The following is a 53,100-nucleotide window of genomic DNA, read 5'->3' as shown; positions in this document are numbered from 1 at the left end:
CCTGAGCATTCCAGCCCGAGTGCGGCGGTTTCCAGCCTTCCATTTCCATCATCCGCATTTCGCGCACGCCGCGGGGCCCGGACACGCCCAGCACCTTGCCGGTCTGGTCGCCCGACAAGTCGCTGACCATGTATAGCACGGCCGGCGCGATGCCGTCCGGCCCCAGCGCCGCCGAGGGGTTCTCCTTATAGCGGGGCAGGTCTGCGGTCATGCGGGTCAGGGCGCCCGGGGCCAGCGTCCAGATCCGGATGTTGTACTTGCGGCCCTCGATCGCCAGCACGTTGGACAGGCCCCAGATGCCGCCCTTGGCCGCGCCGTAATTGGTCTGCCCGAAATTGCCGATCAGCCCTGATGTCGAGGAGGTGTTGACGATGACGCCGCCACCGTTTTCCCGCATCCAGCGAAACACCGGCATGGTGCAACAAAAGGTACCCTTCAGGTGCACCTTGATGACCTTGTCCCAGTCGGATTCAGAGGCCTTGGCAAAGGTCTGGTCGCGCAAGATGCCGGCATTGTTGACGAGGATGTCGGCGCGGCCGAAATGCTTGATGGCGTCGTCGAACACCGACTGGCCGCCCTCCATGGTGGAGATGTCGGCGCCGTTGGCGACCGCCTTGCCGCCTTCCGCCTTGATCGCGTCCACCACAAGCTGCGCCATCGACTTGTCGGCGCCGGAGCCGTCGCGGGGGCCACCGAGGTCGTTGACGACGACGGATGCCCCTTCCCGCGCGAACAGTTTCGCGTAGGCCTCACCGAGCCCGCCGCCCGCACCGGTGATCAGCGCGACCTTGCCGTCGAGTAGTCCCATGGTGGCTTCTCCCTGTTTTATTATTGTCATTCCGGGGCAGCGCGCAGCGCTGAACCCGGAATCCGGAGATTGTAGCTCGAGATTCCGGGTTCGCGCTTCGCGCGCCCCGGAATGACGGAGGCAGCTAACCCAGCACCGTCTTGCCGTTCTTGATCACGGTGACGCCGCGCGACTTCACCTTGGCTTCGAACGAGATCGTGTTGCCGTCCTTCCAGAGGTCCATGGTCACGGTCTCGCCGGGATAGACCGGGGATGAGAACCGCGCGACGTGCTGGCGGAAGGCGGAGGCGTCGTAATCGGCATAAGTCTGGAGCACGCCGCGGCAGGTGATGCCGTAGGTGCACATGCCGTGCAGGATCGGGCGCGGGAAGCCGGCCTTCTTCGCAAACTCAGGATCTGAATGCAGCGGGTTGCGGTCGCCGCAGAGCCGATAGACCAGCGCCTGGTCGGGACGCGTGACGATGTCGATCGTCTTGTCGGGCGCGCGCGCCGGGATCTTGTGCGGATCGGGCTGGGTCAGGTTCGGCCCGCCAAAGCCGCCGTCGCCGCGAGCGAAGCGCGAAGCGACCAGCGTCGCCAGCTTCTCGCCCTTCCCGTTCTTCAGCACGGTCTGGTGGCTGATCACCACACCCTTGTCCTTGCCCTTGTCGTAGACCTCGAGCACGGAGGAATCGGCGGTGATGTTCGCGGCCACCGGCAGCGGCTGGTGAAAGGTGATGTCGCGCTCGCCATCGACCACCATCACGCGGTTGAGGTTCATCTCGCCCGGCCCCGAGCCCCACGCCGCGACGGAAGCAAAGGTCGGCACCACCTTCAGCGGCCGCGGCGTGAACGTGCCCTCGTTGACGAAGGCGAGTTCGTTCTCGTCCATCGGATCGGCACCGAGCCCGATGCCGTAGGCGTAGAGCATCACCTCGCGATCGGTGTAGGCGTATTTCTGGCCGATGTTCTTCAGGCCTTTGAGTTCTTCATATCTGGCGGACATTTTTTGGTTTCCTCCCGGCATTCTTAGCGAGCAGCGGCGCTCGTTAATGTGCCCTCTCCCCTTGTGGGAGAGGGCCACGAGAACCGTGCGGTAAACTCGTTTGGGTGAGGGGTTAGCTCCGCATCGAAAGTCTTTCCGCGGAGCGATACCCCTCATCCGGCGCTTCGCGCCACCTTCCCCCACAAGGGGGGAAGGAAGAATTCGTAGGATGGGTAGAGCGCCTCAGGCCGGCGTGAAGAACGGCAGCGGTGCGCCGTCGGTCGGCTTGAACACCACTCTCACCTTCTGGCCGATCTTCAGCTTCTCGAGATCGCAATCGACGAAATTGGTCTGCACCGAGGGGCCTTCCTTCAGCGTGACGTAGCCGATGGCGTAAGGGCCGGTCGGCGACTTCCGCATCAAGCTCCAGGTGTAGATCGTGCCCTCGCCCGAAGCCTCCTCCCACACCGTCTTGTCGGAGTAGCAGAACGGGCAGATCGAGCGCGGGAAGTAGTGCGCTTCGCCGCACGCGGTGCAGCGCTTGATCATGAACTTGCCCTGCTTGGCTGCGTCCCAAAACGCGGCGGTCTCGGGGTTCGTCACCGGGGCCGGATACTTTTTCGCTTCACTCATCACACGCGCTCCAGAATGGCCGTCGAGGCGGCGTGGCGAACGCCCAGAAGGCCGCCGGTGCCGTGGGCGATGGCGAGGTCGCAATTCTTGACCTGCACCTTCGGATGCGCTTCGCCGCGCAGCTGCCTGACGGCCTCGATGATCTTGGTCATGCCGCCGCGGTTGACGGGATGGTTGCTGCAGAGGCCGCCGCCGTCGGTGTTGAACGGCAGCTTGCCGACGCCCGAGATCAGATTGCCGTCGGCGACGAATTTTCCGCCCTCGCCCTTCTTGCAGAAGCCGAGGTCCTCGAGCTGCATCAAGACGGTGATGGTGAAGCTGTCGTAGATCGAGGCGTATTTGATGTCCTTCGGCGTGATGCCGGCTTCCTCGAACGCGCGCGGGCCGGACCAGATGCCCGCGGAGTATGTGAGATCGAGATCCTTGCCGCCGCGCGGTCCCTTCATCGCCTCGCCATGGCCGATCAGCTTGACCAGCGGCTTCTTCAGGCTCCTGGCGATCTCGGGCGTGGTCACGATCAGCGCGCCGCCGCCGTCGGAGACGACGCAGCAATCCATGCGATGCAAGGGATCGGAGATCATCGGCGAGTTCAAGACGTCCTCGACCGTGACGACGTCCTTGAGCATTGCATGCGGATTGTATTGCGCGTGGTGCGAGGCCGCGACCTTGATCCAGGCGAGCTGCTCGCTGGTGGTGCCATAGTCGTGCATGTGGCGCATGGCACACATGCCATAGGCATTATGCGTAGTCGCGCCGTAAGCGGACTCGAAATCGGCTTCCGCGCCGGCCGCGCGCGGCGGCATCACGCCGGTGCGCGGTTTCCCGGCGAGCGTGATCAGCGCGATCGAGCACTTGCCCGCCGCGATGGCTTCAGCGGCATGGCCGAGATGGATGATGTAGGAACAGCCGCCGGTCTCTGTGGAATCAACGTGGCGGAGCTTCTTGGTGTTCAGGCCGAGATAATCGACCATCGGCCAAGCGCCGCCGGGTGCGTCGCCCGCGCAGAAATAGCCGTCGACATCGTCCTTGCTGAGCCCGGCATCCTCGATCGCACCCTTGGCGACCTCGGCGTGGAGCTGGGCGGTGGATTTGTCCGGCGCATGCCGGGTCGGGTGTTCGTAGATCCCGGCAATGTAGGCCTTGCCCTTGATGGTCAAAACAGAGGTCTCCGCTCGCGTTTCTTATTGCCCCGTTTTTCTGAACCGCACTGGCCCGGTTGGCAAGCGCGGAAATATTCCGTCGGGCGAGAGGGCAGCGGGTTGGCGCAAGTGGGCGATATTGCCCCGCCGTCGATCACAGCCCCGTCAATGGTGGATCTCTAGAACAATGATCGGCATCGGCGCCGTGCCGCTCCAAGCGGTCGCGACGTAGCAGTAACTGTCAGGATAGTCGTCGAGACTGAAGCAATCAGCGTCCCGGGCTATCAGCCGCCCCTTCACCTCGGTCTTCCAGAACGAAAAGCGGTCGGCGGCCGATATCCATCGCAACGGCTTTCCAACGTCCGCGACCACGAAACTCGCACCGTCCCACAGAAGCAGCTCGATCTCAGCCGCGCCCACTCTTTGGTCAGGCCGGACATCCAACAGACCTTCGCTGTTCCAAAGCTCGGTAAGCGGCAGGCACGTCACGATGCGCCAAGCAAAATCCATATTCAACCACAGGTCCATTTCAGCGCGGACAGCCTCACGTCGCTGCTCCAGCCAGGCAGAATCCTAAAGGTGTTTTGCCCGACGGCACAAGCGATTTTCGTTTTATCGAAAGAACCCGTTGTACGAAAACAACCCCATGCACAGTAGAACGACGATTGATATCAAACAGGAAATCGCGAGGGGGATCTGCCTAACCCAACCGACGTCCCTCTCCTGCGATCAAGCCGCGCTCGGACGCGCGCGATAGCGGAACGCGGTCACCGCGGCCAGGATCAGGCCGAAGACGAGAAAGACCGCGCCGCCCTTCACGCCAAAACTGTTCTGGTATTGGGCTTCGGCTGCGTCATCGACGATCAAAGGCCGCGCATCCAGCCTGCCTGAGAGATAGCGGATCCTGGTCTGCCTGACCGTCTGGACGCCGTTCCGCGTGATCTGCCGCCAGAAGGCAGGGCTGATGTGGGTCGGCCCGTAGCTTTGCTGTTGTCCGCTCTTGTCGGTCCACGCCAGGGTAACGAGATAGCTCGGCGCGTCGCCGGCTTTGTTCACTTCACCGTAGGCACGCGTAATATCGGCGGTGGCCTCATCGCCGTGGTCGAGGATCTCCTTCAACGTGCTTTGCTCGAAATAGGAGGTCACCAGCATGTAGCCGCCGAACGGAAGCATTACGGCGGTCAAGATCCCGAGGATGAAAGGAAAGGGCCGCCGCGATCCGGCGGCGATTGCGGCGCTTCCCGGCCCGCTTCGACGCGCCGACCATGCCTGCCATCCGATCACGAGCACCAGGATCACGGCGCAGATACCTGCTCCCGCCGCCATAAATCTGGACGTGGACCGGATATGGCTCAGATGATCGTCGATATCCTCGACGATCACCGGAAGCGATGAATCATCGTCAACAGCCTGAATGGGGACCGTCAGGAGCTTGAGCTGATTGCCAACCGTGATGCGCGCCGCATAGGCGGCGCTGACCGCGATGCCCTTGCGCTCGCGCTGAACGCCGTCCTTTCCGATCCATTGCAATCCGATCGACAGATTTTCGTCGACATAGCGGGGCCAGAACCCGTCGAACACGAACGGGAATCGCGTCGAGACGACTTCAGCGGACGTGATCTTGCCCGTGGTGCCGTAGCCATCACGCATGACACGTTCGATATCATGCTGATTCCAGTACATCCCCAACGTCGCCAATACACCAACAGCGACCAGTAAAATCAAGACACCGCGCAATGACATCGATCGTCGCTCCGCATAGCGCACGACCGCATCACCCGCCGCGCGCCACTATCGCAAGTTGCTGATATCGCGCGGTCACAACCCTTGTCAAACGTAGGTCTTGTAGGGTGGGCAAAGCGAAGTGTGCCCACCTCTTGTGACTCAATCCTGGTGAGTTGGTGGGCACGGCGCTTCGCGCCTTTGCCCACCCTACGGGACTTGCCCTACTCCGCCGCGATCTGCCGTGGCGCGGGCGGCGGGCTCGCCAAGTCCGCGGCGAGCTGGGCGTAGCGGGCCTTGGCGTCAGCGACGGCCTTCTCCTTCACCGGGCCGTAGCCGCGGATGCGGTCGGGCAGCGAGAGCAACTCCACCGCGGTGTCGATCGTGAGCGGCGACAACAGGCCGAGCACGGTGGCGACGTCCTTTTCGTAGCCCACGATCAAGTCGCGCTCGAGCTTGCGGTCGGCGCTGCGGCCGAAGATGTCGAGCGGGGTGCCGCGCAGGAACTTGAACTTCGCCAGCACGAGGAAGACCTTCAGCATCCACGGGCCGAAGGCGCGCTTCTTCGGGCGGCCCAGGGCATCGACGCCGGACGCCAGGATCGGCGGCGCGAGATTGAAGCTGAACTTGAAATCGCCCTCGAACTGGTCGCGGAGCTGCTGCTCGAAGGCGCCGTCGGTGAAGAGGCGCGCGACTTCGTATTCGTCCTTGTAGGCCAGCAGCTTGGCGTAGTTCACCGCGACCGCGCGCGGCAGCGCGTCGTCATAACCGCCTTGCCTCGCGGCATCGCGAACCTGATCGACCAGCTTGCGATAGCGTTTTGCCAGGCGGCCGTTCTGATAGGCGGTCAGATGCTTGGCGCGATGCTCGACGATCTCGTCGAGCGTCATCGCATCCAGCGTCTTGGGTGCGACAACCTCGCCCGTTCCCTTCAGCATGCCCGCAAGACGCTCGGGATCGGCGACCGCGAGGCGACCGAGGCGGAAGGCTTCCTTGTTCATCTTGATCGCGACGCCATTGACCTCGATCGCCTGCTCGATCGACTCGGCCGCCAGCGGGAAGAGCCCCTTCTGATAGGCGTAGCCCATCATCATCATGTTGGTAGCGATGCTGTCACCGAGCAGCTGCTCGGCGGGCTTGGTGAAGTCGAAGAAGACGGAGTCCTTGTGCAGTGCCGTCTCCAGCAATCCGTTCAGCTTGCGCGTCTGGAAGTTGAAGTCGCGGTTGAGGACGAAGTCGGCGGTGGGAATGACGTGGCTGTTGATGATGCCGCGGGTGCGGCTGCTGTCGCAGAGCGAGATGGTGTCCTTGGCGACCGCGACCACCTCGTCGGCAGCGAGGACGAGATCGGCCGTGCCGGTGACGATGCGCGAGCACGTTACCTCAGCCGGATGATCGGACAGGCGGACATGGCTCAGCACCGCCCCGCCCTTCTGCGCGAGGCCCGACATGTCGAGGATCATCGAGGCCTTGCCCTCGATGTGGGCGGCCATGCCGAGCAGCGCGCCGATGGTGAGCACGCCGGTGCCGCCGACACCGCCGACGGCGATGTTGTAGGGCTTGTCGAGCGTCGGGCGCGAGGCCGGCTCGGGCAGCGCGCCGATCTCTTCAAGCTCGGCCGGCGCACGGTGGCGCGGCGCGCCGCCGTCGACGGTGACGAAGGACGGGCAGAAGCCCTTCACGCAGGAATAGTCCTTGTTGCAGGACGACTGGTTGATGGCGCGCTTGCGGCCGAACTCGGTCTCCAGCGGCTCGACCGAGATGCAGTTCGACTGCACCGAGCAGTCGCCGCAGCCTTCGCAGACGGCCGGGTTGATCATGACACGACGCGCCGGATCCTCCATCAGGCCGCGCTTGCGGCGGCGGCGCTTTTCGGCGGCGCAGGTCTGCACGAACACGATCGCCGAGGTGCCCTTGTACTCGCGGCACATCTTCATGACGTTGTCGAGTTCGTCGCGGTGATACTTCTTCACGCCGGGCGCGATGGTGTCGGCGGGATAGGTGTCGGGCGCCTCCGAGACCAGATAGATCTCGCGGATGCCCTCGGCGTGGAGCTGGAAGGTGATCTGCTGCGGCGAGAGATCGCCGTCATGGCGCTGGCCGCCGGTCATGGCCACCGCGTCGTTGTAGAGGATCTTGTAGGTGATGTTGGTCTTGGAGGCGACCGCCTGACGGATGGCGAGCAGACCGGAGTGGAAATAGGTGCCGTCGCCGAGGTTGGCGAAGATGTGGTTCTCGTTGGTGAAGGGCGCGATGCCGACCCACGGCACGCCCTCGCCGCCCATATGCGTGAACGTCTCGGTCGAACGGTCCATCCACAGCGCCATGAAGTGACAGCCGATGCCGGCAAGCGCGCGGCTACCTTCGGGGACCTTGGTCGAGGTGTTGTGGGGACAGCCGGAGCAGAAATACGGGGTGCGGGAGACAGGCGCGGTCGCCTGCATCTGGGTGGCCTGGCGGCCGTTGAACCAGTCGGCCTTGACGCGGAGCATCTCCGCGATCTCTGGGTTGAGATTAAGTCGGAGAAGGCGCTCGGTGATCGAGGTCGCAAGCGAGGCGACGCTGAGCTCGGCGGCAAAGGTCAGGAAGCGCTTGTCGTGCTCGTCCATCTTGCCGACGATGCGCGGGCGGACGTCGTCGCGCCAGTTGAACAGCTCCTGCTTGACCTGGTTCTCGACGATCTCGCGCCGCTCTTCGATGATGAAAATCTCTTCGAGCCCGACCGCGAACTGGCGCACGCCTTCCGGCTCCAGCGGCCAGGGCATGCCGATCTTGTAGAGACGGAGACCGATCTTGGCGGCGACCTCCTCGGTGACCCCGAGCTCGCGCAGCGCCTGCCGCACGTCCTCATAGCTCTTGCCTGAGGCCATGATGCCGAAGCGCGCGTTCGGCGAATCCATGGTGACGCGGTTGACCCTGTTGGCGCGCGCGAAGGCGATCGCGGCAAAGCCCTTGTAGTCCTGGAGGCGGCGGTCCTGCTCGAAGCGGTCGTCGGGCCAGCGCAGATTGAGGCCGCCGGGCGGCAGCTCGAAATCGGGCGGGATGATGAAGGGCTTCATCTCGTCGGTGAGGTCGATCTCGGCGGTGGTCTCCACCGTCTCCGTGATCACCTTCATGCCGACCCAGCAGCCCGAGTAGCGCGACATCGCGATCCCGAGCAGGCCCATCTCGATCATCTCGTGGATGCTGGACGGGTAGAGATACGGCATCAGCGCCGACATGAAGGCGTGGTCGGACTGATGCGGGACGGTCGAGGATTTTGCGCCGTGGTCGTCGCCGGCCAGACACAGCACACCGCCGTTCTTGGCCGAGCCCGCGGCATTGCCGTGGCGGAACACGTCGCCGCAGCGATCGACGCCGGGGCCCTTGCCGTACCAGATGCCGACCACACCGTCATACTTGGCGCCGGGCGAGAGATTGAGCTGCTGCGAGCCCCAGACGGCGGTCGCGGCCAGGTCCTCGTTCACGCCGGGCTGGAACTTGATGTTGTACTGCTCGAGATGCTTTCGCGCCGCAAAGAGCTGCTGGTCGTAGCCGCCGAGCGGCGAGCCGCGATAGCCGGAGATGAAGCCCGCGGTGTTGAGGCCATTGGCGCGGTCGCGCCGGATCTGGGCCATGGGCAGGCGAACCAGGGCCTGGATGCCCGTGGTGAAGACGTGTCCGGTGTCCTGGGTGTATTTTTGATCGAGACTGATCGGACCCTGGTTGATTCCCATGCTGTCCTCTTTCCACGCCCTGTTCAGGTCTTTGTCACTCAACGTCGCTTAAGCCGTTGCCTGCCCGTTGTTTTTAGCTAGGGCGCGCCGACCATCTCCGCCACTCTATGTCGGATATTTAACGCTCCGCACCACAAATCTGGACCAAAGCGAGCGCCAGGTAAAAATCGCAATTTCGTGGCTGCAAAGGCATCAGGCATTTTCAATTTGTGTCACCATACCCCCGCCGTCGCGAAATGAATTCATGCCCCCGTCACGCAGGCGACGTCGATTGGTCGCAGGAAAGGCTCTCGATGCGGACGATTCTGGCTGGCCTGGCTGTGGGTTTGGCGTTGTGCAGTGCGGTTGCAGGCGCGGCCCTCGCCGCCGAACCGTCGCCGGAGCTGATCGCCTATGGCAAGACGCTGGTCGAGGCCGGCGACTGCGCGGGCTGCCACACCGCCGATCCGGCCAAGCCGTTCGCGGGCGGAAAGCGCATCGACACGCCCTTCGGCGCGATCTATGCGCCGAACCTGACGCCCGACCGAGACACCGGCATCGGCGCCTGGGCGGATGCCGATTTCACCCGCGCCCTCCGCTATGGCGTCGCGCCCGACGGCTCGAACTACTATCCGGCCTTCCCCTATCCCTACTTCACGAAGATGACGAAGGACGACACGCTGGCGATCCGGGCCTATCTCGGCACGCTCGCGCCCGTCGTGAGCCGCAACAAGCCGCCGGAGTTGCGCTGGCCGTTCGGTTACCGCGGCCTGATGCGGATCTGGAATGCCATGTATTTCAAGCCCGGCCTGTTCGAGCCGGACCAGAGCCAGAGCGCGGCGTGGAATCGCGGCGGCTATCTCGTCACCGGGCTCGGCCATTGCGGCGCCTGCCATACGCCGAAGAACTATTTTAGCGCGGACAAGCAGGCGCAGGCATTCGCCGGCAACGAGATCGGCGGCTGGTACGCCCCAAGGCTCGATGGCGCGCCGCGCACCGGGCTGAAGTCGTGGAGCGTGGAGGACATCGCCGAATATCTGCAGAGCGGCCGCAATGCCAAGAGCCATGCCGACGGGCTGATGGCGGAGGTGGTGGTCAACTCGACCTCGAAGATGAGCGACGCCGATGCGCGCGCGATCGCGGTCTACCTGAAGGGCCTGCCGCCGGCGCGGCGCGAGACGATCGTGACGCCGCCTGACGAAGCCGAGATGAAGGCCGGCCAGGCGGTCTATGCCAAGCTCTGCATCGCCTGCCACGAAGCCGATGGCACGGGAGCGCCGCGCATCTATCCGCCGCTGCCCGCCAACGCGCTGCTGCAATCGGTCAATCCGTCCTCGACGTTGCGCATCATCCTCGACGGCGCTCGCACCCTGACCACGCCGCGCGCGCCCAACACCGGCGAGATGCCGGCCTATGCCAAGCAATTGTCCGACGGGGAGATCGCGGCGGTGACGAACTACATCCGCAATTCCTGGGGCAATTCGGGCCCGCTGGTGACGCCGGCGCAGGTGGCCAAGGCGCGGAAGCAACCGTAGCCAGCTCTCTCTCCCGTCATTGCGAGCGCAGCGAAGCAATCCAGAGTCCCTCCGCGGAAAGATCCTGGATTGCTTCGCGAGGTGGATGGAGCTACCGCTCATCCTCCTTGAACACGAATTTCGGCATCTCCCATTTGTAGCGCACCGCGAGCAGGCGGAAGCTGATGCCGAGGATGAAGGTCAGGATCGTCCAGAGCTCGGCGTTGAGATTGAGGCCGAAGGCCGTCGCGTAGAACAGCCCCGTCACCACGGAGACGCTGGCGTAGAGCTCGGAGCGAAACAAGAGCGGCACGTCGTTGCAGAGCACGTCGCGCAACACGCCGCCGGCGCAGCCCGTCACCATGCCCGAGACGATGACGATCGGCAGCGAGACATCCATCTGCCAGGCGATGTCGCAGCCGGTCATGGTGAAGACGACGAGGCCGATGGCATCGAGCACGATGAAGGCGAGCTGAAGCCGGTGCACGAGGCGCGCGAACAGGATGGTCAGCAGCGCTGCAGCGCCAGGGAGCACGAGATAGATCGGGTTCGCGACCCAGGCGAGCGGATAGTGGCCGAGAAACAGGTCGCGCAGCGTGCCGCCGCCGAGCGCGGTAATGCTGCCGAGCATGCAGACGCCGACATAGTCCATGCTGCGCCGCCCCGCAGCAAGCGCCGCGGTCATGCCCTGCGCCGTCAAGGCAACAAACGCCAGAAGATGCAGCACGCTATCGCTTGGCGGCAGGCTCCACATCGCTTTGTTCCCTTATTCGCCGTGGAACTTACGTCCGCTGTTCCAGGATGAACAAGGGGTCCATCCGGAATGAGCAGGTTCCCGATTCCCGACGCGGGGGCAACATGCGACGAAAGCATCAGAGGGGGCGGAACAGAATCTCGCATCTATGGGTTGTCCAGCCGCCATAATCGAGGAGACCCAATCGATGGCTGACGACCGTTTTCCCAACGATCCGTATCGCCCGAATCTCGCCGATGATGAGTATCTCCGTGCGGCGCGACGGGATGCCGACCTTCAGGTCGACCCCGAGCTGGGCGAAGGCCCCGCCTCCAGCGGCAAGGTCGCACTGTTTGCCGTGGCTGTCGCCCTGGTGCTGGGCGCCGTGTTCTACGGCTTGAACAACACGACCACCGGCAACCAGGCGAGCAACGAGCCGGCGAAGCAGACGGCCCAGCAGGCTCCGCCGGCCAATCCAGCGGCGCCTCCCGGCATGCGCGACGTGACGCCGCGCAACAACACCGCGCCGGGCGTGACCACGGGTGCTGCGCCGAGCAAGCCGGCCGCGCCGGATCCGGCCGCACCGTCTAACGGCGGCAAGTCGCAGTAACTTCGCGAATGTCATCGCGTAATGCACAACTGTCGTCGCCCGGCTCGACCGGGCGATCCAGTACTCCGAGACGGTCGTGGTTGAATAGATAAACTGCGACGTACTGGATGCCCCGCCTGCGCGGGGCATGACACCGAGAGGATAAGAAAGCGGCGGGATCTCACATCCCGCCGCCTTTCGTTTGGCTCTAGCTGAACATCTTGTTGAGCTCGCCGCCGGGATAGCCGCTGCCGAGCTCGGTGAAGGTCCCCTTCTCGGCCATCTCCTTTGCCGCGCGCATGAAGCCGCCCCACGCGGCGCGGGCGAGCGAGCCGCCGACGCTGATCCGGCGCACGCCGAGATCTTCGGCCTCCTGCAAGGACAAGCCGGAACCGCCGATCAAGAGGTTGAACGGCTTCGGTGCGACAGCCTTGACCACCGCGGCGATGTCCTCGCGGCTCTTCAGGCCCGGCGCGTAGAGGCAGTCGGCGCCGGCATCCGCGTAGGCGCTCAGCCGGTCGATGACGAGCTTGAGGTCGGTCACGCCCCACAGATAGGCCTCGCAGCGGCCGACCAGCAGCGTGCCGCTGTCGCCGATCGCCTTGCGCGAGGCCATGATGCGCTCGACCGCGAGCGCGCGATCGTAGAGCGGCCTGTCCTTGTCGCCGGTGGAATCCTCGATCGACAGGCCGGCGACGCCGGTACGCACACAGCGCTCGACATTGTCAGCGACCTTGTCCGGCTCGACCGCAAAGCCGCCCTCGAAATCCGCATTCACGGGAATGTCGACCGCCGAGCTCAATGCTGCCAGATGCTGACAGACGTCCTCGACGGTGACGTGGTTGTCGGCCTTGCCGATGGTCCACGCAAAGCCCGCGCTCGATGACGCAATCGCCTTGAAACCGAGATGCTGCAACGCCTTGGCGCTGCCGACATCGACCGGATTGGGCAGAATGAAGCAGCCGCTCTCGTGCACCTTCCTGAAGGTCGCGCGCTTGTCCGCGGTCGTCACGTGCATGTTTCTCTCCCTTGTTGGCCGCGCAGACATAGGCACGCATTCAGGGCAGCGCCAGTGCGCGCCCGAACGCGCTAGTGCGCATCGTGCACGGCGCGACTGTCCTTCGGCGCCTCGTCGCGATCGTTCATGCCGTAGTCCCTGATGACGCTGGCGATGCGCAGATGATAGTCGGCAAAGATCTGTGCCCTGCCCTTGGCCTGGGTGCGCCGGTGCTCCATCGTATTGCGCCAGGCCTGCACGGCTGCCTCATCCCGCCAGAACGACACCGACAGGATCTTGCCTTTCTCGGTCAGGCTCTCGAAACGCTCGACCGAGATGAAGCCGTCGATGGTTTGCAGGATCGGCTTCAGATCGGCTGCAAGGTCGAAATAGGTCTGGCGATGCTCGGGCTTGGGCCAGACCTCGAAGATCACGGCGATCATGGGCGTCTTCTGCTGACGGTGTCGTGGCCTACAATACCACCTTGCGCAGGAAGGTGCGCTCTTCGGCGAGGATGAACTTGTGTTCCTCGGCGAAATGAAAGTTCGCCATGCCTTCCGCATCCTGGCGCAGCCGGGCGCGGTAGGCCTCGTAGGCGGCCAGGCTCTCGAAGGTGATCAGTGCGAAGGCGATGTTGTTGGTACCCTCGTGCGGCATGAAATAGCCGATCAGGTCGCCGCCGCATTTCGGAATGATAGTGAGCCAGCGCTTCGAGTATTCCTCGAACGGCGCGCGCTTGAACGGATCGAGCTGGTAGCGGATGAAGACGGTGACGGACATGTAAGGCTCCTGTGTTTCCACCTCGTCATTGCGAGCGCAGCGAAGCAATCCAGGAATCTCTCCGCGGAGACAGCCTGGATTGCTTCGTCGCCAGTGCAAAATTGCTTCGCAATTTTGTCACGGGCTCCTCGCAATGACGACTTGGTGAGAGCCTACGCGCTTGCCCGACCGCAATGCTTCGGCTACCATCGAAGCATGAAATCAGGACCCGACATCGCCATGGTCGCTTCGCTGGTCGGCGACCCCGCCCGCGCCAACATGCTCACGGCGCTGATGAACGGACGCGCGCTGACCGCGAGCGAGCTCGCGCAGGAGGCCGGCATCACGCCGCAGACGGCGAGCTCGCACCTTTCGAAGCTCGAGGCCGGCGGGCTGGTCGAGCCGGAGAAGCAGGGCCGGCACCGCTACTACCGCCTCACCGACGACGACGTCGCCGGCGTGCTCGAAGGGCTTGCGGGCCTCGCCGCGCGCACCGGCCACATGCGCGTGCGCACGGGACCGAAGGATCCGGCGCTGCGGCGCGCGCGCATCTGCTACGATCATCTCGCCGGCGATCTCGGCGTGCAGATGCTCGACACCATGCGCGAGCGAAACCTGGTCAGGCAGAAGAAACAGGACATCGAGCTGACCGCCGAGGGCGAACGCTTCCTCGCCAAACATTTGCAGATCTCGCCCGACATGCTCGCCCATCCGCGCCGGCCGGTGTGCAAGGCCTGCCTGGACTGGAGCGAGCGGCGCCACCATCTCGCCGGCACGCTGGGCGCCACCATGATGCAGCGCTTCACCGAGCTGAAATGGGCCGCGCGCGACGCCACGCCCGGCAGCCGCGTGGTGAATTTCACCCGCACCGGCGAGAAACAGTTTGCCGCGCTGTTCGGGAATGGGAAGGACTGATCACGCCGGAAGCGTGACGGCACACAATCGCGTGTTAGCTCTCACTCTCGTCATGGCCGGGCTTGACCCGGCTGTTCACAGGTTTACTGGCACCGTCATTCCGGGATGGTCCGAAGGACCAGGCCCGGAATCTCGAGATTCCGGGTTCGCGTCTTCGACGCGCCCCGGAATGACGTTCTGCAAAAGCCAGAGAGCCCAATGATCCGCTTCCTCCCGGCCGCGCTTGCCGCCGCCTTCCTCGCCGCCCCTCTTGCCGCATACGCCGTCGACACCACACCACGCGAGCCTTACGGCATCGCGCTCGAAGGCTTCGCCTATCCCTATCCCGTGCACCTGCTGCCTGTTGTCAACGACGGCGAGCAGCTCAGCATGGCCTACATGGACGTGGCGCCTCAGCAACCGAACGGCCGCACCGTGGTGCTGCTGCACGGGCGCAATTTCCCGTCGAGCTACTGGGCGCCCGTCATCAAGATGCTCAGCGAGGCCGGATTCCGCGTCGTGGTGCCGGACCAGATCGGCTTCGGCAAATCCTCCAAGCCGCAAGGCGAGCTGCATTTCGACACGCTGGCGCGCAACACCATCGCGCTGCTCGATCACCTCAAGATCGACAAGGCCGAGGTTGTCGCGCATTCGCTCGGCGGCATGCTGGGCGTGCGCATCGCCCGCGCTTATCCCGACAGGGTCGCCCACCTCGTGCTGACCGCGCCGATCGGGCTGGAGGACTACCGCCTCTACGTGCCGCCGACGCCGACCGAGAAGATGATCGAGAGCGAGGACAAGCTGACGGCCGAGGGCTATCGCAAGCAGCTCCAGACCAATTACGCGATCAAGCTGCCGCCGGATGCAATCACGCCGTTCATCGACGCCCGCTTCAACATCAAGGGCAGCCCCGACTATCCGCGCTGGCTGCGCGCCTTCGTGAGCTCCGGGCAGATGATCTATCGCGAGCCGGTCGCGCACGAGGTCGCGCTGATCACCGAGCCGACGCTGTTCATCATGGGCGCCGACGACCACAACGCACCGGGCCGGCCGAACGCACCGGAAGCGCTGCGCGCGAAGATGGGGCAGAACGCCGAGCTCGCGAAGGCGTTTGCTGCGAAGATGCCGAATGCGCGGGCCGAGGTGATTCCCGACACCGGCCATCTCGTCTTCCTGGAAGCGCCGGAGAAGTACCGGGAGCTGGTGCTCGGCTTTCTCGGCCGGTAGAGCGTTTTCGAGCAAAGTGGATACCGGTTCGCGTAGCGTCAAAACAAAGAACCTGGAGGCCCGTTTCGATTCCATCGGAACGGGCCGCTGGCGCCATTGCTGTCGCCCGAAGCCGTATGCGGACAACGTTCATGCCGCATTCAGGTCATGATTGGCAGGTTTGGATCGCGACGTGTCGGCACGTTTCTCCCCAGATTTAACGTGTCGAATCGTGTCTTTTGATTCATTGTGCGCCGCAAGCGCGCTGCCCAAACATTCTGTCCCGAGGACGAGAAGGAAGTTCAAATGAAATATCTCTTCGCCGCCGTCATGCTCGCCAGCGCTGTCGTCGGTTTCAGCGAAGCGGCCAGCGCCGCCGGCGGTTGCGGCCCGGGCTGGTATCGCGGCCCCTATGGCGGCTGCCGTCCGATGGCCGGGCGCCCGCCGGTTGTCGTCGTGGCGCCCCGCCCCGCGCCGGTCGTGGTCGTGCGTCCGCGCGTGTGCCCCTATGGCTTCCGCTGGTACGCCGGCCGTTGCCGGCCGTTCTGATCTCGTCCTTTCGCATCGCGAATGGCCGCGCGGCGACAGCCTGCGCGGCCATTTTCTTTTCAGCGCTCTGCAGCACATCGGCTTGCAGGAGCGCCGAATCAAAACGGGGATCGCGAACCGCGATCCCCGTCCAGGCCTCGACGGCCGGGCGCTTACCAGTGGCGGCGATGCCAGCGCCGGCGACGCCAGCCCCAGTGGCGGTGGCGCCAGCCCCAGTGATGGCCACGACCGTGCCAGTGCACCTGCTCGGGCTTGAGCTGCGCGGCTTCATCGCTGCTGGTGACCGCCGGATGAGCATCCGGATTGCCTTGCGGCATACGGGGATCACCGAGCGGCTGCGGCGCCAGCGGCGCGGCCTGCGCGGCGGCGGTGAACGCGGCAGCTCCCGCCGCGGCACCGAATGCAAGTTTCAAAAAATTGCGGCGTTCCATGACATCTTCCTCTCAGGCACGCGTTGATGATGCCGAGCAAGTGTCGGGCCTGCGATATGAACTGCGGCTGAATCGTCCGTTCAGATTCGTTGCAAAGGCGACAGGAACTACTTCGCAAATTCCTGCGCCAGCACCAGCGTCTCGCGCGCCCGTTTCACGTCGGGCCAGTCGCGGTTGAAATCGGCGACGAGCTTTTTCAGCGCGTCACCTCTAAGCATCGCCGCGAGCTTGGCCTCGTCGTCGAACTGATACATGGCCTGATGCAGGGAGGGATCGTCCAGGCTCAAGAACCGCCAGGCCTTGGCTACGCCGAACGCCGTCACCGCGTCGGGCAGGTGCGCGGTCTCGTACCATGTGTCGAAGGCGGCACGCTTGCTGGCGTCGGTGACGGTGGCGCGGACGACGAAGAAGGCGGATGGCATCGACTCTCTCCTGTTGTTTTGGGGCAAGACTAACCGCTCAAGTCGCCGGCGACAAAAAGAATTGACACCGGTGTCGGAACGCACGTCCCTCGCCCGTCCTATGCCTTGAGCAGCACTGGGAGACACCGCATGGCCGACCTCACCCTTACCACTTTCGACTGGGTTCCCGAGATGCCCAGGGGTTTCGTGCGCGACCTCCGTGTGCGCTGGGCTCTCGAAGAGGCCGCGTTACCGTACCGCGTCGCGAGCGTGCCGTTCGGCCCGCGGGACGCCGCGCATTTCGCGCACCAGCCCTTCGGCCAGGTGCCGTGGCTGACCGACGGCGACCTCTCGATCTTCGAGAGCGGCGCGATCCTGCTGCATCTGGGTGAGCTCAGCCCGGCATTGATGCCCACCGATCCGCGCGGCCGCAGCGACACGGTCGAATGGATGTTCGCGGCGCTCAATTCGGTGGAGATGCCGGCCCTGCCGTGGACGCTGTTCAAGTTCACCGGCAGTGACGATGGCTCACCTGCCGTGAAGTTCGTCGACGACTTCCTCAAGCTCCGCCTCAAGCACATGGAGCCGGTGCTCGCCGGCCGCGAATGGCTGGCGGGCTCCTTCTCCGTCGCCGACATCCTGATGTCGGACGTGCTGCGCGTCGTCGATCGCTTCGATGGGTTGGCGGCACATCCGGCTTGCCGCGACTACGTCGCGCGCGCCACGGGCCGCCCGGCCTTCGCCAAGGCCCGCGCCGACCAGATGGCGCATTTTGCTGCGGCGGATGAGGCACGCTAACGCAGACGGATTAGCGAAGCGCAATCCGCCAATGTCCGCCTCAACAAAATTGGTGGGTTACGCCCAGCGAACTGCGCTTCGCGCAGTCGCAAGGCTCACCCACCCTACGCGCTCAACCTGTTCCACCCTGGCTTCTAGTTCTGCGAACGCGTAAACGGGACAAACCGCACGAGGGCGACGGCGCGCGTCGTCGTCTTGCCAGGAGCGATTTTTTCGACGACCGTGAGCTGCTGGGTGCCGTAACCGGGGCCCACCGGCATGACGAGTCGGCCACCTACTTTAAGCTGCTCGATCAGCGGCGGCGGTGGCTCCCCGAGCGCGGCAGTCACGACGACTGCGTCAAAAGGACCACATTCGGGCCAGCCATCGTAGCCATCGCCAAGCCTGACGCTCACGTTGTCATACGCGAGGTCCCTTAGTGTTTTCGCGGCGGTCTCGGCCAATTGCGGGATGATCTCGATGCTGCAGACCTTTCGCGCGAGCTGCGCGAGGATGGCGGCCTGGTAGCCCGAACCGGTACCGACTTCGAGCACAACGTGATCGGGCGCGACCTCGGCCAACTGGGTCATCAAGGCCACAATGTACGGCTGCGATATGGTCTGGCCGAGGCCGATTGGTATCGGTCTATCGGCGTATGCGATAGAGCAAGATTGCTCAGGGATGAACAGGTGGCGTTTCGTTTGCGCCATGGCCTCAAGGACCTTCTCCGACAGGCCTTGCTGTCCCAAAACACCGGCAGCGGACCGGGCGTAGGCCCGGATGGCCTCGACCATGGCGGCGCGTTCGCGGACGCATTGTGCGTCCTGTGCGGTCGCTTCCCACGCGACGACACCCATGGCGACCACGAGCAGTGGCAAGACCTTCATGATCGTGCGCTCTCCAAGAGGGACACAATTCACGTCGACCGTTTGAGCGCTAACCCTGCGCGTAAGATCCGACCTCGCCCCGCATGCGAGGCGAGGTTTGCTTAAGCTCAGGTGCCCTCGAACTTGAACGACACGTTGAGTTTAGCGCGATAGGCCTCTACTTTTCCTTTGGCGTCCAGCTGAATATCGAGCTTGACGACCTCTGCGACACGAAGGTCACGAAGAGATTTTGCAGCCTGCTCGACCGCGTTGGCGGCGGCCTTTTCCCAGGAATCGTTGCTGGTGCCGATCAGTTCTATGACCTTGTAGACGCTCTCAGGCATGTCGTCCTCCCGTTCGGTATGAAGCAGGAAGCAGGTGCTCCCTGCCACAGTCGAGCCTAGCACGATATCGGCGCTGAAAGGACGCCACGATCGCAGGGCGCACCAAGGTCCATCGAGACTAGGCTTTGGCTCGGTCCTCGCAGTCCTCCCAAGATCCAGCGCGCCCGCGACGGCCATTGCCCCGACGACGGCAATCAGAATGCCTGGCAGCCGCTTGTTGCTCTCGAGCAGAAGGATCACCGTCAGCGTGCCGAGCCCGAGCCCAAGGGCTACCCAGCTTGTCTTTCCTTCGGTGATTGCACCGGCGATCGCCCACAGGCTCCGCAGAGGTCCTTCGCTTTCGATCGTAAAGCCGAACAGCTTTGGCAGTTGACTGATCAATACGGTCAATGCAATTCCGTTCATGTAACCGTGGCGTATGGGCTTGGAGAGAAGTTCGGTTACAAAGCCCAGGCGTAGAATGCCTGCCAGAATACATGCCGTGCCGGAAACGATTGCCATCATGCCGGCCAAGGTTATGGCGCGCATGGGATCGCCACCCGACAACACCCACGATACAATGGCTGCCAGAGCCGAGTCTGGTCCCAGGACGAGGATGCGGCTTGGACCGAACAGCGCGTAAGCGAGGAGCGCTGTGATCGTTGCGTATGGACCCTAGATACCGGGCAAGCCCAACGCCTCCGCATAGGCAATGCCAACCGGGACCAGCATTGTCGCCAATACGAATCCAGCGAAGATATCGTACGAATGCCACTTCCCTTGATATCGACGAAGGGTGCCAAGACCTGGCAACCAGCGGGTCCAATGATCCATTGCCCCTCCCAACCCGGTCGGACTCGGCTCATTGAGCCCGCGCCGCAACAACGTCGCGGTAGCCCGTTAGCCCGTATTCCTGACCGCTTCAGCTAGCATGGCGTAAAGCTGGTGCTTGCTGAATTCCTTGGGCTGCTTGTTTGTTGTCTTCCGCGACACCTTCTTGGCTGCCGGTTGGGCACAGGCAACCAACAACGCCGGCTCTCGCTTCCGGACCGACCTTATCTTGGGTTTTGCTGTTGGCGGCTTGTGGCCACGCGTCAGGCCCAAGCGAGTTAGCCTGCCGCAGACAGCGTTACGGCTACACCCGAGACGGCGCGCGATCTGCGCGGCACTCTGTCCTTGGACCCAGAGTTTTTTGAGCAGCGCTACGTCTTTCGCATCCCAACTCATGGGAGATATTGTACGCCAACTGCCATCCACTTTTCTAGTCTTCGTCCGGCTCGCGTACGACCGCCGGTTCGTCGTCGTCCCCCTCCTCTTCTCCCTCCTCGTCCTCGTCCTCTTCATCGTCATCAGGATCCCGGGGCGGCATCTTGCTGCCCTTGATCACAAAGCGACTCCAATCCATCAAGCCGGTGGGAAATTCTTCGGGGGTGTTTTGCTTCATGGTGTTGCTCCTCGGGTCTGGAGCTTGAGAGCGCCGGTGATTAATGTGCCGGGCATCTTGCGGTTGTGGGTTCGACGGTCTTGTCGATGCAGGCCCGCCGCTTCGGCTGCATCCAGCCACTACAGCTTGTAGCCGATCTTTCGCAGCAGGTCTTTCCGCCACGCAATGTCCTCGTCGGTTTCGACACCCAGCGGTGAGGCGCCATCCACCACCCCGAGCACGCCGCAGCCCTGCTCCGTTTGCGCGACGATCACTTGTGTGGGGTTGGCCGTCGCGCAGTAGATGCGGCAGACCTCCGGCGCCGCACGCACCGCAGCCAGCACGTTGACTGGAAAGAATCCGTCGCCCAGGAAGATCAGGAATGTATGGCCGGCGCCGATGGCCATTGCGTTGTCGCGTGCAAGCGCGATCGCGGCTTCGTCGTTCCCCGACCAGCGCACCAGCCGCTTGCCGGAGGCCTCGCAGAAGGCCAGCCCGAAGCGGATCCCCGGAACTGCGCCCACCAGCGCCTCATGGAGGTCTTCCACAGTCTTGATGAAATGCGACTGGCCGAAGATGAAGTTGGTTGCGTCCGGCTTGACGATCGGCACCACGGTGAGTTCCATGGCTGCACTCCTTCAAGGTCCCAACGTTGTTCATGGTAGGCCACCAGAAGGTAATTGCAAGCGGCCAGAGACAGCCGATTTCGCGCCGGAAGCCACTGGCAGCGAAGCAAGGAACGGGCGAAGCTGGGGCAGTGAACAAAGGTGCCGAACGGCCGGCGCGTCACACCAGCTTCATCGGCGCATCGGCAACCACGCGCAGGTCGATCCTGCCGATCAGCCGAGATCGAAGCGCCTCCGCATCACCGATCGCGCTCTCCGTCTGCCGCAACGTGCTGACATTCGAGCCAAGTGACACGATCCCGCCCAGCACCAGAGCGATCGATCCGAGCGCGGCGGTCTGACCTGTCCCAAACAGGCCGAGGATCGCGACCAACAGCAGCGCGCCCCCGCCGCCGATGGCGATCTTGGACGCGAGAATGTACTTCCGGCACCGCTCGGCAATCTCGGCGAGCCGCTCGATCCGATCTTCGATCTGTGAAATTTCGTCGGTCGGATCGTGTTCGGTCATCGGATCTTGATCGAGGATGCCAAATCAGTAGCGTAGCCAGTAGCCCGCGTGAGCGAAGCGACATGCGGGACTCTTGAGTGGAAAACCGGATGTCGCTTCGCTCATCCAGGCTACGAGATCTCACAACGGCAAATTGTCGTGCTTCTTCGCCGGCATTTCCACCTTCTTGTCCTTCAGCATCGCCAGCGCCCGCGCGATGCGCCGGCGGGTCGAGTGCGGCATGATGACGTCGTCGATGTAGCCGCGCTCCGCCGCAATGAACGGTGACAGGAAGCGGTCTTCGTATTCCTTCGTTCGCGCCGCGATCTTGTCGGGGTCGCCGATATCGCCGCGGAAGATGATCTCGACCGCGCCCTTGGCGCCCATCACGGCGATCTGGGCGGTCGGCCAGGCGTAGTTCATGTCGGCGCCGATTTCCTTGGACGCCATGACGTCGAAGGCGCCGCCATAGGCCTTGCGGGTGATGATGGTCACCAGCGGCACAGTGCACTGCGAATAGGCGAACAGAAGTTTCGCGCCGTGCTTGATCAGGCCGCCATATTCCTGCGCGGTGCCCGGCAGGAAGCCCGGCACGTCGACGAAGGTGACGATCGGGATGTTGAAGGCATCACAAAAGCGGACGAAGCGCGCGGCCTTGCGCGAGGCGTCGCTGTCGAGCACGCCGGCCAGCACCATCGGCTGGTTGGCGACGAAGCCGACGGTGCGGCCCGCGATGCGGCCGAAGCCGGTGACGATGTTCTTGGCGAAGGCTTCCGCGATCTCGAAGAAATCGCCCTCGTCCACGACCTTGAGGATCAGTTCCTTCATGTCGTAGGGCTTGTTCGGATTGTCGGGGATCAGCGTGTCCAGCGACATGTCCACGCGGCCGATGTCGTCGAAGCTCGGCCATTCCGGCACGCCGTCGGTGTTGTTGGACGGCAGGAAGTCGATCAGGCGCCGCATCTGCAGAAGCGTCTCGACGTCGTTCTCGAAGGCGCCGTCGGCGATCGAGGAGCGCGTGGCGTGCACCGAGGCGCCGCCGAGCTCCTCGGCGGTGACGACTTCGTTGGTGACGGTCTTCACGACGTCGGGGCCCGTGACGAACATGTAGCTGGTGTTCTTCACCATGAAGATGAAGTCGGTCATGGCGGGCGAATAGACGTCGCCGCCGGCGCAGGGACCCATGATGACGGAGATCTGCGGGATCACGCCGGAGGCCAGCACGTTGCGGCGGAACACGTAGGAATAGCCGGCGAGCGCGGCGACGCCTTCCTGGATGCGGGCACCGCCCGCGTCGTAGAGGCCGATGATGGGCGCCCGCGCCTTCATCGCCATGTCCTGGAGTTTCGTAATTTTCAGCGCATGGGTTTCAGAGAGCGACCCGCCGAACACCGTAAAATCCTTGGCAAAGACAAACGTCTTGCGGCCATTGACGGTGCCCCAGCCGGTGACGACGCCGTCGCCGGGCACCTTGGTCTTCTCCATGCCGAACTCGGTGGAGCGGTGCTCGACGAACATGTCGAACTCCTCGAACGATCCCTTGTCGAGCAGGAGCTCGATGCGCTCGCGCGCGGTCAGCTTGCCGCGGGCGTGCTGCGCCTCGATGCGCTTCTCCCCGCCGCCGAGCTTTGCGCCGGCACGACGATCTTCAAGGGCGTCCAGGATATGTTTCATTTGCTCCCGCCAGTTCTTAGCCTAAATGCGATTGCCGGGGGTTCTAACACGGCATTTTGCGGGCCGGGAAGCGGCTTTCGGGCCCGCAGGGCTGCCTTGCCGCAGCGGGAAAGCGCAAGGAATTACAGAGTTTTGCCTGGGAGGCGACGATGGACCAAGGAACGGCCGAGACCGGCACTGTGACGGGCGGTGTCAACATCCTGCTGCGGCTGGAGGGCCTGACGCTGTTTGCAGGCATGGTGGTGCTCTACTGGGCCTGGGACGGCTCCTGGCTCGTCTTTGCCCTGCTCTTTTTCGTCCCCGATCTGAGCTTCCTGGCATACCTCTCGGGCGCCAGGTTCGGCGCGCTGGTCTACAACGCCGCCCACAGCTACATGGCGCCGGTGGCGCTGCTGACGCTGGGCTTCGGCCTCGCCTCGCCGCTCACCTTGTCCATCGCCTTGATCTGGCTGGCCCATATCGGCATAGACCGGGCGCTGGGCTATGGCCTGAAATATTCAGCCGGGTTCGGCTTTACCCATCTCGGGCGGATTGGCCGGCAGAAGGACGCCTGATCCCGCGCGCGACTTGGCGGCGGGAGGGTCGATTTTGTCCGTGCTGGTCGGTTGACCCGGCGCGGCGATTCAGGCTTGCTCCAGGCTTACGATCAGGCGCCGAATGTTGCGTGAGCCCAGTCGGTACGGCGGCGGTCCTCACGTCTGACTGCAAGCATCACCTCATGTCCGCGACGGTCGTCCCCCTGCCGCCGAACTCGTCGTCCGAAACCGTCGACTTCCTGCGGCGCATGGCCAGCATGGTGTCAGGGCGGAACGGCGAGATGCTGCTGCGTGCCGCAAGCCTGATCGAGTCCCTGACGCAGCGGGCGATGTCAGCCGAGCGGCTCTATCATCAGCAGCATGAAGAGAACAGACGCCATGTCGAGCTGCGCGAAGCCGGCCGAGCTTGCCTCCGACGCCATGGTCAGCCAGATCGAGGCGCTGCGGGCGCAGTTGACCGAGGTGACGGCGGCTGCGGCGGCCGAGCGTGCGGCGTTCGATGCCGAGCGCGGCAAGCTGCTCGGCCTGATGCAGGACGCGGAAAGCCACATCGGGAAGCTCAGCACCGAGCTGGAGACGCTGCGCGCCTCCGTCGACAGCTTCAACGAGACCGCGGTCTCCGTGCCGATCGAGGTGCTGCGGCTGGCGCGGACGCAGTTCGACTATCTCTCCAGCGGCTTTGCCAGAAGCGGCGACGTGATCTCGCAGGCCATGAGCGAGATCGGCGGCTTTGCCATCGACCAGGCGCTGACGACCAACAAGACGGCCGAAAAGGCCTGAGGCCGCCGCGCGCCAAATTGACAGCGCGCGGGCCTGTTGTTCTACTACAAAAAAAATCAGGGAGAATCCGATGCCGTGGGCATTCCGCGCCGCTGCCGCGCCCATCGCGCTTTGCGTCTCAGCCGCGTTCGCCAACGCGCAATCCCTTCCCAGGGAAGTCGCCACCCGCGCCGAGATCTACCCGATCCCCTCGCTCACCCTCTCCGACCAGCAATTTTTGAGCGGCGATGCGGCCGCCGGCAAGGCGGTGACGGTTGCCGGCGAATTCCGCGTTGCGCAGGGCACCGGCAAGCTCCCGGTCGTGGTGCTGATGCACGGCTCCAGCGGCGTCGGCGCCACCACGGAAGCCTGGGTCCACGCCTTCAACGCCATGGGCATCTCGACCTTCGTGATCGACGGCTTTACCGGCCGCGGACTGACGGTGGTCGGACCGAACCAGGCCCTGCTCGGCCGGCTCAACCTGATCGTCGACATCTACCGCTCGCTCGAGATTCTGGCGAAGCATCCCCGCGTCGACCCCGACCGCATCGTGCTGATGGGCTTTTCGCGCGGCGGACAGGCAACGCTCTATGCGAGCCTCGACCGCTTCAACAAGCTCTGGAACAAGTCCGGCATCCAGTTCGCCGCCTACATCCCGTTCTATCCGGATTGCTCGACGAGCTACGCCGGCGATACCGAGGTCGCGGCACGCCCGATCCGCATCTTCCACGGCACGCCTGATGACTACAACCCCGTGAAGAGCTGCAAGGCCTTCGTCGAGCGGCTCAGGACCGCCGGGCGCGACGTGGTGCTGACCGAATACCCCGATAGTGCGCACGGCTTCGACAGCGGCCTGCTCGGGGTCGCCACCGTGGCTGTCTCCGCCAACGCGCAGACCGTGCGCAATTGCCAGATCAGGGAAGGCGACGGCGGCGTGCTGATGAACGCCAGCACGCAAGCGCCCTTCACCTACAAGGATTCCTGCGTCGAGCTCAATCCGCATGTCGGCGGCAATCCCGCAACCGCCGTGGAGTCGCGCAAGGCTGTGGAGGAATTTTTGCAGGCGCTGTTCAGGCTGGGCTGAGAGGGTCTGGTCCGCACGCGATACCGTAGGGTGGGCAAAGCGAAGCGTGCCCACCAACTACAGGTGACCGTATCGAGAGATGGTGGGCACGGCGCTACGCGCCTTTGCCCACCCTACGGCATCGCTGCGCTCGCAATGCAGATCAGCGCGGTTGCGCTCAGACGGCGCCGATCTCGGCAAGGCAGGCTTGCGTCACCGGCATGCGCTCGCCGACGAGGCGCGGCTCGGTGCAATCCATGTTGAGCGCAAACACGGTGTGCGCCTCGCCCTTCTCGGCCCAGCCGACCATCCAGCCCAGCGACGGCTCGCCGCGCTCGGCGCCCAAAAGGCCGGACTTGGCGCGAATGACGCTGTCGCCGACCTTGGTCACCGGCAGGATGTCGGCGACGAGATCCTGGCTGCGTTTGGAAATCGGCAGCGCGCGGCGCCGCAGCCGGTCGACGAAATCGACCTGCTCGACCGGATCGATGCGCAAATTTCCGGTGAGCCAGAACTGGTCGATGCCGCCGCCAACGTCGCGATTGCCGTAGTCGAGCAGGTCGACGTATTTCTGCATGCGCTCCTGCCCGATGCGGCGCGCGATCTCCTGATAGACCGGCACCGCACTGACCGCGATGGCACTGCGCAGCGTGTGATCCTTGTTCCACGCTTCGATCGGCCGCTTCACGCCGTCCCAGGGGAACACGTCCTTGTCAGGATCGGCAACCACGCCGGTCTCCAGCGCTATCAGCGAGTTCGGAATCTTGAAGGTCGAGGCCGGCAGCTTCCCCTCGCCCGAGCGCTCCTTGTCGCTGGCGACGATCAGATAGTCCTCGACCTTGTAGCCGACGAAGGTGCCTGATGTGCCGAGATCGGTGAAGCGTTTTGCCAGGCTGTCGCGGATCTCATTGCGCGGCGGCGCGACATGGGCGAGCGCGCGCTGCGGCATGGTGGCGGCAGCAGTGAGAAGACCGAGAGTGGAACGGCGGGTGAGCAAGGGCGATGTCCGTTGAACTGAGAAATGCCACGCGACCATGCAGCCGCTATCGTGGTGAAACGATGACAGCGCGTCAGCGCCCCCGGCCCGACAGCCGCAGCACGAACACCAGCACTTCGGCGACGGCCTTGTAGAGATCCGGGGGGATCTCCTCGCCGAGCTCGACCTTGGACAGTGCGCCGGCCAAAATCTCGTTTTCCTCGATCGGGATGTCGTTGGCCTTGGCAATCTCGACGATTTTTTCGCCGATCGTGCCCTTGCCCTTGGCGACGACGACAGGCGCGCCAGAGCCCTTCTCGTAATGCAGCGCAATCGCGAGCTTGGACGGATCACTCATGTTGCGCGGTCCAGGAAGTGGCCGGCGCGGGCCGGCGCCGGCTGCGGCGGCGTGCCGTCGCGCACCACGATGTCGCCGGGCTTGAGCTCGGCCCTGATCATCGCCTGGCTGAGCTCACCGATCCCGGCACGGAGCTGCTGCGCGGTCGCCGGCCGCTCCGCCCACATCCGCACGAAGGTCTTGTCGCCGTTCAGCGTGATCAGCGCATGCACGGGGCCGGCCGGCTCGACGTTGAGCGTGAATCGCGCGCGCCAGGCGCGCTTGGCGGGATCGGCGGATTCGTTACCGCCGTCGCGCGAGATCTCGAACTGCGCCATGGCGGTGCCCTGCGGTGTCGCAAAGGGAATCTCGAAATTCCACTGCGGCACGGCCGGATCGACGCGATGGCCGGAGGCATCGGTGCGATCGGGGAGCGAGGCGACCTGAAGCAAGGTCTGCCGCGCGATCGCGGCATCGGTGTCGTCGAGCAGGCGGTGCACGGTCGCAGCGAGCGGCGTGTCCGGCGCGAGCGACGGCGAGGCGATGGACTGCGGCGACGGCAGCGCGCCTCGGACCGGCGGTGGCGTCCCGCGCGCGGCGGCCTCGAAGATTTGGCCATCGGGCACCGCCTTGTTCGAGCCCGGCACGTTGCCGATCATGCGCGGCAGGTTTTGCGTGACCTCCTGCAGGAGGCTCGCGGCAAGGCCTGCGGACATGGTTCGCGGGCCCGCCGTCTGCGGCGTCTCGCCCACCATGTCGGCCAGCACGGCGGCTGCGAGCGCAGCGCCGCGCGGCGGTTGCGTCGGCTGGGCGATCTCCGTATCAGGCGACGGCAATGCCGCTTGCGCAGCCTCGCCCGCCGCCTGAAGTGCGGACGCTGCGGTCTGCGGTGTGGTCGTGACGCTTGTCGGCGGCGCAGTGCCTTGCGCCGGTGCCTGCGGCACGCCGGTCTCGAGCGCGCCTGAGGTCGCGGCCAGCGTCTGGCGCAGCACCAGCAGCGCCGCCTTCAGGTCCGGCACGGCGCCTGGCGATGGCGTCGCGCCCGCGGCCAGTGAGGCCTCGAGAAACAGGCCGGACTTCTGGAAGGCGGATTCGATGTCGCCGCCGTCGAGCTGTGCATTGAGCGGCGTCTGCTGCGCCAGCACGTCCAGCACCGCCTGCTTCAATCCCGCCGGCAGATCGCTGCCGGCCACGACGGAGGCGAGATTGGCGAACAGCGGCGCCTGGCTGCCCTGCTTGCTCGCGGCCTCCGCCGAAGCCATTGTGACAGCAACCTGCTCCGACGGCGTCAAGGTGTTGCGGGCGGCGCTTGCGGACGGCGCGAGCGGCGGGCTCTCTACCAGCGAAGCCGCGGCCGGCGTCAGCGTGACCTGGTCGGCCGCCGCCTCGCCTGCGCCGTTGACGACGGCGAGCCGGATCGTGCCGTCGTTCTGCGACACCGCGAGCTGAAGATTTTGTCCAGGCGACAGCGCGACTTCCGACATCACGTCGAAGGAGAGGTTTGCGATCGCGATCCGCACCAGATTGTCGGCGAGCACGCTGACCACTCTGGCGTCGACGACGCTGCCGGCCTGAAGCACGAGATCGGGCGTCGCCGCATCAGCCACGGGGCTGGCAGCACTGACGGGAACGATCGAGCTTATCGGCGTCGGCATCTCGGGGGGCCCAGGGAACGCTGGTCCCACCCTAAGGCCGCCCTCGTAAACCTCTCGTTAAGGACCTTTGACCGCAGGTACCTTCACCGCGTCTAGAACCGCCACGGCAGCCTCGAAATCCTGCGCGCGGGCGGCCCGGCGTGCCGCAGCTTCCTCGTCCACGCCCCATTGGTCGATGTTCCAGTCCTCGTCGACATGGGCGGCGGCCCAGACCTGGCCGGCATCGCGTACGCCATGAGCCAGCGCCAGCGCCAGCAGCGCCGAGCCGGTCAGGGTCGTCACCACATGGAGCGCGGCGACCGACCAGGCGTCGCCCGGCAGCGCCGCGCGCGCGGCCTCGACCGCCTCGTCCGGCTGCTTCACATGCATGACGCCCTCGGACAGGATGAAATGCGCGCCCAGCGTATCCGCGGCCCAGAACAGCACGGGGTCCCAATGCGTGGCCTCGCGGGCCACGAGCGCCTCGGGATGGCCGGCGCGATAGAACAGCAGGTCGGACTCGAAATATTTCGCAAGGTCGTCGCTGACGAGCTCGACGCGGTCGACTACGCCCTCGACCACGCTGTTGGCGATCCGCGTCAGCGGCATGGTCACGGGATCGATCGTCTCGCCTTGGGCCGCCCATTCGGCGGCGACCGCGTCGGCCAGCGCGCGCGAGGGGATCACGACCTGGCGGCCGGACGGCGTGCGGATCGGCCTGCCGTCGAGTGTGATGGCGAAGCCGCCTTCGGCCTCGGCGAAGCCGGCCTCCTTGTAGAAGCGCTTGCGCTGCGGCGTGCGCGCGGACTGGCGGGCCGATTCCCGCGGATCGCGCGGAGGCTGGCCCGCAGCTTCATCGAACAATTCACGCATCTTGGGTTTTCGGTCTCCGCGGCTGGATGCTAGGCTTTTAAGCTAAGACCTGTGGCCGATAAAGCGAGCGGCGGGCATGAGGGAACTTACGGGCATTGTCGCCCTATGTGCGGGACTTGGACTGGCCGCGGCGGAGGCAGGCTTTCGTAGCCCGGAATCGCTGGTTCGCAATGTCTACGCCCATTACGGCCAGGGCGCGCCGGAGCTGTCAAAAGGCCTGCCGCGGGATGGCACCACCGCCCGGCAATTCTTCGATTTCCCGCTGCGCAAGGCCTGGAGCACGCCGAGGGCCGAGCCCTATGATTTCCTGGTGCAGAGCCCGAGCTGGAAGCTCGGCCCGGTCGCGATCGCGGTGGCCCGCAGGCAATACGACAAGACCTATGTCGCGGCGAATTTCGACAATCACGGCCGCCGGGTGACGCTGAACTTCATCCTCGTCAACGGACCCGAGGGCTGGCTGATCACCGATGTCGAGAGCTCGCACGACAGCTTGCGGATGTTTCTGGAACAGTTCCGGAATTGAGGGGTAAGCCGCTCACCAAACACCTGATGTCGTCCTGGCGAAGGCCAGGACCCATACCGCGTGATCTATCGATCGCGAGAGGTCGGAATACCGAACGAGGAGTCTTCGCCAAACCCCTCCCTGGGGTAATGGGTCCTGGCTTTCGCCAGGACGACGTCGCGGAAACTCCCTAGCCTACGGATTCACTATTCCTCAGGCGCGTTCTCGATCGGATCAAACCGGCTTGCATCGAGCCCGAGCAGATTCCACGACTGCTGCATGTGCGGCGGCAGTGGGGCGGTGGCGTCGATCACGCCGCCGCGCGGATGCGGAATGACGATGCGGCGCGCCAGCAGATGCAGCCGGTTTTGCAGGCCGCCCGGCAGCTGCCAGTTCTCGATGTTGAAATATTTGGGATCGCCGACGATGGGATGGCCGATATGCTCCATATGTGCGCGGAGCTGGTGGGTGCGGCCCGTCACCGGCTTCAGCGACACCCAGGTCAGCTTGTTGCCGGCGGTCTCGACCACGGCGTAATAGGTCACCGCGTGGCTGGCGCCCTCATCGCCGTGCTGGGCGATACGCATGATGGTGTCGTCCTCGCTCTCCTCTTTCGCGAGAAAGGTCGAGATGCGGCCCTGCTTCGGCTTCGGCAGCCCCGGCACCAGCGCCCAATAGACCTTTCGCGCCGACCGCGAGCGGAACGCGCCGGTCAGGTGCGAAGCAGCGAAACGGGTCTTCGCGATCAGGAGGCAGCCCGACGTGTCCTTGTCGATCCGGTGCACAAGCCGCGGCTTCTGCCCCTTGGAGTCGCGCATCACCTCCAGCATCTGGTCGATGTGCCGCGTCGTGCCGGAGCCGCCCTGCACCGCAAGCCCAAACGGCTTGTTAAGCACGAGGACGTCGTCGTCCTCGTAGATCGTCATCTCCTTCAGCGCCTTGAGCGTCTTCTGCGCAGCCTCCGAGAGCTCGCCGACGGCCTTGGGCGCGTCGAGCTTCAGCGGCGGGATGCGGACGCTCTGCCCCTCCTCCAGCCGGTCCTTGCTGTCGACGCGCTTGCCGTCGACGCGGAGCTCACCTTTGCGGACGACGCGCTGGATGTGGGAGAACGACAGGCCGGGAAAGCGCGCCTCGAGGAAGCGATCGACCCGCATGTTGTTCTCGTCGGCCGTCACCTTGACGGTCTGCACCTTGGTCGGCAGCAGCGCCTCGACCGGCTTTTCGGGCGCAGGCCTTTCCTGTGCAGCAGCCTTGGGCGGCCGCCGCTCGGCGCGCTCGCCCGCAAAGCGCGGCGGCTTCGTCCCCGGCTTGCCACCCGGCCGCGGTCCCGCTTTCTTTGCGGTGCGCGCCTTGAACGGACGCGAATCGTCGCGCTCGTCACGCGAACGGGGCTTTGGGTTCATTCTCTTGATGCGGCGGCTCATGGCTGCCTGCGTACCCTAAAAGCCGGCTCCCGTCACGGCGAAATGGCCGTTTCTAGCGCGAGCCGCCCCGCTCCTTCCGCAGCTTGGCCCAGTAATCCAGCCGCTTCCGGATCTCCCGCTCGAAACCGCGCTCGGGCGGATCGTAGAAGGTCTGGCGGCCCAGGGCTTCCGGGAAATAATCCTGGCCGGAGAAGGCGTCGGGGGCGTCGTGGTCGTATTCGTAGGCTGCGCCGTAGCCTTCCGACTTCATCAGCTTGGTCGGGGAATTGAGGATGTGCTTTGGCGGCAGCAGCGAGCCGGCCTGCTTTGCGGTCTGCATGGCGGCCCCGAAGGCGGTGTAGACCGCGTTCGATTTCGGCGCAGTGGCGAGATAGACCACCGCTTGCGCGATGGCGAGCTCGCCTTCGGGATGGCCGAGGAAGTCGAAGGCGTCCTTGGCGGCATTGGCGATGACGAGCGCCTGCGGATCGGCAAGCCCGATGTCCTCGACCGCCATGCGCACGACGCGGCGGGCCAGGAACAGCGGGTCCTCGCCGGCATCGAGCATGCGCGCGAGATAATACAGCGCCGCGTCGGGATCGGAGCCGCGCACCGACTTATGCAGCGCCGAGATCAGGTTGTAATGGCCATCGGCCGACTTGTCATAGATCGGGGCGCGGCGCTGCAGGATGTCCTGCAACTGCGCGGCATTGAAAATCTCGTCAGCCCGTGCAGAGCGCCAAACCTCTTCGGCAAGCGTCAGCGAGGCCCTTCCATCGCCGTCGGCCATGCGCACCAGCACCGCGCGCGCCTCCGCATCGAGCGGCAGCTTGCGGCCCTCGACTTCCTCGGCGTGCGCAAACAGCTTCTCGATCGCGGCAGCATCGAGCGAGCGAAACACCAGCACACGCGCGCGCGACAGAAGCGCCGCGTTGAGCTCGAAGGACGGATTCTCGGTGGTGGCACCGACCATCACCACCGTGCCGTCTTCCATGACAGGCAGAAACGAATCCTGCTGGGCGCGGTTGAAGCGGTGCACCTCGTCGACGAACAGCAGCGTGCCCTTGCCCATCTCGCGGCGGGCACGCGCTGCGTCGAATGCCTTCTTCAGGTCGGCGACGCCGGAGAACACGGCGGAGATCTGCTCGAAATGCAGGTCGGTCGCGTCCGCCAGCAGCCGCGCCACCGTGGTCTTGCCGGTGCCGGGCGGGCCCCAGAACACCAGCGAGCCGAGCGTGCGCGTCTCCAGCATGCGCGTCAGCGCGCCGTCGGGGCCGAGGATGTGATCCTGGCCGACGACCTCCGACAACGCGCGCGGGCGCAGCCGGTCCGGCAGCGGATGCGGAGCCTCGTGATCGAGCCCCGCCGCGGCAAAGAGAGTTAGCGTCTCCTGTGGTCGCTTCGGACTCATCCGCCCAGCGTGACGTTGATCTGCTGCCCGCCGCGCACCAGCGTGATGCGCCAGATCCGCGGGCGCTCGCCCGCGGCCTTTTCGAGATCGCCGGTCTTGCTGATCTTCTGGTTGTTGACGGCCAGGATGATGTCGCCCTTCTGGAAGCCGACATTCGCGGCCGCGCTGTCGCCGCCGAGATCGGCAATCACGACGCCCTCGGTGTCGGCGTCCAGATGCAGCTCGTCGGCAACCGCCGGCGTGATGGTCGAGACCTTCGCGCCCTGGAACGGCGAACGCGCGGTGATGACGAGCTCGTTGCGGCCGGCGTCGGGTGCGGTCTCCAGCGCGATCGCGAGCTTGAGCGGCTTGCCGCCGCGCTGCACGTCGATCTGCACGGAACCGCCGAGCGGACGCGTCGCGAAGCGGTAGTCGAAGGCATTGGGATCATCCACGGTCTGGCCGTCGATCCCGGTGATGAGATCGGAGGATTTCAGGCCGGCCTTCGCTGCGGGACCGTTCGAGACCACGCTCGCGACCAGCGCACCGGTCGGCGAACGCAAGCCGAGGCTTTCGGCGATCTCGGGCGTCACCGCCTGCAACTTCGCGCCGAGCCAGGGACGCTTCACCGCCTTGCCGCCGCCCTTGGCGGAAGCGACGACCACGCGCACCATGTTGGCGGGGATCGCAAAGCCGATGCCCTGCGAGCCGCCGGAGCGCGAATAGATCGCGGTGTTGATGCCGGCAAGCTTGCCGCTCATGTCAACCAGTGCACCGCCGGAATTGCCGGGATTGATCGCCGCATCGGTTTGGATGAAGAACTGGTAGTCGGTGATGCCGACCTGCGTGCGCGCCAGCGCCGAGATGATGCCGTGGGTCACGGTCTGGCCGACGCCGAAGGGGTTGCCGATCGCGAGCACGACGTCGCCGACCAGCAGCTCGTCGGAATTGGTGAAGTCGAGCGTTGGAAATTTCTCCTTGGTGTCCTTCAGGCGCAACACGGCGAGATCGGTGCGGGGATCCTTCAGCAGGATCTCGGCCTCGAACTCGCGCTTGTCCGACAGCGACACCTTGACCTGGTCCGCGCCCTCGATGACGTGGACATTGGTGACGACGAGGCCCGACGCATCGACGATGACGCCGGAGCCGAGCGAGCGCTGCATCTGCTCGGGCTGCTGGCCGGGCACGCCGAAGAAGCGGCGGAAGATGGGATCATCCAGCAGCGGATTGCGGTTCTGCACCACCTTGGCGGCATAGACGTTGACGACCGCCGGCTGCACCCGCTGCACGATCGGCGAATAGGACAGCCGCAGCTCGGCCGGCGACGACGGGACCCGACGGTCCTGCGCCGCAGCCGGATTGAAGTGGGCCGAAAAGCCTATGCACAATGCCGTGACGACGGCGGTCCAGGTCGATCGAAACATTCCTACCTCTTGGAAAAGACGCCGGAATATAGGCGCGTTCGCCCCCCAATAGAAGGGCGCGGGATGGCAATATTCACCCCCCTTCCGGCGCCCGCCGCATACCGGCCCGGTGTGCGAAATGGCAATTTGCCCGGCGCTACGGATTGGCATGATACGCGTCATCTTGCATGGTGATGCAAGGCGGATTCGGTTGCGGCGAATTTGCATCAGTGGGAACCACGCAACCGGACGCAGCGTCGCGGGGCAGTCATCGATCCTTCCTAGGCTCTCCGTTCGCGACTTGGGGAAGTTCGTCAAACGATGGAGGCGTAACGTGAGCAGGACAAGAATTGCAGCCACGGCGATTGGTCTCGCCGGCGTGCTGGCGGCATCGCAAGCCCAGGCCCAATCGGCCAGCAACAGCGAACAGGAGATCGCACTCCTGAAGCAGCAGCTGAAGATGCTCGAGCAGAAGCTCGACAAGCTCCAGAGCCAGACCGCAGCGAACACCGCAGCGACGGCGAAAGCCAAGGCTGAAGCCAAGGCCGAAGCAAAAGCCGAAGCGCGCTCGGAGGCGAAAGCGGTCGTCGCCAATGCCAATGCGGCGATCCCGCTCAAGGGCCCGGCGCCGGCTTCCGGCGTCGTCGTGACGATGCCGAACAACCGGCCGACCATCTGCACGGCCGACGGAGCGAACTGCGTCGCGATCACGAGCCGCGTGCACTGGGATGTCGGCGGCTACGATTATCGTCCCAATACGGCAGGCACCGTGCCGCAGAAACTCGACAGCGGCGAGAACGTCCGTCGCGCACGCATCGGCGTCGTCGGCAAGTTCCTCGAAGACTGGAATTTTGCCCTGATCTACGACTTCGGCGGTTCGGCTGACGGCTTCGGCGGCACGGGGGCCGCCGGCGCTACTCCTGTCGGCTTCCTGCCCGGCGGTGGCACATCCGGCATCGAGAACGCGTATGTGAGCTACACCGGGCTGAAGCCTTTTGGCGGCAAGATGGCGATCGAGGCCGGCATCATGGACCTTGCCTGGACCCTCGATGAGTCCTCGAGCTCCAACGACATTCCCTTCATGGAGCGCGCCTCGGTCGGCGTGATCGCGCAAAATATCGCCGCCGGCGATTTCCGTTCTGCCGTCGGCGCCCGCTGGTACAACGACGTGTTCTGGGCCGGCGCGTACGTGACGGGTCCGACCACGGGTGCGATTCACTCAGCGTCGAGCGTCTCACCTCCGGGCACCAGCGAGCAGTACGGCGCGACGGCCCGCGTTGCGGGCCAGCTCGTCAGCGGCAAGGATTATTCGCTGCATCTCGGCGGCGACGCACAGTGGCTGATTCAGCCGCCGCGCAATCTGGTCGCCAACACGCAGACGCTCACGCTCAGCGACCGGCCTGAGCTGCGAATTGACCCTACGACACTGATCTCGACCGGTGCGATTGCCAATGTCGCGGGCGCGCAGGTTTATGGTGTCGAAGCCGCCGCGACCTATGGATCGCTGTTGCTCCAGGGCGAATACTACTGGTTCAACATCGATCGCAACGCGAACACCAGCGTGCCGTTAATCGGAGCGCCAAGCCTGAAATTCCAGGGCGGCTACGCGGAAGCGGCCTACGTCTTGACCGGGGAATCGCGCAAGTACAATCCAGCGAACGCCTCCTATGGCGGCGTGAAGCCCGATCATCCGTTCTCGCTCGATGGCGGTGGCTGGGGCGCCTGGGAGATCGCCGGCCGCTATTCCACTATGGATCTGAATAATCAGCTCGCGACTGCCGCCGGCATCGCCGGCGGACGCCAGACGGTCTACACGCTCGCGCTCAACTGGTACGTCAACGGCAATGTCCGCTTCATGCTGGACTACCTGCATGGCACGGTGTCGAAGCAAGCCTCGCCGGTCTCGACCGCCGACGTCGGCTCGAAGTTCGACGCGGTCGCGATGCGCACGCAGTTTGCGTTCTGACGCAATCTTGTCCGGGAGCGGCGCAGTCCGCTCCCGGACATTCACGCTGCTCGCTTCGGCTTCCTGACCGGTTCCGCCGCCTCGGGCGCCGGCGCGCAGGACAGCCGTTGCTGATGGCTCTCGCCCCACGCCTTCAGGATGTCGATCACGGGCCTGAGGCTCTCGCCGAGTTCGGAGAGGCAATACTCCACCCGCGGCGGCACTTCCGCATAAACCTTGCGGATGACGAGCTTGTCTTCCTCCAGCGCGCGAAGCTGTTTTGTCAGCATGCGCTGGGTGATGCCGGGCATCCGGCGGCGCAGTTCGCCGAAGCGCTGGGTGCCGTCCTGGAGGTGGTAGAGGATCACGCCCTTCCACTTGCCGTCGATCAGGTCCAGCGTCGCCTCGACCGAGCAGCCGGGACGCCGGGTAAAATCTCGCCGCTTCATGCGTGTTTTCCCAATAGTATCCAAACAGGGACTATATCCCCGAATTTACAGTACTTGCCAAACCGGAGCCAGCGGGACAGTTAGCAGGCCGGGCGCACGTCACAAGCTGCGCGCTATCTGATGGAGACAAGCCATGAAGGCCGTTGGCTACAAGAAATCGCTTCCGATCGAGGATCAGGACGCGCTGTTCGATTTCGAGACCGCAAAGCCCGAGCCCAAGGGGCGCGACATACGCGTCGCCGTGAAGGCGATCTCGGCCAATCCGGTCGACTACAAGGTGCGCAAGCGCGCCGCTCCGCCCGAGGGCGAGACGAAGATCTTGGGTTATGACGCAGCCGGCGTGGTCGACGCCGTCGGGCCCGAGGTCACGCTGTTCAAGCCGGGCGACGAGGTGTTTTACGCGGGCTCGATCCTGCGCCAGGGCACCAATGCGGAATTCCACCTGGTCGACGAACGCATCGTCGGCAACAAGCCGAAGAGCCTGTCGTTCGCGCAGGCCGCCGCCCTCCCCCTCACTTCCATCACCGCGTGGGAATTGCTGTTCGACCGCCTCGGCGCGGTGCCGGGCAAGAGCGTCGATCCGCGCACGCTGCTGATCACGGGCGGCGCCGGCGGCGTCGGCTCGATCCTGATCCAGCTCGCCCGCCGCCTCACGGGCCTCACGGTGCTCGCGACGGCGACGCGGCCGGAATCGCAAAAGTGGTGTCTCGATCTCGGCGCACATGCGGTGATCGACCACGGCAAGCCGATGAAGGAGCAGATCGAGAAGCTCAAGCTGCCGCCGGTGGCGCTGGTGGCGAGCCTCACCTTCACCGATCAGCACTACAAGAGCATCGCCGAGTTCATGGCGCCGCAAGGCCGGTTCGGCCTGATCGACGATCCGCCCGAGTTCACCATGAGCACGTTCAAGGGCAAGGCGATCTCGGTGCACTGGGAATCGATGTTCACGCGCTCCTCGTTCCAGACGCCTGACATGATCGCGCAGCATCATCTGCTCAATGACGTCGCCGACCTCATCGACAAGGGCGTGTTGCGCACCACGCTCGACCAGACCTTCGGCACGATCAACGCGGCCAACCTCAAGCGCGCGCATGCGCTGCTCGAGAGCGGCAAGTCGCGCGGCAAGATCGTGCTGGAGGGGTGGTAGGCGAGCACAGCGCCGCTGCGTAGGGTGGGCAAAGGCGCTGCGCCGTGCCCACCATCACGCAACGGGCGCAGAAAGGTGGTGGGCACGCTTCGCTTTGCCCACCCTACGGCAGTTGTGCTCCTGGAGCGATGCCCTCGACGAACATCAACCGCCGCTCCAGCGCCGTCTGTCGCAGCTTCAACGCCTCGGCATATTCCACTGAGGCGTACCATTCGCGCGCGCGGGCCATCGTGGGAAACTCCACGATGATGATGGTCTTGGGCGGCGGGCCGCCCTCCACCACCTCGGCGGCACCGCCGCGCGCGAGGTAGCGGCCGCCGTATTGCGCGATAGTCTGCGCCGCAAGCGCGCGATAGGCTTCCATCATCGCCTGATCGCGCACCTCGACCTCGGAGATCACATAAGCCGGCACGTGCGCAGCCTCAGGCAATCGTGTTGACGATACCACCCTCGGCCCGCAGCGCCGCGCCATTGGTCGCGGACGCTTCCTTCGACGCAACATAGACCACCATATTGGCGATCTCGTCGACGCTGGCGAAGCGCTGGATCAGCGAACTCGGGCGATGCTGCTTGACGAAATTGGCGGCGGCCTCATCCACCGACTGACCGTTTTGCTTCGCGAGATCCTTCACGAAGGTCTCGACACCCTCCGACATGGTCGGGCCCGGCAGCACGGAATTGACGGTGACGCCGGTGCCGCGGGTGAGCTGCGCCAGCCCGCGCCCCGCGGGTCACTTCAAATTCCTCCGGGTGTGGTCAGTCAAATTCCTCCACCCGCGAGGCAGGACAAGGGACTGTTAGTTTGAGTTTGTTTCCCGGGCAAGAGCTTCAGCGGCTTCTTTGAGCCGATAGCTGCGTCCGTCGAACTCAAGCAGATGGCAATGATGCATAAGGCGATCGAGGATCGTCGTGCTCATAGTGTTGTCCCCAAGGTATGCCCCCCAATCCTGCACGACGCGATTGGAGGTGACGATGACGCTGCGGCGCAGTTTGTAACGCTGATGGATCAGGGTCTGCAGCAAAGTGCCGGCGTCGTCGGGGATGGCGCGTGCGAGGAATAGATCGTCCAGCACGAGGAGATCGCAGTCGATGATGGTTCGCAGCCGGACCTCGCGTTGTGCCGGAGAGTTCAGGGCGTAGCGGTGAAAGAAGTCGTCGGTCTCAAGATACTGGACCTTGTGGCTTTGCAGGATCGCCTGATAGGCAATCGCCTTGGCGATGTGCGACTTCCCGGTGCCAGGTTTGCCAACAAGCAGAGCGTTCTCGCCAGCGGCAATGAACGCCAGGGTGTGGAGCTGGAAGCAGGTCTGACGTGGCAGTTTGGGATTGAAGGACCAGTCGAACTCGGCGAGCGTCAGCTTTTCGTCGAGCCCGGATTGCTGGTATCGCCGCTCGATAAGACGGGACTGACGACGGTCCAGTTCATCCTGCAGGATAAGGGAGAGGTCTCGAGGAAGGGCTGGTTGGCGCCCTGCGCCTGGAGCACGCGCGTCTGCAGCGTGTCGCGGACACCCGACAGGCGCAGCTGTCGTAGGCAACGCTCAATTTCCGGCATGGTCATCATGTGGCTAGGTCTCCAGTTTAAGGTGAGAAGGTGCAGCGGGAGCGCTCGTGGCGCCGGAGTTGGCCGGGGTTGCGCAGGCGACACGAGCGCGGATTGCCGTGGCGTGATCGTCGTGAGCCTCGGCCTGCCGACCATTGTCGTCGGCGTCGCGCCGCACAGCGCGGCTGAAGAGGTCGCCGTATTCCGCGGGGGTACGGATCAGCGGATGATCCTGGGTGAGCGGCGATGCCGGCTGTGGCGTCACTCCAACCTGCTCGATCGCCTGTTCGAACAACCGCTCGACGGTCGCACGCACGTGCTTGTAGCGGTAGATGCGGTTGTCGATGGCGTGCGCGCAGGCCTGCTCGACCAGCCGCGCCGGATACTTCCGGCCCAGCCCGACAATGCCCCACATCGCGCGCTGTCCGGGGCGCCCTTCGGTGTCGAACACCTGCTGGCACAAGGCCCTGGTCTGCGGTCCGATGCGCTCGGCGCTCGCCAGCAGCACGGCGGTTTGCCGCGACGGGTTGAACGGCCGTTCGCTGGTCGGCAGGACGACAGAACCGGGGTGCGCCATCCGGGAATGAACACGCAGCAGCGCACGGGTGTGGCGATCACGGATCTCGATCGTGGTGGTGTAGATGCGCACGACGACCTGGCTGCCGATCGGCGCGGGCCGCGCGGCGTAATAGCTGTTGTCGACGCGTACGGTGGTGTCGTCGCAGACAGTCCGGACGACTTCGGTGAAGATGCGGAAGGGAGCGACAGGCAGCGGCCGCAGGTGCGGCTTCTCTTCCTGGAACATCGCCTCGACCTGACGGCGCGTGCTGCCGTGGATGCGTTTGGAAGCCCAGTTCTCCTCCCAGTGCCTCAAGAACTCGTTTTGCGCCTCCAGCGTCTCGAAGCGCCGTCCGGCCAGCGCAGTGCCCTGGGTATGTTGAATCGCATTCTCGACGCATCCTTTCCGATTTGGATCGGCCACGCGCGCGGGATCGGCGACCACGGCGTAATGAGCCAGCATCGCGCTGTAAATCGGGTTGAGCTGGGGCTCGTACAAATCCGGCTTGAGGACGCCTTCCTTCAGGTTGTCGAGCACGACATAGCTGGGGACCCCGCCAAAATACCGGAACGCCTCTTCGTGGAGCTGCGCCCAGACTTGTTGGCTGGACTTCCAGACTACCCGCCGGAAGCTGCGCCGCGAGTAGCGTAGCGTCATCACGAACAGGCGGGGACGACGGTACCGCCCGCTCTTCGGATCAACCGTCGGCGCGCCCTCGCCATAGTCGACCTGAGCTTCCTCGCCGGGGAGGAACTCAAGACGATCAAACTGCTCAGGATCAGCGTGCCGCAACCGGCGCACAAACCGCTTGACACTCTGGTAGCTGGACGGAAAGCCAAATTGATCAACCAGGTCCTGGTAAATCGCCTGCGCGTTCCGCTTCAGCCGGACCTGTTCTTCGATCCACGTCCGATGCGCTTCGCAAGCCGAACGGGCCAGGCTGCTGGTGACCGTCGCTTCCGATGTCCCAAAAGCCGGTGGTCGGGGTGGAGGAATTTGGCCGTCCGCGCTCACCGAGCCGGTGGTCACTTCCCCGGGGGAATTTGCCTCCGCACCGGCCCGCAGCGCCTGATAACGCCGGATCGTCTTGCGATCGACACCCGTCAGCCGGTGAATCTCGCGCTGGCTGGTGTTGCGATCAAGTAATGTAAGTACGGTGCTTTGCAGATGTCGCTTCAAGACGTTCAACTCCCCGGCCCCTTGCTGGCTAAAGGGGTCGAACATAAACGTCCTGCCTGACCGGCTACTGCTGTTCAGCGGCGCTGACGGCGATCATCAGGTGGGGGAGTTTCAAGTGACCATACCCGGGGGATTTTGACCGACCCACGGGGCGCGCGCGACCGAGAGCTGGGCGGTCTTGCTCATGCCGTAGTGAATCATCTCGACGGGAATGTTGAGGCCGGATTCCGACGAGATGAAGACGATGCGGCCCCAGTTGCGCTTGAGCATGCCCTTCAGATACGCGCGCGACAGCCGCACACCGCTCATGACGTTGACCTCGAAGAAGCGGCTCCAGTCCTCGTCCGGGATATCGAAAAAGTCCTTCGGCTCGAAGATCCCGGCATTGTTGATGAGGATGTCGACCTCGGGCAGCTCGGACACAAGCGCCTTGCAGCCCGCCGCGGTCGAGACGTCGGCAGCGACGCCGCGCACCTTGCCACCCGCCGCTTCCAGCTTGCGCACGGCGGCGTCGACCTTGTCCTGGCCGCGCCCGTTGATCACGACGCTCGCACCGGAGGCGGCGAGACCTCTGGCAATGGCGTGGCCGATGCCAGCGGTCGAGCCGGTCACCAGCGCAGTTTTTCCGGAAAGATCGATATTCATGTAGTATCTCCATCAGATCGATGATGGGAATATCGGACGCGGCGGATCGGGCCGCAATCGGCGCTCACCAATCAGTGAGACGCCGAGCACTTTTCCTGCGACAACGTAGACACCCCGCCTGAACCGCGGCTGGAACGATTATTGCTAAGCAGCACGGCGTCTCATGTGAACACGGAAGAACTATGCGATGAAGCGGACGGCTCTCACGATTTTTCTCGGACTGGTCGGCTTGATGGGCGGCAATTCGCTCGCGCCGGCTCAAACGGTCTATCCGGAGAAATCGTTGCAATTGATCGTCCCCTTCCCGCCGGGCGGCGCCTCCGACGTGGTCGCGCGCATCATCGGCGGCGAGCTGGAGACGCGGCTCGGCAAGCCCGTGATCATCATGAACCGTCCCGGGGGCGGCACCACGATCGCGGCCAAGGAAGTCGCACGTTCGGCGGCTGACGGATACACCCTGTTCTTCAGCTCGAACTCGAGCTTCACGCTGCCGGCAGCCGTGAAGGAAAGCGTGCCTTACGACGCGGCCAAGGATTTCGAGCCGCTCGGCCAAGTCGGCAAGATCACGCTGGCGCTCGTCACTTACAAGGACAATCCCGTCAAGGACGTCGCTTCGCTCGTCGCCGAGGCGAAGGCCAATCCCGACAAGCTGTCGCTCGCATCCTTCGGCGTCGCGACCGTCTCGCATTTCGCCGGCGAGCTGTTCAAGTCGAGTGCCGGGGTCAAGATGGTCCACCTGCCCTACAAGGGCAGCGCACCGGCGATGAACGACCTCATCGGCAAGCACATCCAGTACCACGTCGACACCGTGATCGCCGTGAAGCCGCAGATCGAGGCGGGCACCGTCAAGGTGCTCGCGGTGTTCTCCGGCAAGCGCACGCCCTACCTGCCCGACGTGCCGACGCTTGCCGAGCTCGGCTACACCGGCATCGACTTCGCGTCCTGGGGCGCGGTCGTCGCGCCCAAGGGGCTGCCGCCGGCCGTTCACGACAAGCTGACGGCGGCGCTGGAGGAGATCGTCAACAGCCCTTCCGTCATCGAGCGCTTCACCACGGTCGGCTTCGAACCGGGCTTCATGCGCTACAGCGACTGGGCAGGAGCCATCGGCAAGGAGACCGCCGAGATGAAGGAGATCGCGCAAAGGGCGGGGATCAAGGAAGAATAGTCGCGCTGATCTTCGCGAGCCCCAAAAACAAAAGCGGCGCCCGAGGGCGCCGCTTTCAATTCCGTACCTGCTGAAACGGCTTACGCCGCCGCGGCTTCCTTCTCCTGCACCGGACCGGAGTCCTGGCCCTTGGCATCGACGTCGCGATCGACGAACTCGATCACGGCCATCGCGGCGTTGTCGCCGTAGCGGAAGCCGGCCTTGATGATGCGGGTGTAGCCGCCCTGGCGGTCCTTGTAGCGGGTCGCGAGCACGTCGAAGAGCTTCTTGACCTGATCCTTGTCGCGCATCTCGGAGATCGCCTGGCGGCGCATGGCCAGCCCGCCCTTCTTGCCGAGGGTGACGAGCTTCTCGACGATCGGACGGAGCTCCTTGGCCTTCGGCAGCGTGGTGACGATCTGCTCGTGCTTGATCAGCGCGGCCGCCATGTTGGCGAACATCGCCCTGCGGTGTTCGGCCGTGCGGTTGAGCTTCCGATGAACCTTGCCGTGACGCATGTAACTATTCCTTACGTTAAAACTGCCGCGACGGTTCGTCGGACATGTTGCTCAGGTGGGCTGCCTGCGTTCGCCCAGTCAGTCATTCCGGGATGGCTCGCAGAGCCGAACCCGGAATCTCGAGGTTCCGGGTTCGATGCTCCAAGGCCGCGGTTGCGCGGTCCCGTCGCATCGCCCCGGAACGCCGAATCTCAGTAGTGATCCTCGAAGCGCTTGGCGAGCTCGTCGATGTTCTCCGGCGGCCAGCCCGGCACTTCCATGCCGAGATGCAGACCCATCTGAGCCAGCACTTCCTTGATCTCGTTCAGCGACTTGCGGCCGAAGTTCGGGGTGCGGAGCATTTCCGCCTCGCTCTTCTGCACGAGATCGCCGATGTAGACGATGTTGTCGTTCTTCAAGCAGTTGGCCGAACGCACCGACAGCTCGAGCTCGTCCACCTTCTTGAGGAAGGCCGGGTTGAAGGCGAGGTCCGGGATGATCTCCTGGGCGACTTCCTTGCGCGGCTCTTCGAAGTTGACGAACACGTTGAGCTGATCCTGGAGGATGCGGGCGGCGTAAGCCACCGAGTCATCCGGCGAGATCGCGCCGTTGGTCTCGATCGTCATGGTCAGCTTGTCGTAGTCGAGGATCTGGCCCTCGCGGGTGTTCTCGACCTTGTAGGAGACCTTGCGGACCGGCGAGTACAGGCTGTCGACCGGGATCAGGCCGATCGGCGCATCCTCGGGACGGTTGCGCTCGGCGGGCACATAGCCCTTGCCGGTCGCGACGGTGAACTCCATGCGGATCTCCGCGCCCTCGTCGAGCGTGCAGATCTGGAGGTCCGGATTGAGCACGACGACGTCGCCGACAGTCTGGATGTCGCCGGCGGTGACGACGCCAGGGCCCTGCTTCTTCACGACCATGCGCTTGGGGCCTTCGCCCTGCATCTTGATCGAGATGTCCTTGATGTTGAGCACGATGTCGGTGACGTCCTCACGGACGCCAGCGATCGAGGAGAACTCGTGCAGCACGCCGTCGATGTGCACCGACTGCACCGCCGCGCCCTGGAGCGAGGAGAGCAGGATGCGACGCAGCGCGTTGCCGAGGGTCTGGCCGAAGCCGCGCTCGAGCGGCTCGGCGACGATGGTCGCAAAACGGGCCGGATCGCTGCCGGGCGTGACCTGGAGCTTGTTCGGCCGAATCAGTTCTTGCCAATTTTTCTGGATCGTCACTGTTTCACCCATACAGGCCAGTCGAACTGCCGTTGCAGACACTGGCGTTGGAGAAAGGCCGCAGGTCGCACCTGCGGCTTCTTGCAAAAGTCATTGCGGGCGCCGATGCACCCGCAACCTCGTATCAAACGCGCCGACGCTTGCGGGGACGGCAACCGTTGTGCGGGATCGTGGTCACGTCGCGGATCGAGGTGACGGTGAAGCCGGCGGCCTGGAGCGCGCGCAGTGCCGATTCGCGGCCCGAACCGGGACCGGCGACTTCGACTTCCAGCGTGCGCATGCCGTGCTCCTGCGCCTTCTTCGACACGTCCTCGGCGGCAACCTGCGCCGCGTACGGGGTCGACTTGCGCGAGCCCTTGAAGCCCATCGTGCCGGCGGAAGACCAGGCAATCGTGTTGCCCTGCGCGTCGGTGATGGTGATGGTCGTGTTGTTGAACGACGAGTTCACGTGCGCAACGCCGGAGGCGATGTTCTTGCGTTCACGACGGCGAACGCGGGTGGCTTCCTTGCCCATTGAGTACCTTTCCTGGAGATCTCAAACGCCGCCGTAGTGCCAGCGGCTACACCTGTGGAACGAAAGGCGCGTGGCGAACGGGTTATCCCCGGCTCGCCACACGCCGCGATTGGATGCGAAAACTTACTTCTTCTTGCCGGCGATGGCCTTGGCCGGGCCCTTGCGCGTCCGCGCATTGGTGTGGGTACGCTGACCGCGCACCGGCAGACCGCGACGATGACGCAGGCCGCGATAGCAGCCGAGGTCCATCAGACGCTTGATGTTGATGCCGACCTCACGACGCAGGTCACCCTCGACGAGATAGTCGCGGTCGATGACTTCGCGGATCTGAAGCACTTCGGCGTCGCTGAGCTGACTGACGCGACGATCCACCGGGATCTTCACCTTCTCCAGAATCTCACCGGCGATCTTCTGACCGATGCCATGGATGTACTGGAGCGCGATCAGCACGCGCTTGTTGGTGGGAATGTTCACGCCGGCAATACGGGCCACGGCCTTCTCTCCTGTTGCCGGTCCTCGTCAGGACCAGGCTTTAAGTGCTTGTGTTCTCGGGCAGGTGTTCACAAACGCGAACACGACGCCCACCCCCGGTCTTCCTGGGGCCCGGCATCGTCTGAAACTATCCGACTTGGATGCGGGGCTTATTAAGGGATTCCGGGGGCTTTCGTCAACCGCTGCTAGCGCTTGGCTCGCTTTTTCGTGACCTTTTTTGCGGCCTTTTTGGCACCCTTTTTGACAGCCTTCCCGGCGGTCTTTTTGGCAACCTTCTTTACCGTCTTCTTCGCGGCCTTCTTGGCCGCCTTTTTAGCGGATTTGGCGGGTTTTTTGGCCGTTTTCGCCGACTTCTTGGCTGTTTTGGCCTTGGCCGCGCCCTTCTTGGCCGGCGCTGCCTTGGCCGCGCTCTTGGAAGTTCCCTTGGCAGTTCCCTTGCCATGCGTCTTGGGCTCGACTGCCCCGAGCGCCAGGAGCTGGCGGTGAACCGCACGGGTGACCTCATCGATGGCCATCATGCCATCGATGGTCGAGAGCTTCCGCCGCTCGGAATAGTAGTGAATCAGCGGCTCCGTCTGGCTGCGGTAGCTGGCAAGCCGCTTGGTCAGGACCTCGGGGGTGTCGTCGAGGCGAACCTCCTCACCGCGCTCCCGCATCTGGGCGACTCGGGTCTCGACGCGACTCAGCAGCGCGCTTTCGTTGACGCGGAGCTCGATCACTGCATCGAGCTTGAGGTGCTTCTGCCTCAGCAGCTCATCGAGCGCCTCGGCCTGCGGCACGGTGCGCGGGAAACCGTCGAGGATGAAACCGTTCTTGGCGTCCGGCTGGTCGATCCGGTCGGAGATGATTCCGACCACGACGTCGTCGGGTACGAGGCCGCCGCTGGCCATGATCTCCTTGGCCTTCAGACCGACCGGCGTTCCCGCCGCCACGGCCGCACGCAGCATCTCGCCGGTCGAAAGCTGGACGATACCATAGCGCTCCACCAGCAGCTGCGCCTGGGTCCCTTTGCCCGACCCCGGCGGTCCCAGAAGTATAATTCTCATCGGCGTACGCCCCCCGGATTGGTGAGCGATACGTCGCGCACCTGTGTTTGAAGATCAAGAACAGTGCAAACCATAATCGGCGCCGCACCGCTACCCATATCATAGGGGAGCGAATACCCGGTCGCCAAGAAGGCCTTTGAAATCAGGGATTGCATCGCGCTGAGAGCAGCTCCGCCGATGCGATCGAACGGCTGGCTGGTCGTCTCTGCGGGCGCCGCGCGTTGCTCTCGCGCGGGCGAATCGGCGGCGCAGTCGCGCCGCCTTCAGAGGACGCCGCGCTTAGCGGCGGCGGCCCCGCAACTTCGACTTCCGGATCAGGCCCTCGTACTGATGGGCCAGCAGATAGCCCTGCACCTGCGCCACCGTGTCCATGGTCACGCTGACCACGATCAGCAGCGAGGTACCGCCGAAGTAGAACGGCACCGAGGCGTAGGAGATCAGGATCTCGGGGATCAAGCAGACGATCGCCAGATAGATCGCGCCGAGCACGGTGATGCGCGACAGCACGTAGTCGATATATTCCGCGGTGCGCTCGCCGGGGCGAATGCCCGGAATGAAGCCGCCGTGCTTCTTCAGATTGTCCGCGGTCTCGGTCGGGTTGAACACGATCGCGGTGTAGAAGAACGCGAAGAACACGATCAGCGCGAGATACATGATCAGGAACAGCGGACGGCCGTGGCCGAGCTGGGTGGTGATCCACTGGAACCATTCCGGCCCGCTGCCCGCATTGAAGTTCGCAACCGTGGTCGGCAGCAACAAGAGCGAAGACGCGAAGATCGGCGGAATCACGCCCGAGGTGTTGAGCTTGAGCGGCAGATGCGAGGACTGACCCTCGAACATCTTGTTGCCGACCTGGCGCTTCGGATACTGGATCAGCAGGCGGCGCTGCGCGCGCTCCATGAACACGATGAAGGCGATCACGGCGACCGCCATGATGATGACGACCAGGATCAGGCCGGTCGACATCGCACCCTGACGGCCGAGCTCGAGCATGTTGGCGAGCGCCGCGGGCAGCTCGGCGACGATGCCGGAGAGAATGATCAGCGAGATGCCGTTGCCGATGCCGCGCGAGGTGATCTGCTCGCCCAGCCACATCAGGAACATGGTGCCGCCGGTCAGTGTGATCGCCGTGGACAGGCGGAAGAACATGCCGGGGTCGCTGACGACGTTGCCGGCACCCTCAAGGCCCACCGCGATGCCGTAGGACTGGAACGCCGCCAGGATGACGGTCAGATAGCGGGTGTACTGGTTCAGCGTCTTGCGGCCGGCCTCGCCTTCCTTCTTCAGCGCCTCGAGCTGCGGCGAGACGGTGGTCAGGAGCTGGATGATGATCGAGGCCGAGATGTACGGCATGATGTTCAGCGCAAAGATCGCCATGCGGTGGATGCCGCCGCCGGCGAACATGTTGAACATGCCGAGGATGCCGCCCGCCTGGGAGCGGAACACCTGCTCCCAGATGTTGGGATCGATGCCCGGCAACGGGATGTAGGTCCCCAGCCGATAAACGAGCAGCGCACCCAGGGTGAACCAGATGCGCTTCTTCAGTTCGTCAGCCTTGGCAAACGCACCGAAATTGAGGTTGGCTGCCAGTTGTTCCGCTGCTGAGGCCATCTTGGACTTTCTCCCGCCGCCTGTTGCGCCGTCATGCCCGCGGCCGGGCTACTTTAGCGGACGCCGGACATTATCTGGGGCTCGGCATCGATAAGTCCACGTCCCGCATGCGTAAAGGCCCGCGAGCCGCGGGCCAATGACGCAGTTGTTACGCCGCCTCGCCTTCTTCCTTGGCAGGGGCGAGGATCTTCACCGAGCCGCCCGCCTCCTCGACCGCGGCAATCGCGGTCTTGGTGGCGCCGTGCACCTCGATGTTGAGCTTGGACTTGAGCTCGCCACGGCCGAGCAGCCGCAGGCCGCCCTTGGCGCGGCGCAGCACGCCGCCCTTCACCAGGGCCTCGACGTTCACGACGCTGCCGGCGTCGATCTTCTTGGCATCGACCGCTTCCTGGAGCCGGTCGAGATTGATCTCGGCGAACTCGACGCGGAAGATGTTGTTGAAGCCGCGCTTGGGCAGACGGCGATGCATCGGCATCTGGCCGCCTTCGAAACCCTTGATGCGCACGCCCGAACGCGCGGTCTGGCCCTTGCCGCCGCGGCCCGACTGCTTGCCCTTGCCCGAACCGATGCCGCGGCCGACGCGCATACGCTTTTTGCGCGAGCCGGCGTTGTCGGCGATATCGCTGAGCTTCATCGCCCTTCTCCTTGTGTCTTGCGCATGATCTTCACCGAAAACCGGCACCCGTTTTTCGGGATCATGCGCCTTTGCTTACTTCTCGTCGACGATGCGGACGAGATGGTGAACCTTCTCGATCATGCCGCGCACGGCCGGAGTGTCCGGCAGTTCGCTGGTGCGGCCGATCTTGTTGAGCTTGAGCCCGATCAGCGTCGAACGCTGCGAGTGATGGCGGCGGATCGCGCTGCCGGTCTGCTCGAGCTTGATCGTCTTTGCGGCCTTGGCCATTTGATCTACTCCAAAAAGCTTCCGTTAGTCGGCAGCCGCCTCGGCATCGCCGCCGATACGGCGCGACTGGAGGGTGGACACCTTGATATTGCGGCGGGCTGCGACCGAACGCGGCGAATCCTGGTGCTTCAGCGCGTCGAAGGTCGCGCGCACCATGTTGTACGGGTTCGAAGAGCCGATCGACTTCGCCACCACGTCCTGGACGCCGAGCGTCTCGAACACGGCGCGCATCGGGCCGCCGGCGATGATGCCGGTACCGGCCGGAGCGGCACGCAGGTAGACACGGCCCGCGCCATGACGGCCGGCGATGTCGTGATGCAGCGTGCGGCCCTCGCGCAGCGACACGCGGGTCAGGTTGCGCTTGGCGGACTCGGTTGCCTTGCGGATCGCCTCAGGCACTTCGCGCGCCTTGCCGTGGCCGAAGCCGGCGCGGCCCTTCTGGTCGCCGATCACGACCAGCGCTGCGAAACCGAAGCGCTTGCCGCCCTTGACGACCTTGGCCACGCGGTTGATGTGGACGAGCTTGTCGACGAACTCGCTGTCGCGCTCCTCGCGCTCCTTGCGTTCGCGTCCGCCGCCGCGTTGATCGCGTCCACCACGTTGTTCGCGTTCTGCCATTTTTCCAATCCTTCAGAGGCTTACGCCTCAATCCTCAAATTCTGTTAGAAGCTCAGCCCGCTCTCACGCGCCGCATCGGCAAGAGCCTTGACGCGCCCGTGATAGAGATAGCTGCCGCGATCGAACACGACTTCCTTGACGCCCTTCTCGGCGGCGCGCTCGGCCAGCAGCTTGCCGACCGCCTTCGCCGCATCGATGTCGGCGCCGGTCTTGCCGCCGTCGCGCATCGACTTCTCGAGCGAGGAGGCGGAGGCCAGCGTCTCGCCCTTCAGATCGTCGATGACCTGGGCGTAGATGTGCTTGGACGAGCGGAACACCGACAGACGCGGACGGCCACCACCGGAGCGGCGCAGCTTCAGCCGCACACTCCGCTTGCGCCGGGCATTCGTAACCTTGGCTTTCGACATGACCGGCTCCGTTACTTCTTCTTGCCTTCCTTGCGGAAGATGAATTCGCCAACATACTTCACGCCCTTGCCCTTGTAGGGCTCCGGCGGGCGGTATGAGCGGATTTCGGCCGCGACCTGGCCGACGCGTTGAATGTCGCTGCCCGTCACCGTGATTTCGGTCGGCTTCGGCACCGTGATCGTGATCCCCTCGGGGATCGTGTAGATCACGTCGTGGCTGTAGCCGAGCGCGAGCTGCAGGTTCTTGCCCTGCATCGCGGCGCGGTAGCCGACGCCGGTGATCTCGAGCTTCTTCTCGAAGCCCTTGGTGACGCCTTCGACCAGATTCGCGACCTGGGCGCGAGCGGTACCATACAGCGCCCGGGCGCGGTTGGTCTCGAGCCGCGGCTTGACCTTGATCTGGCCGCTCTCGAGCTTCACCTCGACGTCGTCATGGACGACGAACTGAAGCTGGCCCTTGGGCCCCTTCATCTTGACGGTCTGCCCGTCGACGGTCGCGGTAACACCCGACGGAACCGCCACAGGCCTTTTGCCAACACGTGACATGGATCAAAAATCCTTCTCAGAACACCGTGAAGAGGACTTCACCGCCCACATTCGCGTCGCGCGCGCTGTGGTCGGCCATGATCCCCTTCGGCGTCGACAACACCGAAATGCCGAGCCCGTTGTTGACCCGCGGCAGGTTCTTCACCGAGGCGTAAACACGACGCCCGGGCTTGGAAACACGTTCGATCTCGCGGATGACGGGCTCGCCGTCGAAATACTTCAGCTCGATCTCGATCTCGCTGCGGCCCGAGGAGTGCTCGACCGTGGCATAGCCGCGGATGTAGCCCTCGCTCTTGAGCACCTCGAGCACGTTCTCGCGCATCCGCGAGCCCGGCGTGGAGACCTTGGTCTTGGAGCGCATCTGCGCGTTGCGGATGCGGGTGATCAGATCGCTGATTGGATCGTGCGTAGACATCTAAACGACCCTCCTTACCAGCTCGACTTCACGAGGCCCGGGACCATGCCCTTGGAGCCAAGTTCGCGCAGCGCGATACGGGACAGCTTGTTCTTGCGGTAGTTCGAGCGCGGACGGCCCGACAGCTCGCAACGAAGACGCACGCGGGTCGCCGACGAATTGCGCGGCATCTCGGCGAGCTTCAGGGTCGCGGCGAACCGCTCCTCCATCGGCAACGTCTTGTCGGCGATGATCGCCTTCAACCGCTCGCGCTTCGGGGCGGCGTTCTTCACCATCCGCTTGCGCCGGTTGTTCTTCTCGATTGAACTCTTCTTTGCCATGCTTGGCTCCTGGGTATCCGCGTTTGAGAGGCTTTAGGTCAGCGTCTCACTGCCGGAACGGGAAATTGAAAGCGGTCAACAAGGCCCTCGCCTCTTCGTCGGTCTTGGCCGTGGTGCAGACGGTGATGTCCATACCTCGGGCTTCCGTGACCTTGTCGAAGTCGATCTCGGGGAAAATGATGTGCTCCTTGATGCCGAGCGAGTAGTTGCCCCGGCCGTCGAAGCTCTTCGGGTTCAGGCCGCGGAAGTCGCGGACGCGCGGCAGCGCGACCGTCACCAGGCGGTCGATGAACTCGTACATGCGCGCCTTGCGCAGCGTGACCTTGCAGCCGATCGGCTGGTTCTCACGCAGCTTGAAGGTCGCGATCGCGATGCGCGAATAGGTCACGATCGCCTTCTGGCCGGCGATCTGGGTCAGCTCGGCAGCGGCGGTCTCGGCCTTCTTGCGGTCGTTGACGGAATCGCCAACGCCCATGTTCAGCACGACCTTGTCCAGGCGCGGAACCTGCATAACGTTCTCGTAACCGAACTTCTCGGTCATCGCCGTGCGGATCTTCGCATCGTATTCCGCGCGCAGGCGCGGCGTGTAAGCAGCCTCAGCCATCGATCTCAGCTCCCGAGCTCTTGGCGATGCGGACCTTCTTGCCGTCCGCCAGAATCTTGAATCCGACGCGGGTCGGCTTTCCGTCCTTGCCGACATACGCGATGTTGGACAGTTGGATCGGCGCCTCTTTCGAGATGATGCCGCCCTCCTGGGCCTGCGTCTGCTTCTGGTGACGCTTGACCATGTTGATGCCGCGCACGAGCGCCGTACCGGCGTCGGGGCGAACCTCGAACACTTCGCCGGTGCGACCCTTGTCGCGACCGGTCAGCACGACGACCTTGTCGCCCTTGCGGATCTTCGCAGCCATCACAGCACCTCCGGCGCGAGGGAAATGATCTTCATGTGATTCTTGGCGCGCAGCTCGCGCGGCACGGGCCCGAAGATACGGGTGCCGACCGGCTCGGACTGGTTGTTGATCAGCACGGCGGCGTTGCGGTCGAAGCGGATGACCGAACCGTCGGCGCGGCGGATGTCCTTGCGGACGCGCACCACGACGGCCTTCATCACGTCGCCCTTCTTCACCTTGCCACGCGGAATCGCTTCCTTGATCGAGACGACGATAATGTCGCCGATCGTGGCGTAGCGGCGCTTGGAGCCCCCGAGCACCTTGATACACATGACACGGCGTGCGCCAGAATTGTCGGCCACGTCGAGGTTGGTCTGCATCTGAATCATTGATGCACCTCGTCCTCTTCTCTCTTGCGCCAGCCCAGCCGGCGCTCAACATTTCCCTGAAGACAGTCGGCTAAAGCCAACAGATCAGGCGCTTTTCTTGTGTTCGCCCCGGATCACGACCCAGCGCTTCAACTTCGAAATCGGCTTCGATTCCTCGATCCAAACCATGTCGCCCGGCTTGAACTCATTGTTCTCGTCGTGCGCGTGGTAGTTCTTCGAACGGCGGATCGTCTTCTTGTAGATCGGGTGCGTGAAGCGGCGATCGACGCGCACAACGACCGTCTTGGCTGTCTTGTCGCTGACGACCACGCCCTGCAAAGTACGTTTCGGCATCTTCGTAAGCCTCTTACTTCTTCTTCGCGCGCGTCTGCGCGGCGACGGTCTTGATCCGGGCGATGTCGCGGCGAGCCTCGCGCAGGCGCGAGGTGTTCTCGAGCTGCCCGGTGGCGCGCTGGAAGCGCAGGTTGAAGCGCTCCTTCTTCAGGTTCAGGATGGCGTCATCCTGCTGGTCGGGGCTCATCGC

The 53,100-nt window shown here is 64.4% G+C and carries 60 protein-coding genes and 5 pseudogenes (2 of these 65 running past the window's edge); 13 read left to right on the top strand and 52 right to left on the bottom strand.

Annotation, left to right across the window (positions count from 1 at the left end; all coding sequences use genetic code 11):
• The 7 genes from ACFLEY_RS17880 to ACFLEY_RS17850 form a co-directional block, all read right to left on the bottom strand.
• A protein-coding gene (locus ACFLEY_RS17880) for an SDR family oxidoreductase (RefSeq protein WP_060912570.1) crosses the window boundary here: on the bottom strand, positions 1-808 show its 5' portion. Its footprint begins 71 nt before the window's first position; 808 of the gene's 879 nt are visible here — the first part of the coding sequence; the start codon lies at positions 806-808; the stop codon falls past the left edge of the window.
• Between the two features lie 124 nt (positions 809-932).
• Positions 933-1,793 (bottom strand): MaoC family dehydratase, encoded by an 861-nt coding sequence (locus ACFLEY_RS17875; protein WP_060912571.1) that lies wholly within the window; start codon positions 1,791-1,793, stop codon positions 933-935.
• A gap of 222 nt (positions 1,794-2,015) precedes the next feature.
• Entirely contained in the window at positions 2,016-2,405 is a 390-nt protein-coding gene (locus tag ACFLEY_RS17870; protein ID WP_011088090.1) for a Zn-ribbon domain-containing OB-fold protein, read from the bottom strand.
• Complete coding sequence (locus tag ACFLEY_RS17865; RefSeq protein WP_060912572.1) at positions 2,405-3,562, bottom strand: thiolase domain-containing protein; 1,158 nt, start codon at positions 3,560-3,562, stop codon at positions 2,405-2,407. The genes ACFLEY_RS17870 and ACFLEY_RS17865 overlap by 1 nt, the downstream gene beginning before the upstream one ends.
• A 147-nt stretch (positions 3,563-3,709) precedes the next feature.
• Positions 3,710-4,072: a hypothetical protein gene (locus ACFLEY_RS17860; RefSeq protein WP_060912573.1), complete on the bottom strand. Its 363-nt coding sequence runs from the start codon at positions 4,070-4,072 to the stop codon at positions 3,710-3,712.
• Positions 4,073-4,273: 201 nt separating this feature from the next.
• Entirely contained in the window at positions 4,274-5,287 is a 1,014-nt protein-coding gene (locus tag ACFLEY_RS17855; RefSeq protein ID WP_249163106.1) for a hypothetical protein, read from the bottom strand.
• Between the two features lie 203 nt (positions 5,288-5,490).
• Positions 5,491-8,982, bottom strand: coding sequence for an indolepyruvate ferredoxin oxidoreductase family protein (locus ACFLEY_RS17850; protein WP_060912575.1), 3,492 nt, complete (start codon positions 8,980-8,982; stop codon positions 5,491-5,493).
• A gap of 293 nt (positions 8,983-9,275) precedes the next feature.
• Here ACFLEY_RS17850 and ACFLEY_RS17845 point away from each other — a divergent pair, with 293 nt between their 5' ends.
• Positions 9,276-10,496 (top strand): cytochrome c, encoded by a 1,221-nt coding sequence (locus ACFLEY_RS17845; protein WP_060912576.1) that lies wholly within the window; start codon positions 9,276-9,278, stop codon positions 10,494-10,496.
• A gap of 91 nt (positions 10,497-10,587) precedes the next feature.
• Here the strand turns inward: ACFLEY_RS17845 and ACFLEY_RS17840 are convergent, their stop codons facing one another.
• A complete protein-coding gene (locus ACFLEY_RS17840) occupies positions 10,588-11,229 on the bottom strand; it encodes a trimeric intracellular cation channel family protein (protein ID WP_011088096.1) in 642 nt (213 codons plus the stop codon).
• A gap of 187 nt (positions 11,230-11,416) precedes the next feature.
• Here ACFLEY_RS17840 and ACFLEY_RS17835 point away from each other — a divergent pair, with 187 nt between their 5' ends.
• Entirely contained in the window at positions 11,417-11,818 is a 402-nt protein-coding gene (locus tag ACFLEY_RS17835) for a hypothetical protein (RefSeq protein ID WP_060912577.1), read from the top strand.
• Between the two features lie 187 nt (positions 11,819-12,005).
• Here the strand turns inward: ACFLEY_RS17835 and ACFLEY_RS17830 are convergent, their stop codons facing one another.
• From ACFLEY_RS17830 to ACFLEY_RS17820, 3 genes are all read right to left on the bottom strand, one after another.
• Positions 12,006-12,815, bottom strand: a complete 810-nt coding sequence (locus tag ACFLEY_RS17830; RefSeq protein ID WP_060912578.1) for an oxaloacetate decarboxylase — start codon at positions 12,813-12,815, stop codon at positions 12,006-12,008.
• Between the two features lie 71 nt (positions 12,816-12,886).
• Entirely contained in the window at positions 12,887-13,237 is a 351-nt protein-coding gene (locus ACFLEY_RS17825) for an antibiotic biosynthesis monooxygenase (RefSeq protein WP_011088099.1), read from the bottom strand.
• Positions 13,238-13,265: 28 nt separating this feature from the next.
• On the bottom strand, positions 13,266-13,574 hold the full coding sequence (locus ACFLEY_RS17820; RefSeq protein WP_060912579.1) for an NIPSNAP family protein: 309 nt from the start codon (positions 13,572-13,574) through the stop codon (positions 13,266-13,268).
• A 195-nt stretch (positions 13,575-13,769) separates the two neighbouring features.
• Between ACFLEY_RS17820 and ACFLEY_RS17815 the strand changes: the two genes are divergently transcribed.
• From ACFLEY_RS17815 to ACFLEY_RS17805, 3 genes are all read left to right on the top strand, one after another.
• A complete protein-coding gene (locus tag ACFLEY_RS17815) occupies positions 13,770-14,468 on the top strand; it encodes an ArsR family transcriptional regulator (RefSeq protein WP_028171413.1) in 699 nt (232 codons plus the stop codon).
• Between the two features lie 198 nt (positions 14,469-14,666).
• Positions 14,667-15,674 (top strand): alpha/beta fold hydrolase, encoded by a 1,008-nt coding sequence (locus ACFLEY_RS17810; protein ID WP_211433891.1) that lies wholly within the window; start codon positions 14,667-14,669, stop codon positions 15,672-15,674.
• Positions 15,675-15,959: 285 nt separating this feature from the next.
• Complete coding sequence (locus tag ACFLEY_RS17805) at positions 15,960-16,202, top strand: GCG_CRPN prefix-to-repeats domain-containing protein (protein WP_008143062.1); 243 nt, start codon at positions 15,960-15,962, stop codon at positions 16,200-16,202.
• 152 nt (positions 16,203-16,354) lie between these two features.
• On the opposite strand, the gene ACFLEY_RS17800 is transcribed toward ACFLEY_RS17805, so the two are convergent.
• Both ACFLEY_RS17800 and ACFLEY_RS17795 read right to left on the bottom strand, forming a co-directional pair.
• Positions 16,355-16,633 carry a twin-arginine translocation signal domain-containing protein gene (locus ACFLEY_RS17800; RefSeq protein WP_028171411.1) on the bottom strand — a complete coding sequence of 93 codons (279 nt, stop codon included), beginning with the start codon at positions 16,631-16,633 and terminating at the stop codon, positions 16,355-16,357.
• 107 nt (positions 16,634-16,740) lie between these two features.
• Complete coding sequence (locus ACFLEY_RS17795) at positions 16,741-17,055, bottom strand: hypothetical protein (RefSeq protein WP_060912581.1); 315 nt, start codon at positions 17,053-17,055, stop codon at positions 16,741-16,743.
• A 129-nt stretch (positions 17,056-17,184) separates the two neighbouring features.
• Here ACFLEY_RS17795 and ACFLEY_RS17790 point away from each other — a divergent pair, with 129 nt between their 5' ends.
• On the top strand, positions 17,185-17,832 hold the full coding sequence (locus ACFLEY_RS17790; protein WP_211433892.1) for a glutathione S-transferase family protein: 648 nt from the start codon (positions 17,185-17,187) through the stop codon (positions 17,830-17,832).
• A 134-nt stretch (positions 17,833-17,966) separates the two neighbouring features.
• Here the strand turns inward: ACFLEY_RS17790 and ACFLEY_RS17785 are convergent, their stop codons facing one another.
• The 8 genes and pseudogenes from ACFLEY_RS17785 to ACFLEY_RS17750 form a co-directional block, all read right to left on the bottom strand.
• Positions 17,967-18,698, bottom strand: coding sequence for a protein-L-isoaspartate(D-aspartate) O-methyltransferase (locus ACFLEY_RS17785; protein ID WP_049832389.1), 732 nt, complete (start codon positions 18,696-18,698; stop codon positions 17,967-17,969).
• Between the two features lie 107 nt (positions 18,699-18,805).
• Positions 18,806-19,021, bottom strand: coding sequence for a dodecin family protein (locus ACFLEY_RS17780; RefSeq protein ID WP_135178112.1), 216 nt, complete (start codon positions 19,019-19,021; stop codon positions 18,806-18,808).
• A 147-nt stretch (positions 19,022-19,168) separates the two neighbouring features.
• A pseudogene (locus tag ACFLEY_RS17775) lies at positions 19,169-19,834 on the bottom strand (SulP family inorganic anion transporter); the annotation flags it as partial.
• 66 nt (positions 19,835-19,900) lie between these two features.
• The gene (locus ACFLEY_RS17770; protein ID WP_038967071.1) at positions 19,901-20,227 is read right to left on the bottom strand and encodes a GcrA family cell cycle regulator; all 327 of its coding nucleotides are present in this window, start codon (positions 20,225-20,227) and stop codon (positions 19,901-19,903) included.
• A gap of 34 nt (positions 20,228-20,261) precedes the next feature.
• Positions 20,262-20,444: a hypothetical protein gene (locus tag ACFLEY_RS17765; RefSeq protein ID WP_060912583.1), complete on the bottom strand. Its 183-nt coding sequence runs from the start codon at positions 20,442-20,444 to the stop codon at positions 20,262-20,264.
• A 119-nt stretch (positions 20,445-20,563) separates the two neighbouring features.
• Entirely contained in the window at positions 20,564-21,049 is a 486-nt protein-coding gene (locus tag ACFLEY_RS17760) for an adenosine-specific kinase (RefSeq protein WP_011088110.1), read from the bottom strand.
• 160 nt (positions 21,050-21,209) lie between these two features.
• Positions 21,210-21,557 carry a hypothetical protein gene (locus tag ACFLEY_RS17755; protein ID WP_011088111.1) on the bottom strand — a complete coding sequence of 116 codons (348 nt, stop codon included), beginning with the start codon at positions 21,555-21,557 and terminating at the stop codon, positions 21,210-21,212.
• A gap of 120 nt (positions 21,558-21,677) precedes the next feature.
• Positions 21,678-23,210 (bottom strand): acyl-CoA carboxylase subunit beta, encoded by a 1,533-nt coding sequence (locus tag ACFLEY_RS17750; RefSeq protein ID WP_028171407.1) that lies wholly within the window; start codon positions 23,208-23,210, stop codon positions 21,678-21,680.
• A gap of 149 nt (positions 23,211-23,359) precedes the next feature.
• On the opposite strand from ACFLEY_RS17750, the gene ACFLEY_RS17745 reads away from it, so the two are divergent.
• The 3 genes and pseudogenes from ACFLEY_RS17745 (at position 23,360) to ACFLEY_RS17735 (ending at position 25,589) form a co-directional block, all read left to right on the top strand.
• Positions 23,360-23,764, top strand: coding sequence for a DUF4260 domain-containing protein (locus ACFLEY_RS17745; RefSeq protein WP_011088113.1), 405 nt, complete (start codon positions 23,360-23,362; stop codon positions 23,762-23,764).
• A 164-nt stretch (positions 23,765-23,928) separates the two neighbouring features.
• Positions 23,929-24,526: pseudogene (locus tag ACFLEY_RS17740) on the top strand (hypothetical protein).
• Positions 24,527-24,596: 70 nt separating this feature from the next.
• The gene (locus ACFLEY_RS17735; RefSeq protein ID WP_396604704.1) at positions 24,597-25,589 is read left to right on the top strand and encodes a dienelactone hydrolase family protein; all 993 of its coding nucleotides are present in this window, start codon (positions 24,597-24,599) and stop codon (positions 25,587-25,589) included.
• 157 nt (positions 25,590-25,746) lie between these two features.
• On the opposite strand, the gene ACFLEY_RS17730 is transcribed toward ACFLEY_RS17735, so the two are convergent.
• From ACFLEY_RS17730 to ACFLEY_RS17715, 4 genes are all read right to left on the bottom strand, one after another.
• Positions 25,747-26,565 (bottom strand): penicillin-binding transpeptidase domain-containing protein, encoded by an 819-nt coding sequence (locus ACFLEY_RS17730; protein ID WP_082755195.1) that lies wholly within the window; start codon positions 26,563-26,565, stop codon positions 25,747-25,749.
• 73 nt (positions 26,566-26,638) lie between these two features.
• Positions 26,639-26,902 (bottom strand): EscU/YscU/HrcU family type III secretion system export apparatus switch protein, encoded by a 264-nt coding sequence (locus tag ACFLEY_RS17725; protein ID WP_011088117.1) that lies wholly within the window; start codon positions 26,900-26,902, stop codon positions 26,639-26,641.
• A complete protein-coding gene (locus tag ACFLEY_RS17720; RefSeq protein ID WP_060907950.1) occupies positions 26,899-28,536 on the bottom strand; it encodes a flagellar hook-length control protein FliK in 1,638 nt (545 codons plus the stop codon). The genes ACFLEY_RS17725 and ACFLEY_RS17720 overlap by 4 nt, the downstream gene beginning before the upstream one ends.
• Before the next feature lie 57 nt (positions 28,537-28,593).
• Positions 28,594-29,388 (bottom strand): ATP12 family chaperone protein, encoded by a 795-nt coding sequence (locus ACFLEY_RS17715; protein WP_060907951.1) that lies wholly within the window; start codon positions 29,386-29,388, stop codon positions 28,594-28,596.
• 76 nt (positions 29,389-29,464) lie between these two features.
• On the opposite strand from ACFLEY_RS17715, the gene ACFLEY_RS17710 reads away from it, so the two are divergent.
• Positions 29,465-29,911 carry a hypothetical protein gene (locus tag ACFLEY_RS17710; RefSeq protein WP_060907952.1) on the top strand — a complete coding sequence of 149 codons (447 nt, stop codon included), beginning with the start codon at positions 29,465-29,467 and terminating at the stop codon, positions 29,909-29,911.
• 185 nt (positions 29,912-30,096) lie between these two features.
• Here the strand turns inward: ACFLEY_RS17710 and ACFLEY_RS17705 are convergent, their stop codons facing one another.
• The 3 genes from ACFLEY_RS17705 to ACFLEY_RS17695 are packed head-to-tail and all read right to left on the bottom strand — an operon-like array spanning position 30,097 to position 34,107.
• Positions 30,097-31,314, bottom strand: a complete 1,218-nt coding sequence (locus ACFLEY_RS17705) for an RluA family pseudouridine synthase (RefSeq protein WP_060907953.1) — start codon at positions 31,312-31,314, stop codon at positions 30,097-30,099.
• Between the two features lie 52 nt (positions 31,315-31,366).
• Complete coding sequence (locus ACFLEY_RS17700) at positions 31,367-32,704, bottom strand: replication-associated recombination protein A (protein ID WP_211433893.1); 1,338 nt, start codon at positions 32,702-32,704, stop codon at positions 31,367-31,369.
• Complete coding sequence (locus ACFLEY_RS17695) at positions 32,701-34,107, bottom strand: DegQ family serine endoprotease (protein WP_060907954.1); 1,407 nt, start codon at positions 34,105-34,107, stop codon at positions 32,701-32,703. The genes ACFLEY_RS17700 and ACFLEY_RS17695 overlap by 4 nt, the downstream gene beginning before the upstream one ends.
• A 313-nt stretch (positions 34,108-34,420) precedes the next feature.
• Between ACFLEY_RS17695 and ACFLEY_RS17690 the strand changes: the two genes are divergently transcribed.
• Positions 34,421-36,052, top strand: a complete 1,632-nt coding sequence (locus tag ACFLEY_RS17690; protein ID WP_060907955.1) for an OprO/OprP family phosphate-selective porin — start codon at positions 34,421-34,423, stop codon at positions 36,050-36,052.
• Between the two features lie 41 nt (positions 36,053-36,093).
• Here ACFLEY_RS17690 and ACFLEY_RS17685 read toward each other — a convergent pair whose 3' ends face one another.
• A complete protein-coding gene (locus ACFLEY_RS17685; RefSeq protein ID WP_060907956.1) occupies positions 36,094-36,480 on the bottom strand; it encodes a helix-turn-helix domain-containing protein in 387 nt (128 codons plus the stop codon).
• Between the two features lie 133 nt (positions 36,481-36,613).
• On the opposite strand from ACFLEY_RS17685, the gene ACFLEY_RS17680 reads away from it, so the two are divergent.
• Positions 36,614-37,627, top strand: a complete 1,014-nt coding sequence (locus ACFLEY_RS17680) for a zinc-binding alcohol dehydrogenase family protein (RefSeq protein WP_060907957.1) — start codon at positions 36,614-36,616, stop codon at positions 37,625-37,627.
• 103 nt (positions 37,628-37,730) lie between these two features.
• On the opposite strand, the gene ACFLEY_RS17675 is transcribed toward ACFLEY_RS17680, so the two are convergent.
• From ACFLEY_RS17675 to ACFLEY_RS17655, 5 genes and pseudogenes are all read right to left on the bottom strand, one after another.
• On the bottom strand, positions 37,731-38,039 hold the full coding sequence (locus ACFLEY_RS17675; RefSeq protein ID WP_060907958.1) for a DUF1330 domain-containing protein: 309 nt from the start codon (positions 38,037-38,039) through the stop codon (positions 37,731-37,733).
• 10 nt (positions 38,040-38,049) lie between these two features.
• Positions 38,050-38,349 (bottom strand): annotated as a pseudogene (locus tag ACFLEY_RS17670) (SDR family oxidoreductase); the annotation flags it as partial.
• Positions 38,350-38,424: 75 nt separating this feature from the next.
• Positions 38,425-39,191 (bottom strand): annotated as a pseudogene (gene istB, locus ACFLEY_RS17665) (IS21-like element IS1631 family helper ATPase IstB).
• Between the two features lie 4 nt (positions 39,192-39,195).
• Positions 39,196-40,953: an IS21-like element IS1631 family transposase gene (gene istA, locus ACFLEY_RS17660; RefSeq protein WP_100214066.1), complete on the bottom strand. Its 1,758-nt coding sequence runs from the start codon at positions 40,951-40,953 to the stop codon at positions 39,196-39,198.
• Positions 40,954-41,061: 108 nt separating this feature from the next.
• Positions 41,062-41,553: pseudogene (locus tag ACFLEY_RS17655) on the bottom strand (SDR family NAD(P)-dependent oxidoreductase); the annotation flags it as partial.
• 187 nt (positions 41,554-41,740) lie between these two features.
• Between ACFLEY_RS17655 and ACFLEY_RS17650 the strand changes: the two are divergent.
• On the top strand, positions 41,741-42,718 hold the full coding sequence (locus ACFLEY_RS17650) for a tripartite tricarboxylate transporter substrate binding protein (RefSeq protein WP_060907960.1): 978 nt from the start codon (positions 41,741-41,743) through the stop codon (positions 42,716-42,718).
• 80 nt (positions 42,719-42,798) lie between these two features.
• Here the strand turns inward: ACFLEY_RS17650 and rplQ are convergent, their stop codons facing one another.
• The 18 genes from rplQ to rpmC form a co-directional block, all read right to left on the bottom strand.
• Positions 42,799-43,215 carry a 50S ribosomal protein L17 gene (rplQ, locus tag ACFLEY_RS17645; RefSeq protein WP_060907961.1) on the bottom strand — a complete coding sequence of 139 codons (417 nt, stop codon included), beginning with the start codon at positions 43,213-43,215 and terminating at the stop codon, positions 42,799-42,801.
• A 191-nt stretch (positions 43,216-43,406) separates the two neighbouring features.
• Positions 43,407-44,438 carry a DNA-directed RNA polymerase subunit alpha gene (locus tag ACFLEY_RS17640; RefSeq protein ID WP_011088132.1) on the bottom strand — a complete coding sequence of 344 codons (1,032 nt, stop codon included), beginning with the start codon at positions 44,436-44,438 and terminating at the stop codon, positions 43,407-43,409.
• Positions 44,439-44,550: 112 nt separating this feature from the next.
• Positions 44,551-44,940: a 30S ribosomal protein S11 gene (gene rpsK / locus ACFLEY_RS17635; protein WP_007603045.1), complete on the bottom strand. Its 390-nt coding sequence runs from the start codon at positions 44,938-44,940 to the stop codon at positions 44,551-44,553.
• A 123-nt stretch (positions 44,941-45,063) separates the two neighbouring features.
• On the bottom strand, positions 45,064-45,432 hold the full coding sequence (gene rpsM, locus ACFLEY_RS17630; RefSeq protein WP_011088133.1) for a 30S ribosomal protein S13: 369 nt from the start codon (positions 45,430-45,432) through the stop codon (positions 45,064-45,066).
• 185 nt (positions 45,433-45,617) lie between these two features.
• Positions 45,618-46,478, bottom strand: coding sequence for an adenylate kinase (locus ACFLEY_RS17625; RefSeq protein WP_060907962.1), 861 nt, complete (start codon positions 46,476-46,478; stop codon positions 45,618-45,620).
• Positions 46,479-46,757: 279 nt separating this feature from the next.
• A complete protein-coding gene (gene secY / locus ACFLEY_RS17620; protein WP_011088135.1) occupies positions 46,758-48,089 on the bottom strand; it encodes a preprotein translocase subunit SecY in 1,332 nt (443 codons plus the stop codon).
• A gap of 148 nt (positions 48,090-48,237) precedes the next feature.
• Positions 48,238-48,723 carry a 50S ribosomal protein L15 gene (gene rplO, locus ACFLEY_RS17615; protein WP_060907963.1) on the bottom strand — a complete coding sequence of 162 codons (486 nt, stop codon included), beginning with the start codon at positions 48,721-48,723 and terminating at the stop codon, positions 48,238-48,240.
• Positions 48,724-48,798: 75 nt separating this feature from the next.
• Entirely contained in the window at positions 48,799-48,993 is a 195-nt protein-coding gene (gene rpmD, locus ACFLEY_RS17610) for a 50S ribosomal protein L30 (RefSeq protein WP_011088137.1), read from the bottom strand.
• A gap of 24 nt (positions 48,994-49,017) precedes the next feature.
• Complete coding sequence (gene rpsE / locus ACFLEY_RS17605; protein WP_008136332.1) at positions 49,018-49,611, bottom strand: 30S ribosomal protein S5; 594 nt, start codon at positions 49,609-49,611, stop codon at positions 49,018-49,020.
• A gap of 44 nt (positions 49,612-49,655) precedes the next feature.
• A complete protein-coding gene (gene rplR / locus ACFLEY_RS17600; protein ID WP_007603036.1) occupies positions 49,656-50,018 on the bottom strand; it encodes a 50S ribosomal protein L18 in 363 nt (120 codons plus the stop codon).
• Positions 50,019-50,029: 11 nt separating this feature from the next.
• Positions 50,030-50,563 carry a 50S ribosomal protein L6 gene (rplF, locus tag ACFLEY_RS17595; RefSeq protein WP_011088138.1) on the bottom strand — a complete coding sequence of 178 codons (534 nt, stop codon included), beginning with the start codon at positions 50,561-50,563 and terminating at the stop codon, positions 50,030-50,032.
• 16 nt (positions 50,564-50,579) lie between these two features.
• Positions 50,580-50,978, bottom strand: coding sequence for a 30S ribosomal protein S8 (gene rpsH / locus ACFLEY_RS17590; RefSeq protein ID WP_011088139.1), 399 nt, complete (start codon positions 50,976-50,978; stop codon positions 50,580-50,582).
• A 14-nt stretch (positions 50,979-50,992) separates the two neighbouring features.
• Positions 50,993-51,298 (bottom strand): 30S ribosomal protein S14, encoded by a 306-nt coding sequence (rpsN, locus tag ACFLEY_RS17585; RefSeq protein WP_011088140.1) that lies wholly within the window; start codon positions 51,296-51,298, stop codon positions 50,993-50,995.
• 46 nt (positions 51,299-51,344) lie between these two features.
• Positions 51,345-51,902, bottom strand: a complete 558-nt coding sequence (gene rplE / locus ACFLEY_RS17580) for a 50S ribosomal protein L5 (protein ID WP_011088141.1) — start codon at positions 51,900-51,902, stop codon at positions 51,345-51,347.
• Positions 51,895-52,209: a 50S ribosomal protein L24 gene (rplX, locus tag ACFLEY_RS17575; protein ID WP_011088142.1), complete on the bottom strand. Its 315-nt coding sequence runs from the start codon at positions 52,207-52,209 to the stop codon at positions 51,895-51,897. The genes rplE and rplX overlap by 8 nt, the downstream gene beginning before the upstream one ends.
• Positions 52,209-52,577 (bottom strand): 50S ribosomal protein L14, encoded by a 369-nt coding sequence (gene rplN / locus ACFLEY_RS17570; RefSeq protein ID WP_007603030.1) that lies wholly within the window; start codon positions 52,575-52,577, stop codon positions 52,209-52,211. Before rplN ends, rplX begins: the two co-directional genes overlap by 1 nt.
• An 84-nt stretch (positions 52,578-52,661) precedes the next feature.
• Positions 52,662-52,910, bottom strand: coding sequence for a 30S ribosomal protein S17 (rpsQ, locus tag ACFLEY_RS17565; protein ID WP_011088143.1), 249 nt, complete (start codon positions 52,908-52,910; stop codon positions 52,662-52,664).
• A 13-nt stretch (positions 52,911-52,923) separates the two neighbouring features.
• On the bottom strand, positions 52,924-53,100 hold the 3' portion of the coding sequence (rpmC, locus tag ACFLEY_RS17560; RefSeq protein ID WP_011088144.1) for a 50S ribosomal protein L29. The gene runs 30 nt beyond the window's last position; 177 of the gene's 207 nt are visible here — the last part of the coding sequence; its start codon lies beyond the right edge, outside the window — the gene reads right to left on this strand; its stop codon occupies positions 52,924-52,926.

The organism is Bradyrhizobium sp. YCK136 (assembly GCF_044570075.1).
Taxonomy (GTDB): domain Bacteria; phylum Pseudomonadota; class Alphaproteobacteria; order Rhizobiales; family Xanthobacteraceae; genus Bradyrhizobium; species Bradyrhizobium diazoefficiens.
This window is presented reverse-complemented; position numbering and strand designations above follow the sequence as displayed.

Coding starts and splice junctions, on each gene's coding strand:
- ACFLEY_RS17875 (WP_060912571.1), bottom strand. CDS start 1,793: ATGTCCGCCAGATATGAAGAACTCAAAGGCCTGAAGAACATCGGCCAG.
- ACFLEY_RS17870 (WP_011088090.1), bottom strand. CDS start 2,405: ATGAGTGAAGCGAAAAAGTATCCGGCCCCGGTGACGAACCCCGAGACC.
- ACFLEY_RS17860 (WP_060912573.1), bottom strand. CDS start 4,072: ATGGACCTGTGGTTGAATATGGATTTTGCTTGGCGCATCGTGACGTGC.
- ACFLEY_RS17855 (WP_249163106.1), bottom strand. CDS start 5,287: ATGTCATTGCGCGGTGTCTTGATTTTACTGGTCGCTGTTGGTGTATTG.
- ACFLEY_RS17850 (WP_060912575.1), bottom strand. CDS start 8,982: ATGGGAATCAACCAGGGTCCGATCAGTCTCGATCAAAAATACACCCAG.
- ACFLEY_RS17845 (WP_060912576.1), top strand. CDS start 9,276: ATGCGGACGATTCTGGCTGGCCTGGCTGTGGGTTTGGCGTTGTGCAGT.
- ACFLEY_RS17840 (WP_011088096.1), bottom strand. CDS start 11,229: ATGTGGAGCCTGCCGCCAAGCGATAGCGTGCTGCATCTTCTGGCGTTT.
- ACFLEY_RS17835 (WP_060912577.1), top strand. CDS start 11,417: ATGGCTGACGACCGTTTTCCCAACGATCCGTATCGCCCGAATCTCGCC.
- ACFLEY_RS17830 (WP_060912578.1), bottom strand. CDS start 12,815: ATGCACGTGACGACCGCGGACAAGCGCGCGACCTTCAGGAAGGTGCAC.
- ACFLEY_RS17825 (WP_011088099.1), bottom strand. CDS start 13,237: ATGATCGCCGTGATCTTCGAGGTCTGGCCCAAGCCCGAGCATCGCCAG.
- ACFLEY_RS17820 (WP_060912579.1), bottom strand. CDS start 13,574: ATGTCCGTCACCGTCTTCATCCGCTACCAGCTCGATCCGTTCAAGCGC.
- ACFLEY_RS17815 (WP_028171413.1), top strand. CDS start 13,770: ATGAAATCAGGACCCGACATCGCCATGGTCGCTTCGCTGGTCGGCGAC.
- ACFLEY_RS17810 (WP_211433891.1), top strand. CDS start 14,667: ATGATCCGCTTCCTCCCGGCCGCGCTTGCCGCCGCCTTCCTCGCCGCC.
- ACFLEY_RS17805 (WP_008143062.1), top strand. CDS start 15,960: ATGAAATATCTCTTCGCCGCCGTCATGCTCGCCAGCGCTGTCGTCGGT.
- ACFLEY_RS17800 (WP_028171411.1), bottom strand. CDS start 16,633: ATGGAACGCCGCAATTTTTTGAAACTTGCATTCGGTGCCGCGGCGGGA.
- ACFLEY_RS17795 (WP_060912581.1), bottom strand. CDS start 17,055: ATGCCATCCGCCTTCTTCGTCGTCCGCGCCACCGTCACCGACGCCAGC.
- ACFLEY_RS17790 (WP_211433892.1), top strand. CDS start 17,185: ATGGCCGACCTCACCCTTACCACTTTCGACTGGGTTCCCGAGATGCCC.
- ACFLEY_RS17785 (WP_049832389.1), bottom strand. CDS start 18,698: ATGAAGGTCTTGCCACTGCTCGTGGTCGCCATGGGTGTCGTCGCGTGG.
- ACFLEY_RS17780 (WP_135178112.1), bottom strand. CDS start 19,021: ATGCCTGAGAGCGTCTACAAGGTCATAGAACTGATCGGCACCAGCAAC.
- ACFLEY_RS17770 (WP_038967071.1), bottom strand. CDS start 20,227: ATGAGTTGGGATGCGAAAGACGTAGCGCTGCTCAAAAAACTCTGGGTC.
- ACFLEY_RS17765 (WP_060912583.1), bottom strand. CDS start 20,444: ATGAAGCAAAACACCCCCGAAGAATTTCCCACCGGCTTGATGGATTGG.
- ACFLEY_RS17760 (WP_011088110.1), bottom strand. CDS start 21,049: ATGGAACTCACCGTGGTGCCGATCGTCAAGCCGGACGCAACCAACTTC.
- ACFLEY_RS17755 (WP_011088111.1), bottom strand. CDS start 21,557: ATGACCGAACACGATCCGACCGACGAAATTTCACAGATCGAAGATCGG.
- ACFLEY_RS17750 (WP_028171407.1), bottom strand. CDS start 23,210: ATGAAACATATCCTGGACGCCCTTGAAGATCGTCGTGCCGGCGCAAAG.
- ACFLEY_RS17745 (WP_011088113.1), top strand. CDS start 23,360: ATGGACCAAGGAACGGCCGAGACCGGCACTGTGACGGGCGGTGTCAAC.
- ACFLEY_RS17735 (WP_396604704.1), top strand. CDS start 24,597: ATGCCGTGGGCATTCCGCGCCGCTGCCGCGCCCATCGCGCTTTGCGTC.
- ACFLEY_RS17725 (WP_011088117.1), bottom strand. CDS start 26,902: ATGAGTGATCCGTCCAAGCTCGCGATTGCGCTGCATTACGAGAAGGGC.
- ACFLEY_RS17720 (WP_060907950.1), bottom strand. CDS start 28,536: ATGCCGACGCCGATAAGCTCGATCGTTCCCGTCAGTGCTGCCAGCCCC.
- ACFLEY_RS17715 (WP_060907951.1), bottom strand. CDS start 29,388: ATGCGTGAATTGTTCGATGAAGCTGCGGGCCAGCCTCCGCGCGATCCG.
- ACFLEY_RS17710 (WP_060907952.1), top strand. CDS start 29,465: ATGAGGGAACTTACGGGCATTGTCGCCCTATGTGCGGGACTTGGACTG.
- ACFLEY_RS17705 (WP_060907953.1), bottom strand. CDS start 31,314: ATGAGCCGCCGCATCAAGAGAATGAACCCAAAGCCCCGTTCGCGTGAC.
- ACFLEY_RS17700 (WP_211433893.1), bottom strand. CDS start 32,704: ATGAGTCCGAAGCGACCACAGGAGACGCTAACTCTCTTTGCCGCGGCG.
- ACFLEY_RS17695 (WP_060907954.1), bottom strand. CDS start 34,107: ATGTTTCGATCGACCTGGACCGCCGTCGTCACGGCATTGTGCATAGGC.
- ACFLEY_RS17685 (WP_060907956.1), bottom strand. CDS start 36,480: ATGAAGCGGCGAGATTTTACCCGGCGTCCCGGCTGCTCGGTCGAGGCG.
- ACFLEY_RS17680 (WP_060907957.1), top strand. CDS start 36,614: ATGAAGGCCGTTGGCTACAAGAAATCGCTTCCGATCGAGGATCAGGAC.
- istA (WP_100214066.1), bottom strand. CDS start 40,953: ATGTTCGACCCCTTTAGCCAGCAAGGGGCCGGGGAGTTGAACGTCTTG.
- ACFLEY_RS17650 (WP_060907960.1), top strand. CDS start 41,741: ATGAAGCGGACGGCTCTCACGATTTTTCTCGGACTGGTCGGCTTGATG.
- rplQ (WP_060907961.1), bottom strand. CDS start 43,215: ATGCGTCACGGCAAGGTTCATCGGAAGCTCAACCGCACGGCCGAACAC.
- ACFLEY_RS17640 (WP_011088132.1), bottom strand. CDS start 44,438: ATGGGTGAAACAGTGACGATCCAGAAAAATTGGCAAGAACTGATTCGG.
- rpsK (WP_007603045.1), bottom strand. CDS start 44,940: ATGGGCAAGGAAGCCACCCGCGTTCGCCGTCGTGAACGCAAGAACATC.
- ACFLEY_RS17625 (WP_060907962.1), bottom strand. CDS start 46,478: ATGAGAATTATACTTCTGGGACCGCCGGGGTCGGGCAAAGGGACCCAG.
- secY (WP_011088135.1), bottom strand. CDS start 48,089: ATGGCCTCAGCAGCGGAACAACTGGCAGCCAACCTCAATTTCGGTGCG.
- rplO (WP_060907963.1), bottom strand. CDS start 48,723: ATGAAGCTCAGCGATATCGCCGACAACGCCGGCTCGCGCAAAAAGCGT.
- rpmD (WP_011088137.1), bottom strand. CDS start 48,993: ATGGCCAAGGCCGCAAAGACGATCAAGCTCGAGCAGACCGGCAGCGCG.
- rpsE (WP_008136332.1), bottom strand. CDS start 49,611: ATGGCAGAACGCGAACAACGTGGTGGACGCGATCAACGCGGCGGCGGA.
- rplR (WP_007603036.1), bottom strand. CDS start 50,018: ATGTCGAAAGCCAAGGTTACGAATGCCCGGCGCAAGCGGAGTGTGCGG.
- rplF (WP_011088138.1), bottom strand. CDS start 50,563: ATGTCACGTGTTGGCAAAAGGCCTGTGGCGGTTCCGTCGGGTGTTACC.
- rpsH (WP_011088139.1), bottom strand. CDS start 50,978: ATGTCTACGCACGATCCAATCAGCGATCTGATCACCCGCATCCGCAAC.
- rpsN (WP_011088140.1), bottom strand. CDS start 51,298: ATGGCAAAGAAGAGTTCAATCGAGAAGAACAACCGGCGCAAGCGGATG.
- rplE (WP_011088141.1), bottom strand. CDS start 51,902: ATGGCTGAGGCTGCTTACACGCCGCGCCTGCGCGCGGAATACGATGCG.
- rplX (WP_011088142.1), bottom strand. CDS start 52,209: ATGGCTGCGAAGATCCGCAAGGGCGACAAGGTCGTCGTGCTGACCGGT.
- rplN (WP_007603030.1), bottom strand. CDS start 52,577: ATGATTCAGATGCAGACCAACCTCGACGTGGCCGACAATTCTGGCGCA.
- rpsQ (WP_011088143.1), bottom strand. CDS start 52,910: ATGCCGAAACGTACTTTGCAGGGCGTGGTCGTCAGCGACAAGACAGCC.